The organism is Flavobacterium sp. CF136, from assembly GCF_000282055.1.
In the GTDB taxonomy this organism is placed as follows: domain Bacteria; phylum Bacteroidota; class Bacteroidia; order Flavobacteriales; family Flavobacteriaceae; genus Flavobacterium.
Window position 1 is genome coordinate 173,015 of record NZ_AKJZ01000007.1, and the last position, 57,671, is coordinate 230,685.

Annotated in this window: 54 protein-coding genes and 1 tRNA gene (2 of these 55 running past the window's edge); 28 read left to right on the forward strand and 27 right to left on the reverse strand. The window is 32.2% G+C overall.

The window, feature by feature from the left end; all coding sequences use genetic code 11:
* Window positions 1–151, reverse strand: partial view of a glycosyltransferase family 117 protein gene (locus PMI10_RS01870; protein WP_007803885.1) — the 5' portion only. Its footprint begins 3,131 nt before the window's first position; the window shows 151 of its 3,282 coding nt (coding positions 1–151); its start codon is at window positions 149–151; its stop codon lies off the left edge, out of view.
* Window positions 152–396: 245 nt separating this feature from the next.
* Between PMI10_RS01870 and PMI10_RS01875 the strand changes: the two genes are divergently transcribed.
* Window positions 397–467: transfer RNA gene (locus tag PMI10_RS01875), tRNA-Gln, on the forward strand.
* A 122-nt stretch (window positions 468–589) separates the two neighbouring features.
* On the opposite strand, the gene PMI10_RS01880 is transcribed toward PMI10_RS01875, so the two are convergent.
* Entirely contained in the window at window positions 590–1,309 is a 720-nt protein-coding gene (locus tag PMI10_RS01880; protein ID WP_007803886.1) for a DUF4369 domain-containing protein, read from the reverse strand.
* A 185-nt stretch (window positions 1,310–1,494) separates the two neighbouring features.
* Between PMI10_RS01880 and PMI10_RS01885 the strand changes: the two genes are divergently transcribed.
* The 6 genes from PMI10_RS01885 (at window position 1,495) to PMI10_RS01910 (ending at window position 6,430) form a co-directional block, all read left to right on the forward strand.
* Window positions 1,495–2,406 (forward strand): EamA family transporter, encoded by a 912-nt coding sequence (locus PMI10_RS01885; protein ID WP_007803887.1) that lies wholly within the window; start codon window positions 1,495–1,497, stop codon window positions 2,404–2,406.
* 68 nt (window positions 2,407–2,474) lie between these two features.
* A complete protein-coding gene (locus PMI10_RS01890; protein ID WP_007803888.1) occupies window positions 2,475–2,828 on the forward strand; it encodes a DoxX family protein in 354 nt (117 codons plus the stop codon).
* 29 nt (window positions 2,829–2,857) lie between these two features.
* Window positions 2,858–3,565, forward strand: a complete 708-nt coding sequence (gene aqpZ, locus PMI10_RS01895) for an aquaporin Z (RefSeq protein WP_007803889.1) — start codon at window positions 2,858–2,860, stop codon at window positions 3,563–3,565.
* Between the two features lie 35 nt (window positions 3,566–3,600).
* Window positions 3,601–3,843, forward strand: a complete 243-nt coding sequence (locus PMI10_RS01900; RefSeq protein WP_007803891.1) for a GlsB/YeaQ/YmgE family stress response membrane protein — start codon at window positions 3,601–3,603, stop codon at window positions 3,841–3,843.
* 348 nt (window positions 3,844–4,191) lie between these two features.
* Window positions 4,192–4,470, forward strand: coding sequence for a DUF2805 domain-containing protein (locus PMI10_RS01905; protein WP_007803893.1), 279 nt, complete (start codon window positions 4,192–4,194; stop codon window positions 4,468–4,470).
* A gap of 100 nt (window positions 4,471–4,570) precedes the next feature.
* Window positions 4,571–6,430: a M61 family metallopeptidase gene (locus PMI10_RS01910; protein ID WP_007803895.1), complete on the forward strand. Its 1,860-nt coding sequence runs from the start codon at window positions 4,571–4,573 to the stop codon at window positions 6,428–6,430.
* 66 nt (window positions 6,431–6,496) lie between these two features.
* Here PMI10_RS01910 and PMI10_RS01915 read toward each other — a convergent pair whose 3' ends face one another.
* Window positions 6,497–8,908: a S9 family peptidase gene (locus PMI10_RS01915; protein ID WP_007803898.1), complete on the reverse strand. Its 2,412-nt coding sequence runs from the start codon at window positions 8,906–8,908 to the stop codon at window positions 6,497–6,499.
* Window positions 8,909–9,363: 455 nt separating this feature from the next.
* Between PMI10_RS01915 and PMI10_RS01920 the strand changes: the two genes are divergently transcribed.
* Both PMI10_RS01920 and PMI10_RS01925 read left to right on the forward strand, forming a co-directional pair.
* The gene (locus PMI10_RS01920; protein ID WP_007803900.1) at window positions 9,364–10,371 is read left to right on the forward strand and encodes a 3-oxoacyl-ACP synthase III family protein; all 1,008 of its coding nucleotides are present in this window, start codon (window positions 9,364–9,366) and stop codon (window positions 10,369–10,371) included.
* A gap of 208 nt (window positions 10,372–10,579) precedes the next feature.
* A complete protein-coding gene (locus PMI10_RS01925) occupies window positions 10,580–11,251 on the forward strand; it encodes a copper homeostasis protein CutC (RefSeq protein WP_007803902.1) in 672 nt (223 codons plus the stop codon).
* A gap of 95 nt (window positions 11,252–11,346) precedes the next feature.
* Here the strand turns inward: PMI10_RS01925 and PMI10_RS01930 are convergent, their stop codons facing one another.
* Window positions 11,347–13,764, reverse strand: a complete 2,418-nt coding sequence (locus PMI10_RS01930; protein ID WP_007803904.1) for a TonB-dependent receptor domain-containing protein — start codon at window positions 13,762–13,764, stop codon at window positions 11,347–11,349.
* Between the two features lie 296 nt (window positions 13,765–14,060).
* On the opposite strand from PMI10_RS01930, the gene argS reads away from it, so the two are divergent.
* The gene (gene argS / locus PMI10_RS01935; RefSeq protein ID WP_007803906.1) at window positions 14,061–15,842 is read left to right on the forward strand and encodes an arginine--tRNA ligase; all 1,782 of its coding nucleotides are present in this window, start codon (window positions 14,061–14,063) and stop codon (window positions 15,840–15,842) included.
* 80 nt (window positions 15,843–15,922) lie between these two features.
* On the opposite strand, the gene PMI10_RS01940 is transcribed toward argS, so the two are convergent.
* The gene (locus PMI10_RS01940; protein WP_007803908.1) at window positions 15,923–16,825 is read right to left on the reverse strand and encodes a DUF6607 family protein; all 903 of its coding nucleotides are present in this window, start codon (window positions 16,823–16,825) and stop codon (window positions 15,923–15,925) included.
* Between the two features lie 104 nt (window positions 16,826–16,929).
* Between PMI10_RS01940 and PMI10_RS01945 the strand changes: the two genes are divergently transcribed.
* The 5 genes from PMI10_RS01945 (at window position 16,930) to PMI10_RS01965 (ending at window position 24,476) form a co-directional block, all read left to right on the forward strand.
* Window positions 16,930–18,996: a TonB-dependent receptor plug domain-containing protein gene (locus tag PMI10_RS01945; RefSeq protein WP_007803910.1), complete on the forward strand. Its 2,067-nt coding sequence runs from the start codon at window positions 16,930–16,932 to the stop codon at window positions 18,994–18,996.
* Window positions 18,997–19,022: 26 nt separating this feature from the next.
* Window positions 19,023–19,640, forward strand: coding sequence for an HmuY family protein (locus PMI10_RS01950; RefSeq protein ID WP_007803912.1), 618 nt, complete (start codon window positions 19,023–19,025; stop codon window positions 19,638–19,640).
* A 259-nt stretch (window positions 19,641–19,899) separates the two neighbouring features.
* Window positions 19,900–21,378, forward strand: coding sequence for an SGNH/GDSL hydrolase family protein (locus PMI10_RS01955; protein WP_007803914.1), 1,479 nt, complete (start codon window positions 19,900–19,902; stop codon window positions 21,376–21,378).
* Between the two features lie 82 nt (window positions 21,379–21,460).
* Window positions 21,461–22,792 carry a GDSL-type esterase/lipase family protein gene (locus PMI10_RS01960; RefSeq protein ID WP_238539439.1) on the forward strand — a complete coding sequence of 444 codons (1,332 nt, stop codon included), beginning with the start codon at window positions 21,461–21,463 and terminating at the stop codon, window positions 22,790–22,792.
* 1 nt (window position 22,793) lies between these two features.
* On the forward strand, window positions 22,794–24,476 hold the full coding sequence (locus PMI10_RS01965; RefSeq protein WP_007803918.1) for an MBOAT family O-acyltransferase: 1,683 nt from the start codon (window positions 22,794–22,796) through the stop codon (window positions 24,474–24,476).
* A 365-nt stretch (window positions 24,477–24,841) separates the two neighbouring features.
* On the opposite strand, the gene PMI10_RS01970 is transcribed toward PMI10_RS01965, so the two are convergent.
* From PMI10_RS01970 to PMI10_RS02010, 9 genes are all read right to left on the reverse strand, one after another.
* A complete protein-coding gene (locus tag PMI10_RS01970) occupies window positions 24,842–25,642 on the reverse strand; it encodes a T9SS type A sorting domain-containing protein (RefSeq protein ID WP_007803920.1) in 801 nt (266 codons plus the stop codon).
* A 6-nt stretch (window positions 25,643–25,648) separates the two neighbouring features.
* Window positions 25,649–26,164, reverse strand: coding sequence for an ankyrin repeat domain-containing protein (locus tag PMI10_RS01975; RefSeq protein WP_007803922.1), 516 nt, complete (start codon window positions 26,162–26,164; stop codon window positions 25,649–25,651).
* A gap of 19 nt (window positions 26,165–26,183) precedes the next feature.
* On the reverse strand, window positions 26,184–26,729 hold the full coding sequence (locus PMI10_RS01980) for a YceI family protein (RefSeq protein ID WP_007803923.1): 546 nt from the start codon (window positions 26,727–26,729) through the stop codon (window positions 26,184–26,186).
* A gap of 12 nt (window positions 26,730–26,741) precedes the next feature.
* On the reverse strand, window positions 26,742–27,089 hold the full coding sequence (locus tag PMI10_RS01985; RefSeq protein ID WP_007803925.1) for a hypothetical protein: 348 nt from the start codon (window positions 27,087–27,089) through the stop codon (window positions 26,742–26,744).
* Between the two features lie 105 nt (window positions 27,090–27,194).
* On the reverse strand, window positions 27,195–28,058 hold the full coding sequence (locus PMI10_RS01990; RefSeq protein WP_007803928.1) for a DUF5777 family beta-barrel protein: 864 nt from the start codon (window positions 28,056–28,058) through the stop codon (window positions 27,195–27,197).
* Between the two features lie 10 nt (window positions 28,059–28,068).
* A complete protein-coding gene (locus PMI10_RS01995; RefSeq protein WP_007803930.1) occupies window positions 28,069–28,458 on the reverse strand; it encodes an OB-fold protein in 390 nt (129 codons plus the stop codon).
* 128 nt (window positions 28,459–28,586) lie between these two features.
* A complete protein-coding gene (locus PMI10_RS02000) occupies window positions 28,587–31,094 on the reverse strand; it encodes a TonB-dependent receptor (protein WP_238539440.1) in 2,508 nt (835 codons plus the stop codon).
* A gap of 27 nt (window positions 31,095–31,121) precedes the next feature.
* Window positions 31,122–32,021 (reverse strand): FecR family protein, encoded by a 900-nt coding sequence (locus PMI10_RS02005; protein ID WP_007803934.1) that lies wholly within the window; start codon window positions 32,019–32,021, stop codon window positions 31,122–31,124.
* Window positions 32,022–32,072: 51 nt separating this feature from the next.
* Window positions 32,073–32,588, reverse strand: a complete 516-nt coding sequence (locus tag PMI10_RS02010; RefSeq protein ID WP_007803936.1) for an RNA polymerase sigma factor — start codon at window positions 32,586–32,588, stop codon at window positions 32,073–32,075.
* Window positions 32,589–32,856: 268 nt separating this feature from the next.
* Between PMI10_RS02010 and PMI10_RS02015 the strand changes: the two genes are divergently transcribed.
* The 10 genes from PMI10_RS02015 to PMI10_RS02060 all read left to right on the forward strand — a co-directional run bounded on the left by PMI10_RS02015 (window position 32,857) and on the right by PMI10_RS02060 (window position 43,613).
* Window positions 32,857–33,879: a hypothetical protein gene (locus PMI10_RS02015; RefSeq protein WP_007803939.1), complete on the forward strand. Its 1,023-nt coding sequence runs from the start codon at window positions 32,857–32,859 to the stop codon at window positions 33,877–33,879.
* Window positions 33,880–34,044: 165 nt separating this feature from the next.
* The gene (gene ffh, locus PMI10_RS02020) at window positions 34,045–35,397 is read left to right on the forward strand and encodes a signal recognition particle protein (RefSeq protein ID WP_007803941.1); all 1,353 of its coding nucleotides are present in this window, start codon (window positions 34,045–34,047) and stop codon (window positions 35,395–35,397) included.
* 132 nt (window positions 35,398–35,529) lie between these two features.
* On the forward strand, window positions 35,530–36,414 hold the full coding sequence (locus PMI10_RS02025) for a bifunctional 5,10-methylenetetrahydrofolate dehydrogenase/5,10-methenyltetrahydrofolate cyclohydrolase (protein WP_007803943.1): 885 nt from the start codon (window positions 35,530–35,532) through the stop codon (window positions 36,412–36,414).
* 206 nt (window positions 36,415–36,620) lie between these two features.
* Window positions 36,621–37,550: a magnesium transporter CorA family protein gene (locus tag PMI10_RS02030; protein ID WP_007803945.1), complete on the forward strand. Its 930-nt coding sequence runs from the start codon at window positions 36,621–36,623 to the stop codon at window positions 37,548–37,550.
* 328 nt (window positions 37,551–37,878) lie between these two features.
* On the forward strand, window positions 37,879–38,493 hold the full coding sequence (locus PMI10_RS02035) for a hypothetical protein (protein WP_007803947.1): 615 nt from the start codon (window positions 37,879–37,881) through the stop codon (window positions 38,491–38,493).
* A gap of 4 nt (window positions 38,494–38,497) precedes the next feature.
* Complete coding sequence (locus PMI10_RS02040) at window positions 38,498–38,788, forward strand: winged helix-turn-helix domain-containing protein (protein WP_007803949.1); 291 nt, start codon at window positions 38,498–38,500, stop codon at window positions 38,786–38,788.
* A gap of 147 nt (window positions 38,789–38,935) precedes the next feature.
* Complete coding sequence (locus PMI10_RS02045; RefSeq protein WP_007803951.1) at window positions 38,936–40,324, forward strand: DUF4153 domain-containing protein; 1,389 nt, start codon at window positions 38,936–38,938, stop codon at window positions 40,322–40,324.
* 234 nt (window positions 40,325–40,558) lie between these two features.
* Window positions 40,559–41,035, forward strand: coding sequence for a hypothetical protein (locus PMI10_RS02050; RefSeq protein ID WP_007803953.1), 477 nt, complete (start codon window positions 40,559–40,561; stop codon window positions 41,033–41,035).
* A 189-nt stretch (window positions 41,036–41,224) separates the two neighbouring features.
* Window positions 41,225–42,874 carry a tetratricopeptide repeat-containing sensor histidine kinase gene (locus tag PMI10_RS02055; protein WP_238539441.1) on the forward strand — a complete coding sequence of 550 codons (1,650 nt, stop codon included), beginning with the start codon at window positions 41,225–41,227 and terminating at the stop codon, window positions 42,872–42,874.
* Window positions 42,867–43,613: a LytR/AlgR family response regulator transcription factor gene (locus tag PMI10_RS02060; protein ID WP_007803958.1), complete on the forward strand. Its 747-nt coding sequence runs from the start codon at window positions 42,867–42,869 to the stop codon at window positions 43,611–43,613. Before PMI10_RS02055 ends, PMI10_RS02060 begins: the two co-directional genes overlap by 8 nt.
* A gap of 32 nt (window positions 43,614–43,645) precedes the next feature.
* Here the strand turns inward: PMI10_RS02060 and rluF are convergent, their stop codons facing one another.
* The 3 genes from rluF to PMI10_RS02075 form a co-directional block, all read right to left on the reverse strand.
* Window positions 43,646–44,458, reverse strand: coding sequence for a 23S rRNA pseudouridine(2604) synthase RluF (gene rluF / locus PMI10_RS02065; protein WP_007803961.1), 813 nt, complete (start codon window positions 44,456–44,458; stop codon window positions 43,646–43,648).
* A gap of 123 nt (window positions 44,459–44,581) precedes the next feature.
* On the reverse strand, window positions 44,582–44,929 hold the full coding sequence (locus PMI10_RS02070) for an antibiotic biosynthesis monooxygenase family protein (RefSeq protein ID WP_007803963.1): 348 nt from the start codon (window positions 44,927–44,929) through the stop codon (window positions 44,582–44,584).
* 11 nt (window positions 44,930–44,940) lie between these two features.
* Window positions 44,941–46,092 (reverse strand): cytochrome P450, encoded by a 1,152-nt coding sequence (locus PMI10_RS02075; protein WP_007803965.1) that lies wholly within the window; start codon window positions 46,090–46,092, stop codon window positions 44,941–44,943.
* Between the two features lie 73 nt (window positions 46,093–46,165).
* On the opposite strand from PMI10_RS02075, the gene PMI10_RS02080 reads away from it, so the two are divergent.
* Window positions 46,166–46,846, forward strand: a complete 681-nt coding sequence (locus PMI10_RS02080) for an ArsR/SmtB family transcription factor (RefSeq protein WP_007803968.1) — start codon at window positions 46,166–46,168, stop codon at window positions 46,844–46,846.
* A 71-nt stretch (window positions 46,847–46,917) separates the two neighbouring features.
* Here PMI10_RS02080 and PMI10_RS02085 read toward each other — a convergent pair whose 3' ends face one another.
* From PMI10_RS02085 to PMI10_RS02095, 3 genes are all read right to left on the reverse strand, one after another.
* Window positions 46,918–47,778 carry an alpha/beta fold hydrolase gene (locus PMI10_RS02085; protein ID WP_007803970.1) on the reverse strand — a complete coding sequence of 287 codons (861 nt, stop codon included), beginning with the start codon at window positions 47,776–47,778 and terminating at the stop codon, window positions 46,918–46,920.
* Window positions 47,779–48,003: 225 nt separating this feature from the next.
* Window positions 48,004–48,783, reverse strand: coding sequence for a zinc ribbon domain-containing protein (locus PMI10_RS02090; RefSeq protein WP_007803973.1), 780 nt, complete (start codon window positions 48,781–48,783; stop codon window positions 48,004–48,006).
* Between the two features lie 3 nt (window positions 48,784–48,786).
* Window positions 48,787–49,881 carry a Nif3-like dinuclear metal center hexameric protein gene (locus tag PMI10_RS02095; protein WP_007803975.1) on the reverse strand — a complete coding sequence of 365 codons (1,095 nt, stop codon included), beginning with the start codon at window positions 49,879–49,881 and terminating at the stop codon, window positions 48,787–48,789.
* Window positions 49,882–49,974: 93 nt separating this feature from the next.
* Here PMI10_RS02095 and lpxK point away from each other — a divergent pair, with 93 nt between their 5' ends.
* Window positions 49,975–50,985 (forward strand): tetraacyldisaccharide 4'-kinase, encoded by a 1,011-nt coding sequence (gene lpxK, locus PMI10_RS02100; RefSeq protein WP_007803978.1) that lies wholly within the window; start codon window positions 49,975–49,977, stop codon window positions 50,983–50,985.
* Between the two features lie 14 nt (window positions 50,986–50,999).
* Here the strand turns inward: lpxK and PMI10_RS02105 are convergent, their stop codons facing one another.
* The 3 genes from PMI10_RS02105 to lipA form a co-directional block, all read right to left on the reverse strand.
* Window positions 51,000–53,168 carry a tetratricopeptide repeat-containing hybrid sensor histidine kinase/response regulator gene (locus PMI10_RS02105; protein ID WP_007803979.1) on the reverse strand — a complete coding sequence of 723 codons (2,169 nt, stop codon included), beginning with the start codon at window positions 53,166–53,168 and terminating at the stop codon, window positions 51,000–51,002.
* A 25-nt stretch (window positions 53,169–53,193) separates the two neighbouring features.
* Entirely contained in the window at window positions 53,194–54,192 is a 999-nt protein-coding gene (gap, locus tag PMI10_RS02110; RefSeq protein WP_007803981.1) for a type I glyceraldehyde-3-phosphate dehydrogenase, read from the reverse strand.
* Window positions 54,193–54,265: 73 nt separating this feature from the next.
* Window positions 54,266–55,132, reverse strand: a complete 867-nt coding sequence (lipA, locus tag PMI10_RS02115) for a lipoyl synthase (RefSeq protein WP_007803982.1) — start codon at window positions 55,130–55,132, stop codon at window positions 54,266–54,268.
* Between the two features lie 242 nt (window positions 55,133–55,374).
* Here lipA and PMI10_RS02120 point away from each other — a divergent pair, with 242 nt between their 5' ends.
* Window positions 55,375–56,235: a M48 family metalloprotease gene (locus PMI10_RS02120; RefSeq protein WP_035631202.1), complete on the forward strand. Its 861-nt coding sequence runs from the start codon at window positions 55,375–55,377 to the stop codon at window positions 56,233–56,235.
* A 62-nt stretch (window positions 56,236–56,297) separates the two neighbouring features.
* Here the strand turns inward: PMI10_RS02120 and PMI10_RS02125 are convergent, their stop codons facing one another.
* From PMI10_RS02125 to PMI10_RS02135, 4 genes are all read right to left on the reverse strand, one after another.
* Complete coding sequence (locus PMI10_RS02125) at window positions 56,298–56,678, reverse strand: PH domain-containing protein (protein WP_007803986.1); 381 nt, start codon at window positions 56,676–56,678, stop codon at window positions 56,298–56,300.
* Between the two features lie 69 nt (window positions 56,679–56,747).
* A complete protein-coding gene (locus tag PMI10_RS02130) occupies window positions 56,748–57,422 on the reverse strand; it encodes a DUF4184 family protein (protein WP_369792089.1) in 675 nt (224 codons plus the stop codon).
* Window positions 57,407–57,481: a DUF4184 family protein gene (locus PMI10_RS22415; protein ID WP_369792090.1), complete on the reverse strand. Its 75-nt coding sequence runs from the start codon at window positions 57,479–57,481 to the stop codon at window positions 57,407–57,409. Before PMI10_RS22415 ends, PMI10_RS02130 begins: the two co-directional genes overlap by 16 nt.
* A gap of 112 nt (window positions 57,482–57,593) precedes the next feature.
* Window positions 57,594–57,671: the final stretch of an energy transducer TonB gene (locus PMI10_RS02135; protein WP_007803989.1), read on the reverse strand. 750 nt of this gene lie beyond the right edge of the window; the window shows 78 of its 828 coding nt (coding positions 751–828); its start codon lies beyond the right edge, outside the window; its stop codon occupies window positions 57,594–57,596.

The window sequence follows — 57,671 nt, forward strand, 5'->3', positions numbered from 1 at the left end:
CAACTTCAAGCTTAGCGGCTGTTGCAATATATTCGCCACAATCCCAAAAGCTCATTGTAGGTTCAACAGTTAATGTATAAGTTGTTAAAGCGATTGCAAATGCAAACCAACCAATAATTGTATTCCATTTGTTGAAATTGAATTGTGCCATATTTTGGTGTTAAATTTTTGAATATTTTGATGATACAAAGAAAATGTTTTTTTGTGTAATGAAACGAGCATTAACAAAAAATTCTGCAAAACTATTTAATAAAAGTAAACTATTGTTTGTGAAATACTTGCGTCCTTATTATCGATTTCAAAGAAAAAAAATGAAAAAAAAAATGAAAATTTTTGACCAAAAAGTTTGCACAAACTAAATAAAGCTTTAAATTTGCACTCGCTTAACCGCACTGCTGGTCTATGGTGTAATGGTAACACAACTGTTTTTGGTGCAGTCTTTCTAGGTTCGAGTCCTAGTAGACCAACATAAAAAGCCTCTCAATTGAGAGGCTTTTTTTATGGCTTGTTTTTTCCTTAAAAGAATTTATCATAAACAAAAGGTCCTGAAAATTTTCAGGACCTTTTGTTTACATTTTAAATATTGAAATTATTTCTTTTCTTCTTTTTTAATATCATTCACATACTTGGTCAGCTTTTTACCATATAGCGAATTTGCTACTTTAGGTGTCATAGATTTTTGAATTGTATCTAAAAATCTAATGTTAATATCGTAAATCTCTGCTAAAGCTATATATGGTGCTATTTCGTGATCTTTATGGTTGATGGCGAAATTGGTAGCAAATAAATATTTTCGTTTGATATTTGAATCCCCTCTTGTTACAAGACTATCAATAGCTTTTTGATCCTGTCTTTTTAAAGCTTTAAATTTTGCTTCCACTAAAGAAAGGTTTTCGTCATTAAAGCGAGAATTTATTTTTTTATATTCTTCGTATAGTTCATGATTTTTTGAACCAGTAATTTTTGCTCCATTTATAAAATTATCAAGATTTGTTTCGATATTTATATTTCCTGGCTCAGCAAAAAACATAATATTATTGTCTAACGAATTGGTTACACCACGATCCAGAAATAAGTAAAGCATTTCAGGGGATTTTAATTTGATAGTACTTTCAAATACTGAATTACCATCAATTTTAATGCTGTCTATGGCAACAAGTGCAGTGTCAACAACTCTCTGAATATATAAAGTCCCTTTCTTTAAGCCTTTTATGTTTCCGGTAATATGTAAACTGTCTGTTGATTCTTTTTTATCACATGAGATTACTAATAAGGCAATTGCAATAAACGCAATAATTGATTTTTTCATTATTTTTTAGATTTTGCTGCAAAATAAAGAAATTTTTTAAATGAGGTGGAAGTGATGGTTCATTTTTTTAGAATAAATTCTAACCTTTAAGTTTTTTTCCTTTCACCGATTTTAAACAGATATGAACAACTGGCTAAAAACTATATCCTATCTTTGCAGGCTCAAAATTTTAAAATAAAACAAAAATGTCACAAAAGAATGTCCTGAAAGGAGTTTTTCTGGTTGCTTTAGGTGCCACAAGTTATGGTATGCTGGCTACTTTCGTAAAAATGGCCTATAGTGAAGGTTTTACTACTGCCGAAGTTACTACTTCTCAATTTATACTGGGGATTTTAGGGATTTTGCTAATTAATGCTTTCCAAAAAGCAAAGCATAAAGAAAATGTGGTAAAAGCTACCCGTAAAAATATTTTTAGTTTAATGCTTGCAGGAACTTCATTAGGCATGACCAGCTTGTTTTATTATCTGGCTGTAAAATATATTCCGGTTTCGATTGGTATTGTTCTGCTCATGCAAACTGTGTGGATGGGAGTTTTACTTGAAATGATTTTAGAAAAAAAATTGCCGTCACTTCAAAAAATAACAGCTGTCTTTATTGTTCTTGTCGGGACTGTATTAGCGACCAATATTATTAATAATGATATCGAATTAGATTGGAGAGGAATTGGCTGGGGAATTCTGGCAGCTGCATCATTTACTGCGACAATGTTTACGGCCAATCATGTAGCAACTGAAATTTCTTCAGCTCAACGAAGTTTGTATATGCTTTTGGGTGGAGCTATTATTGTTTTTTCGTTTGCATTTGTAACACAAAATGCTCCTTTTAATCCGGCTATTTTTATGAAATGGGGAATTGCACTTTCACTCTTTGGAACAATCATTCCTCCAATGCTTATGAATGCAGGTTTTCCGTTAACCGGAATTGGTTTAGGAAGTATTGTTTCGGCACTTGAACTGCCTGTTTCTGTAATGATGGCATTTGTTTTATTAAATGAAGAAGTAATTTTTCTGCAATGGGTTGGGATTCTGTTTATTATTTTGGCCATTATTATCATGAATATTAATTTCACGAAAAAAGGATTGATTAATAAATTGTAAAAAAAATCATACTTAAAATATATAAAGTGCCTGAATTTTTATTAAATTCGTGCTAAATTTTGATTATCATGGAGTTACCCTGGCACTTATATTTGATGGCTTTTCTTTATATTGTTGCGGGGATTAATCATTTCAGAAGCCCCGAAATATATCATAAAATAATTCCTCCTTATTTTTCAAATCCCAAATTATTAAATTTTTTAAGCGGAGTTGCCGAAATAACTTTAGGTATTCTCCTGACTCTTCCTTTTTTGACCCATTTTTCTGCATGGGGAATTATAGTTTTGTTAGTTGCAGTATTTCCGGCAAATTTATTCATGTATCAGGACAAAAAAGCAAGCTTTGGTTTACCAAAATGGATTTTATTACTACGTATGCCGTTACAGCTTTTGTTGATTTTATGGGCATATCAATATACCTGACTATTAACCATTAATTAAAATTATTTATTATGAAAAAATTATTTGCAGAATTTTTCGGAACGTATTGGCTTGTTTTTGGAGGTTGCGGAAGTGCGCTCTTTGCAGCCGGAATCCCCGATTTAGGAATTGGGTTTGTAGGTGTTTCTTTAGCATTTGGTTTGACGGTTTTAACAATGGCATATGCTGTTGGACATATTTCAGGCGGGCATTTTAATCCTGCTGTATCTTTTGGATTATGGGCTGGCGGAAGGTTCTCCGCAAAAGATTTGGTTCCGTATATTATAGCACAATGTATTGGCGCTCTTGCTGCTGCCGGAACATTGTTTGTTATTTGGTCCGGAAAAGCCGGAAATGTAATAGATAATACCAGAGCCGGTGCTTTTGCTTCTAATGGTTTTGGAGCATTTTCGCCGGATGGTTATTCCATGTCATCTGCTTTTATAGCCGAATTTGTACTTACCTTCTTCTTCTTGTTAATAATATTAGGGGCAACAGATAAATTTGCAAACGAAAGATTTGCCGGGATAGCTATCGGATTAGCTTTGACATTAATTCATTTAATAAGTATTCCAATTACTAATACTTCCGTGAACCCTGCAAGATCATTATCTCAGGCTATTTTTACCGGAGGAGGTCCCTTATCGCAAGTTTGGTTATTTTGGGCAGCTCCAATTTTAGGGGCAATAACAGCTGGATTTATTTATAAAACAGTATTACAAAAGCACGACGTGGCATAATCTAATTCAATTACTAACATTAAAAATTTAAAATTATGGGATTTTTGTATTTCTTACTTATTGGAGCAATTTCAGGATGGTTAGCCGGTCAGGTTTGGAAAGGCGCAGGTTTTGGCTTAATTGGCAATATTATCGTCGGAATCATTGGTGGAGTTATTGGCGGCTGGATTGCAGGGAAATTAGGCATTGGCGGAGGCGGACTCCTTTGGCAGATTCTAATTGCTGTTGGGGGAGCCTGGGTACTATTGTTTATAATCAGTTTGATTAAAAAAGGATAAATATTGCAGAAAGTAATTTATTTTAAAAAGAGAAAATCTTATATTTATATCTGATTTTCTCTTTTTTTATACAACAAATCCAGTTTTAAGGGTGTTTTTATAAGAATAAAGAAAATCATAATCCATAGAGATGGGGTTGATACCCATATGGCAGAAGGATAAAATAATAAATTGAAAAATTTATTACAAATTCCGGTTCAAAAATCAAGACCAGCAAAAAATAGCTAAAATCAGTAAAAAAAATATACTGAATCTGATGAACTAATTATTTTTTTTATTAATATTGATACTTAAATTGAAAATCAATCTATTAATCATTAACCTCTATTTTGAATTAATTTTCACGTGATGAAAAAGAGTAACCGCAAAGAATTGAATTGGGAACAAACTGAAAAGCTTGTTTCGTTGGCATTAGAAGAAAGGAATCCATTTGAAATTATAAAAAAGGAATTTGGATTGTCGGAAAAAGAAGTTCTGGAAATCATGAAAAAGAAAATGCCTCTTGAAAAATTTGAAATGTGGAAAAAGAAGGCAATCGCAAATAAACCCAAACCAAAACCAGTTAAAATAGATGATTTTGATGAAGATTTGGACGGAAAGTACTATATAAAAAATAAATTAGACTAATTATTAAACTCCTGAAATCACAGGAGTTTTTTATTTATGCCTAATAGTGTAACAGTTTTGCATTTTGTAAGACTCATACACAAACTTAAACTCGGAATAAATGAAAAAAATAATTTACACATTCGCTCTTGCAGCAGCTTTTTGGAGTTGTAAGACAGGGAGCGCATCAAGCTCTGCAAAAAATAACACAGTAGCTGTTAATATTAATCTTACTGATGTAAAAGATGATAAGGTTTTGGTAACCATTACAGTTCCCGAAATAAAAAAAGATGAAGTTGTTTACAGTATTCCTAAAACAGTTCCAGGAACATACTCTACCGATAATTATGGTAAATATTCAGATGGATTTAAGGCTTTTGATGCTAAAGGAAATACTTTAACTGTAAAAAGAATTGATGATAACTCCTGGTCCATTTCAGATGCAAAAAAATTAAAAACCATTACATATTTGGTCGGAGATACTTTTGATACTGAAAAAGGTACTGGTTTTGGTAATGATGATGTGTTTTCGCCAGCCGGAACAAACATCAATGCAGGTAAAAACTTCCTTGTAAATACCCACGGTTTTGTTGGGTATTTTCAGGATAAACTAGATGTTCCTTACAAAGTTACAATTACACATCCAGAAACACTTTGGGGAGCAACTTCTATGACAGACGAAGATGCAAGCAAAACCAGTGATGTTTTTGTGACACCGCGTTACGCTGTTTTAGTAGAAAATCCGATAATGTATTCTAAACCGGATTATACTACATTTAATGTTAATGGAATGGATATTTTAATAGCTGTTTATTCTCCTACAGGAAAATTTACCGCTGAAAGTATTACACCGGAAATGAAAACAATGATGACGGCTCAAAAAAACTTTTTAGGAAAAGTAAATGCTACTAAAAAATATACCGTTTTATTGTACCTGTCAAGTTTAGCAAAAGATGATGCCCATGGATTTGGGGCTTTGGAACATCCTACAGCCACGACTGTAGTTCTTCCTGAGTCAATGCCAAAAGAAAAATTGGTAGAATCGATGAAAGATGTGGTTTCACATGAATTTTTCCATATCGTAACCCCGCTGACAATTCATTCAAAAGAAATCCAGTATTTTGATTATAATGCACCAAAAATGTCAGAACATTTATGGATGTATGAAGGTGTAACAGAGTATTTTGCCAATCTTTTTCAAATCAATCAGGGTCTGATCAGTGAAGCTGAGTTTTATACTCGTATTGCTGATAAAATTGAAGGGGCAAAAGGTTTAAATGATACAATGTCATTTACTACAATGAGTAAAAATGTTTTGGAACAGCCCTACAAAGACCAATATTTAAATGTGTATCAAAAAGGAGCATTAATAGGGATGTGTATTGATATCATTATTAGAGAAAAAAGTAATGGAGAAAGAGGTATTCTTGATTTAATGCACAAGTTATCAGAAGAGTATGGCGTTAATAAACCATTTAATGATGATGAGCTTTTTGCTAAGATAACTGAATTGACTTATCCTGAGGTGGGAGAGTTTTTAAAGACTTATGTTGCAGGAACAACTCCAATTCCTTATGATACTTTTTTAGCAAAAGTAGGCGTCACTAAAGCATCTGAAAAAACAGCAGGATCAATTTTCTTAAAAGGACAAACTCCATATATAGCTATTGACCCAAAAACAAAAATAATAAGTGTTCGTTCAGATATTGAATTGAACCCATTTTTCACTAATTTAAACCTTAAAGGAGGAGACGTTATTTCATCAATAAATAATAAGCCCTATACACTGGATAATATTTATGATTTAATTGGGGAGAGCGAAAACTGGAAAGAGAATGACGCTATTATAGTTCAAATAAAACGTAACGGTGTTGAACAAACAATCAAAGGAACAGTAAAATTTCCATACGAAGAAAAAGAAACTTTTAAAGCTACTGATGCATCTAAAGACAAACTTAGAAATGCATGGTTAAAAGGTTAAGATAAAGTAATAAACAAAAGAGCCCCTAAATTTATTTTTAGGGGCTTTTTGTTTTATAAAATGAAATTAGTTTTTTAAATATTTTTCTAAGAATTGGTCTTGTTCCCAAAGCAAATGCAGAATGTTTTCTTTAGCAACATAGCTATGGGCTTCTTTAGGTAAAATCACCATTCTTGCCGGTGCCCCTAATCCTTTTAAAGCTTGAAAATAACGCTCTGTCTGCAAAGTAAAAGTACCTGGATTATTATCAGCTTCACCATGAACCAATAAAATTGGCGTTTTCATTTTATCAGCATTCATAAAAGGAGACATCGTATTGTAAACTTCCGGAGCTTCCCAGTAATTACGCTGTTCTGTCTGAAATCCGAAAGGGGTTAAAGTTCTGTTATAAGCTCCGCTTCGTGCAATTCCACAGGCAAAAAGATTAGAATGTGTCAATAAATTAGCGGTCATAAATGCACCATAGGAATGTCCTCCAACAGCAACTTTTTTGCGGTTAATATATCCTAAAGCGTCTACTGCATTAATTGCTGCTTCGGCATTATCAACCAGCTGTGAAATGAAATTATCATTAGGCTCTGTAGTACCTTCACCAATAATAGGAAAAGCAGCATCATCTAAAACCACATATCCTTTGGTTACCCAATATACAAATGATCCGTAGTAAGGAAATGTAAATTCATTTGAGTTTTGAGTGGACTGCCCGGCACTGTTTTTATCTTTATATTCTGCGGGATAAGCCCAGATTAACAAAGGCAGTTTCTCTTTTTTTACCTTATCGTAACCTGCAGGTAAATATAATGTTCCTGAAAGTTCAACACCGTCTTTTCGTTTGTATTTGATTACTTCTTTGCTGACATTTTTAATACTTTCAAATGGATTTTTAAAAGATGTAATTGGTGTCAGGCTATTTTGTTTTTTGATGTTTCTGAAATAATAATTCGGATACTCACTTTTAGATTGAATCTGAACTAAAACTTTTCCGTTTTTAAAATCTTCAATTTCTAATAAATCTTCTTTTTTATCTTTATAAGCAGAAGTGTAAATATGCTTAGATTTCAATGTTTTTAAATTGAACTCATCTATAAACGGATACTGGCCGTCTTTGGTAAACCCTTCGCCAATACGATATGCATTATCATTCTCTATTGCTAATACATATTTGTTGTATTCATTTTTTGTAGTTTCAAAAACACCCGGATTTGAATAAATATCCTGTGAATTTCTATCCGAAATCACTTTTGGCTGCTCTTCAGGATTTGAGGGGTTTACCAAATATGTTTTAGTATTACGAGTGTCATACCATTCATCTGTGACGATTGCTATATTGTCATTTCCCCATGTGATGCTATTAAAACGCTGAGGTGTTTTTATTAATGTGGCTGGATTATTTGCAAAAGGTGCTTCCCAAAGAAAAACTTCGTCTCTAAAATCTGTTTTTTTAGCAGGATCACCTTCGTCTAAAGCTACGACATAGGATAAAGTCGCCGGTTTGTCATTTCTCCATGTCATTTCTCTTTTTCCTTTTCTGACAGCCATAAAACCTTTTGGGATTATTTCGTTTAGCGGGACTTCGTTTACTGTTTTTATTTCTGTTCCGTTTTTATCATAAACGATTGTTTTGGATGGAAATCGGTTTAATGGAACAACATATGAAAACGGCTTTTGAATAGTGGTTAACATAATATAATTTCCATCTGGCGAAATTCTTTCTCCCGCATACATTGCTGCTTCTTTAAATAATGCAGCAGTTCCGTTAAGATTGATTTTATACAGTTGAGAAGTGATGACGTTTTCAAAATTAATCTCATCATTTTTGTTTTTCAACATATCTGGATAGGTTCTGTTTTGAGATTTTTCTCCGGAAGTGTTTGAAATTATTGGCCCTTTTGGAAGATCTTTTTTAGAATCAACTAATGGCTGCCTGTTTTTAACAAGCATTTTTACTAAAATGGTTTCGTTATCTAAAAACCAGCTAAAAGGATTGCCAAGGTTTGCATTTACAGTTGCTTCGGTAAGTTTTTTTGCTTTTGCACCGGCAACATCTAAAACCCACAGTTCAACACCGGAATTTGTAGTGTGCGAAAATAAAATTTTCTTGTCATTGGGAGACCACAGTATATTGCTTATTTTAGGATTGTCCGGTAATCCGGTCACCTGTACTTCATTAGTACTGCTTATTTTTCGTACTTTTAAATTGTTGATGTAAGTTACAGTACTTGAAATGTTTGTTGTCGGGTTAATTCTCAAACCACCCAAACGAAGTTCTTCCTGATTTAGATCATCCAAAGTTTTATAAGTACTCCTGTACGATAAAAGCATATACTCTTTTTTAGTATCCATTGATACAGAAGGCGCTCTTTCGTAATCTGCCAAATCCAAAATAGATTTAGAAGGTTTTTGGTACGTTAGATTTTCTTGTGCGAAAGCAATACAGCCAATGTTTAAAAACAAGAGCAGGCTAACCTTTAGTTTCATAATTTTTATTTTTTGTTATTTAAAAAGTGTAATTATTACCTGTTGGATGTAATTCAAAATAGGTGTCAGGCTGAGCGGAGTCGAGCCCTTTGAAGTAAAAAGTTCGACTTCGCTCAGGATAACAATGATTTCTGGAAGTATAAAGATGTTTTACTCAAATTTATANTTTTTGATCTATTTGTTTTTATATCAAATAAGAGTTTTTAATCAATTACGTCCAACGGGTTATTATTAATTAGTCTAAAGTACTTTAATCTTGTTACATTTCTTGTGTTGTTGTTTGAGTTTTTCGATTTTTTAAACAAAAATGTCTTTTTTTAGAAAAGTATAATGATAATAAAACAATTTTTAAAATTTGTTGAATTGATAATTACGAAAAAAGTAGTAATTTGTACGCTAATGTTTTAAAGTATGTTTAAATTTGCAGTCCAATTTTTAACAAATAAAAAAAGAATATGTATCATTCAAAAATAGCTGGCTTAGGATATTATGTTCCTTCAAATGTTGTGACAAATGATGATTTGTCTAAGATTATTGATACCAATGATGAATGGATTCAGGAGCGAACAGGAATTCAGGAGCGCAGGCATATTATTCGTGGAGAAGATACCACAACTTCAATGGGAGTTAAGGCTGCTAAAATAGCAATTGAACGTTCCGGCATAGCCAAAGAAGATATTGATTTTGTAGTTTTTGCAACATTAAGCCCGGATTACTATTTTCCAGGACCGGGGGTTTTAGTACAACGTGATTTAGGATTAAGAACTGTTGGAGCTTTAGATGTTAGAAACCAATGCTCTGGTTTTGTATATGCAATCTCGGTTGCTGACCAATATATTAAAACCGGAATGTATAAAAACATTTTGGTAATTGGTTCAGAAGTACATTCAACAGGATTAGACATGACAACTCGTGGTCGTGGTGTTTCGGTAATTTTTGGAGATGGGGCAGGAGCAGCTATTTTAAGCCGTGAAGAAGATTTGACAAAAGGAATTTTATCAACACATTTACATTCAGAAGGGCAACATGCTGAAGAATTAGCATTGCAGGCACCGGGAATGGGAGCTCGTTGGGTAACTGATATTTTGGCTGATAATGATCCAAATGACGAAAGTTATTATCCATATATGAACGGACAATTTGTTTTTAAAAACGCAGTAGTTCGTTTTGCAGAAGTTATTAATGAAGGTTTGGAAGCAAATGGGTTACAGGTTTCCGATATTGATATGTTGATTCCGCATCAGGCAAATTTGAGAATCTCACAATTCATTCAAAATAAATTCAAATTGTCAGACGATAAAGTCCATAATAATATTCAGAAATACGGAAACACAACTGCAGCCTCTATTCCAATTGCTTTGACAGAAGCCTGGGAACAAGGAAAAATCAAATCAGGAGACACAGTTGTCTTAGCTGCTTTTGGAAGCGGATTTACCTGGGCAAGTGCTATCATTAAATGGTAATTTAGTTTTTTACGATATTATAAAGCCTGCTTCGTTTTGAGGCAGGTTTTTTTTGTATTTTTAATGTTTGATAGTTTTTGTTATTTCGACGTGAGGAGAAATCATATGCGTAACTCGACAAAGATTGACGATTTTGATTGCGGAGTGTCTAGTGTGATTTCTCCTCACGTCGAAATGACAAACTTTGAGAAAATAGAATTCAATTAAAATGAAAAAAAATCAACTTGAGATAGCCTGTTTTAATTATGAATCTGCATTGATTGCTGAGGAAAAAGGCGCAGACAGAATCGAATTATGTGAGAATATGAAATTAGGAGGAACAACACCTAATTATATTTTAGCAGTAAGAGTCCGGGAGAAATTATCTATTAAAATGCATGTGATAATACGGCCACGGGGAGGAGATTTTGTCTATTCGGATGAAGAGTTTGTGGAAATGAAACAAGATATAAAACAATTCAAAAAATTGGGGGTTGATGGTTTTGTTTTCGGAATCTTAAATTCGGATGGAAGTGTAGATAAAACCCGAAACCGGGAATTGGTTTATTTGGCCCAGCCACTTTCGTGTACTTTTCATCGTGCTTTTGATGTGGCAAAAGATATCGAGCAATCCCTTGAAAATGTGATTGATTGTGGTTTTAAAACTATTCTAACTTCCGGACAAGCTCCAAGTGTTGAAGAAGGAATTTTTGATTTGGAAAAAATTCAAAAATTAGCAAAAGATAGAATTGAGATTATGCCTGGCGGGGGTTTACGATCTTCAAATATTAAATTATTGCAGGATAAATTAGAGCCTACTTTTTATCATTCCTCAGCTATTACTGATAATTCAGAAACGGCAAATCCGGAAGAAATAAAAGAATTGCGAAATTTTTTATAACTGATTAAATAAAAAAGTCCTGAAGTTGGCATACTCCAGGACTTTCTTCTACAAAAAATATTTAAAAACTATTAATGTTCTAATTAAGACAGAAGCTAAAACATTCCGCCGCCACCTTTATTAGTATTGTCTTCTCTTTGTTTACGTTGCAGGTTTTTGATTTTTGCTCCTCCAAAGTTATAGGTTAAACCTAAATATACGGTTTGGCTTTCCCATGTAAACTGACCGGCCTGAGGATAAGGGTATATCGCATCAAAAGCATATTTCATAGTGTCGAAAACGTCATTAAAACGTACGCTTATATTCATTTTGTTGTCTAATAAAGTATAACGTGAACCAATATCCATTTTATACATTTCTTTGCTGTTGTTCTGAAGCCCGTCAACACCGCCTCTGTAAAAACCGAATAGTAAAAAGCTTAAACGTTTTGTTGCTTTGAAATTAGAATTCATACGGGCATTAAACGCTGAAACCGTAATTTTTCTCTCAATTGGACTACTTGAGCTTGTTGCCGTATCGTATGAAAATACAATTCCTTGTTGTTTAATACTTGAGAAATCAATAGATGGTGAAATATCCCACCATTTTGTAATTTTATAATTAAAAGAAGCTTCAAATCCATAAGCTGTATTGCTGTCGTAGTTTGTAAAAGACAGAATTTGTTTATTGCCATTAGGATCTGTATCATCAGGATATAAAATTCTGCTGATTTGATCGTTGATACTTCTGACGAAAACACCACCGGTTACACTTCCCTTTTCAAGCGTTTTTGTGTAATTTATTTCTACAGAATTAGTAAACTGAGGTCTTAATTCCGGATTTCCATATGAAGTTACCAACGGAGTTGAAAACTCACGAATTGGTTTTGTCTGCTCTAAGCTTGGGCGGTCAACACGTCGGCTATAGCTAATTTGGAAAGTATTTTTCTCATTCAGATTATAAGTGAAATAAGCAGATGGATATAGCGTAATATAATCATCATCAAATTTAGTTTCACCATGATTTAAATTAGCAGCTACTTTATAACTTTCAAAACGTGTTCCTATTTGATAACTGAATTTTTTATATTTCTGTCCAAAAGTTACATAAGCAGAGTAAATATTTGTGTCATAAGTGTAATTTGATATTTGATTCTCTGTAGGATCAGTTGGGTTTATTCTGGTATAATCACTGCCTGTTTTAGTAATTCTGGCTTCGGCACCGGCCTCAAGTGTAGTTTTTTCATTCAAAGGATTCACATAATCTATATTCAAAGTACTTAATTTACGGTCTCCTTTGATTAAATCATTGTAGATTATGTTGCTGATAGTGTTGTCAGGAGCTGTGTTTTTTGTGTCAAAATCAGCATTTTGAGTTTTCTTAGTAATATTATAATTTCCTTCAAAATCTAAAGTATGACCTTCTTTTTTAAAGATATGTTTATAAGCTAAATTGTAAGTTCCGGTATCATCCGGCCCAGAATACTTAGATTTTTGATACGCATTTTTAATATTCGGATCACCATTATTGTAATCAATATCAGTGTTCACAAATCCTTTTCCGGTCGATTTATTTTGATTGCTGTAAAAAGATAAAGTATTATGATCGTCAATTAAATAATCCATACCAATTTTGTACAAATAGGAATCATTTTCATTTTTGATATCTAATTTTTGTAAAATATCCTGATCAAATCTTTTGATGTAACCATCATTAAAATAGGTCCCAAAATTTTGCCCCACATTTCCAAAGAAATTCACTTTCCCGGTTTTATAATTCAAATCTAACGACTGATTGTATTTGGCAGTTTCTCCAAAAGTAATACCGCCACTATAGCTTCCGTTGAAACCGGTGTTTGCATTTTTGTGCAAAATAATATTGATGATTCCGGACATTCCTTCAGGATTGTATTTTGCACTTGGATTGGTAATCAATTCAATTTTTTTAATAGAAGTTGATGGAATCTGTTTTAATAATTGAGCCGGATCAATATTACTTGGTCTTCCATCAATTAATACACGTACATTATCGTTTCCGCGAAGCGAGAGTTTACCATCCTGATCTACGTTTACAGACGGAATGTTATTCATGATATCAGATGCTGAAGCTCCCGCCGTAGTCAAATCTTTCCCGACAGTAATTACTTTACGGTCAATTTTTTGTTCAATTGTCGAACGCTCATTTACAATATTTACACCTTTAAGCTGCGTTGCCTCTTCTTCAAGTGCTACCTTTAAAGTGGCTTCTTTTTTATTTTCACTTAAAATTACAGATCCAACATATTTTCTGAATCCAATGTATTGGATTTCGATTGTATAACTTTTCAAAGCTAAATTTTTAATGATAAATTCTCCTTTATCATCTGTATTAACCCCAGAAACTACTTTTCCGTTATCCTTGATTGAAACTGTTACGTATGAAAGAGGTGCATTATTTGATTTTTCGGTAATTTTCCCGGAGACCGTTCCCGGATTCTGGGCTTGAGCTGTTGCGATTACCCCCAGTAATGCGAACAGAAAGAATTTTAATTTCATAATTTGGTTAAAAGATTATTTTGATTGATGATTGATTTTTTTCTATAAATGAATTCAAAGTTCCTATTAAGACTCTTTTATCATCGATATGTTACAGGAAAATTTGAAAAAAATTTCGCTTTTTTTCTGAAGTGCTGTTTTGGAAGAGATTAGCGTTTTAGTTTTTTTGATAATTTTGAGAAATAAAACAAATAGCTTTTTAAGAAATTCTAAGTGTTTTGTGCTATTTAATATGTTTTTCGTTTTCTCTAATTGATGAATAAGCAGTATCTTTGCTCACTTTAAAATAAGTTTACATGTCATTATCACAAATTCTTACTCCTTCTATACAAAAGACAATACAATCATTATTTGATGTTACAGTTGATAAAATCGAATTTCAATCTACCAGAAAAGAGTTTGAAGGCGATATTACAATGGTTATTTTTCCTTTATTGAAAGTGATTAAAAGCAATCCTGCCGAATTAGGAAATAAAATTGGAGATTACCTGGTTGAAAATGTTGCTGAAGTAGCTCGTTTTAATGTAGTTTCAGGCTTTTTGAATATTGTAATTGCGGATAGTTATTATTTGAATTTCTTTAATGAAATAAAAGACAATACAAAATTTGGTCATGTAACTCCAAATCCTCAAGATAAAGCGGTCATGGTCGAATATTCTTCGCCAAATACCAATAAACCTTTACATTTAGGTCACGTTCGTAATAATTTATTAGGTTATTCTGTTGCTGAAATTATTAAAGCTTCGGGTAAAAAAGTGTATAAAACCCAAATCATCAATGATCGCGGAATTCATATCTGCAAATCAATGCTTGCCTGGGAGAAATTCGGAAACGGAGAAACTCCTGAAAGTTCGAATTTAAAAGGAGATAAATTAGTTGGTAAATATTATGTTGAGTTTGATAAAGCTTATAAAGCTGAAATTTCTCAATTAATAGAATCCGGCAAAACGGAAGAAGAAGCTAAAAAACAAGCTCCAATTATTGTTGAAGCACAGGAAATGCTGAAGAAATGGGAAGCCGGTGATGAAAAAGTAATTACGCTTTGGAAGATGATGAACCAATGGGTTTATGATGGTTTTGAGACTACTTATACTAATCTTGGAGTTAATTTTGATAAATATTACTACGAAAGCAACACATATTTATTAGGGAAAGATGTTGTTCAGGTTGGACTTGACAAAGGAGTTTTCGAAAAAGATCCTGATGGTTCTGTTTGGATTGATTTAACGGATGAAGGTCTGGATCGTAAAATTGTACTTCGTTCAGACGGAACCGCAGTTTATATGACTCAGGATATTGGAACTGCAATTCAGCGTGTAAAAGATATGCCGGATGTTGGCGGAATGGTTTACACTGTTGGTAACGAGCAGGATTATCACTTTAAAGTATTGTTTTTGATTCTAAAAAAACTAGGATTTGACTGGGCCTCAAGCCTATATCATTTATCATACGGAATGGTTGATTTGCCATCCGGGAAAATGAAAAGCCGTGAAGGAACTGTCGTAGATGCGGATGATTTGATGCAGGATATGACAGATACAGCAAAACAAATTTCAGAAGATCTGGGTAAACTGGACAGTTATTCAGCTGAAGAAAAAGCTAAATTGTATAAAACGATAGGGCTTGGTGCCCTGAAATATTACATTTTAAAAGTAGATCCTAAAAAACGTATTTTGTTTAATCCGGAAGAATCTGTTGATTTTGCCGGAAATACAGGTCCTTTTATACAATACACATACGCAAGAATCCAGTCGATTATCCGCAAAGCAGATTTTGATTACAATGTCACACTGAGCGGAGTCGAAGTGCTTCACGAAAAGGAAAAAGAACTGGTTAAACAAATCGAACTTTTTCCGGAAGTAATTCAGAATGCGGCTCAAAATCATAGTCCGGCATTGATTGCTAATTATACATATGATCTGGTAAAAGAATACAATTCATTTTATCAGTCGGTACATATTCTGGGCGAAATTGATTTGACTAAGAAAATTTTCAGAGTTCAGCTTTCTCAAAAAGTTGCCGAAGTTATAAAATCTGCCTTTACCTTATTAGGAATTGAAGTTCCGGAGAGAATGTAAAAGTTGAAATATTCTAAAAACAAAAAAAGCCGATAGACCTAAAAACTATCGGCTTTTTTACAACTAACACAAACATTTTTTTATTTTACGAACTTGTCGATAATTGCATCCGTTTCTGCTTTTGCAGCATTTGGTTTCAAATCAAACAAAAGCGTATATAATGCTTTTTTATCAACTTTAGCTTCTAAGTTTAAGTCTTTATGCCTGTCAAAAAGAGTTTGCCATTTGTCACGGACATTTTTCCAGAGAGCACTGTTTTCTGCCCACCATTTTTGAGCAGCGATACATTTAATATCCGGAATTTTAGTGTAAACATCCATTCCTTTTTCTTGTGCCAGCAAAACATCTTTTCCGCTGTCATCTCTGATCAGTTTGTCATTGTCTTGTTCATGATTCCATCCTGTAGCAGTAATTTCATGAATGTTTCTTCTTTTTAAAACATTATAGTCATTACGTTTTGTATGCTCTCTTCTTGGTAGTGGTGCATCAGTAACATTTGCCCAGTAATCTTGTCCGTCAACATGTACCCAGGTTGCAGATCCTTCGTATCTTGGACTGTCATCTACCTGATATACTTTTTGGGTCCATTGTCCTTTTACAGCTTTTTTATCCAGTTTTTGGTATTTCCAGGAAGTGTTTTTGTCAAATGAGTACAAATCAGTGTTTTCAAACAGCCAATCTTGTCTCCAGTGTTTGATTATCATGTCATCGCTTACAATTAATAAGTGCTGCATTACGATTTTATTTGGAGTGTCTTCTAACAATTCAACCCATTCTAAACCAGATTCATGTTTAGTTTGTGAAGGTTTGTAACTCAGTGAATCTTTAGGATATTGAAAAGTTTCTGCGAAGTTAAATTTTACTTCATAACACCCACACATTGATTTGATTGATTTAATGTCTTGCTGTTTTTTATCCTGACTGAAACCAAGGCTGCAAGTTAAAGCCATAACGGCTGAAAAATAGAGGCTTTTTGTAATCATAACTATTTTTTTGATTTTAAATTTCTTGGCAAATATATAAACTTTATTTAGAATAAATAAAAATAATTATATATTTGCAGCATTATTAAGACTTAATAAAAATAATGAAAATCAATTTTACCCTTTTTATTATAATTGCATTTAGTATCAATCTTTGGGCCCAGGAAAAGCAAAAAGATAGTATTAAAGGAAATGAATTATTAGAAGTTATGGTGGTTACAGGGACAAGAACAGAAAGGGTGCTTTCGTCGTTACCATTACCAATGACAATAATTACATCTGAAGCAATTGCAAAAAGTGGTGTTACAAGGTTAAATGAAATTCTTAACGAGCAAACAGGAATTATTTTAATTCCCGATCAAAGTGGCTTCGAAGGTATTCAGATGCAGGGTTTAGATGCAGCCTACACTATGATCCTGATTGATGGTGTTCCACTTGTTGGAAGAAATTCCGGAGTCTTAGATTTATCAAGGGTTTCTGTTGGAAATATAGAAAGAATTGAGATTGTAAAGGGGGCATCATCTGCTTTATATGGTTCAGAAGCAATGGGTGGGGTAATTAATGTAATTACAAAAAAGCCTAAAAAAGATATGTTCTCAGGTACTCTTTCATACCGATATGCAACATTCAATACCAACGATATTAATACCAATATTCTTTGGAAAAAGAAGAAGTTTTCGGCCAATTTATTTACCAATTTTTATTCATCTGACGGATATGATTTGGATAAAACTACGCCATTAAAAAATGTGGAACGATTCTACAATTCTACAATTCAGCCAAAATTATATTATGATTTTTCAGAAAATCTGAAACTAATTATAAGCAATCGTTTTTATAATCAGAAAATGAATAATGTATCTATAATTGATAACGAAAATTATAAAGGCGATGCGAAAGAAAACGAATGGAATTCGCAAATTAAATTAGAACATAAATGGAATTCCAAACTATATTCTGAATACGAATTATATGCTACCAATTATAAAAATGATTCATTTTTAAATGACGAAAACAATACGCTTTTTGAAAAGACGTACTATAACCAATGGCTTTTTCGACCAGAAGTCAGAACAACCTTGTCAATAAATAATGACAAGTTAACAGCAGGGATAGGATTAAATTATGAAACTCTGGACAGAACCTATTTTGATAATAATGTAAAATTTAATTCTCAATATGTTTTTGTACAATACGATTATAATCCAACTGAAAAATGGAACGTTTTAGCGGGATTCAGATATGATAGCCATAGTGAATACGCATCTCAGCTGAGCCCGAAATTAGCTGTAAATTATAAATTCAATACTGATTTTTCTTTAAAAGGTTCAGTAGGTTACGGTTATAAAGCGCCTGATTTCCGTCAGTTATTCTTCGATTTTACAAATCCACAAGTTGGTTATACAGTATTAGGATACAATGTTGCTGAAGAGCGATTAAATCAGTTTGAAGAACAGGGGCAACTTTTATCCAGAACAGCAGGAATAAGTTTTGACAAACCGCTGGAAGCCGAAAGTGCCGTGAATTTTAATTTTGGAACTTTTTACAAAAAAAACAAACTCAAATTAGATATAAATGCATTTTACAATTCGATAACTAATTTGATAGATACTCGAGTTGTAGCTCAAAAAACTAATGGACAGAATGTTTTTAGTTACTTTAATATTAGTGAGGTTTTTACCTATGGTGCGGAGTTTAATTCAACTTATAATTTCACCAAAGAATTTACAGTGTCATTAGGATATCAATATCTAATTGCTAAAGACAAATCGGTTATTGACAACTTTGAAGATTATCAATACGTACGGAATTCACAACTGCAAACGGTCAAAATTAATAAATCAGATTATTTCGGATTATTCAATCGATCTAAGCATACAGCTAATATTAAATTTTTATACACTATTCCGAGCATAAAAACAGATATCAACTTACGCGTTTTTTATCGAAGCAAATACGGAATGTTTGATACTAACGGGAATCAGGTGCTGGATAAATATGACACGTTTGTAAATGATTATTTTATAACCAATTTATCAGCTTCAAAATATATTAATGATAAAGTAATATTTCAGGCAGGAGCGAATAATTTACTTGATTTTACAGATCCGGGTCAAATAAGCAATCTTGCCGGACGCCAATTTTTTGCAAGAATTCAATACAATTTTTAATTAATAATTACTTAAACACTTTTATAATGAAAACAAATTTTTTAAAACTTTCTCTTTTTACATTAGTTCTTTTTATAGCATCTTGTAATAATGATGATAATGATGCAACTCCGGTAGCTGAAACTAAAACAGTTTCTAATCTTTATGCACCACAAACAGGTGGACAAGGACAAGCAGTTGGCGGTGAATTTACAAAATTCAGTTTTTCAGAAAACAAAATCGTAACCGATAGTAATTGGGATATTGCTTTCCGTGGAACGACTATTATTGTAAATGGAGGAGCTAAAATTGGTATTACTGATGAGCCGGAAAGAACTGGAACTGGAGCAGTAAGTATCGTTTCTGGTACATTTGCTGGTGTAACGACATTTCCTTTAGCAACCACTTTTGCTCAGGATGGTGCCTCAACTTATGCAATTCCGACAGGAAGCGGAAATGGATGGTACAGCTATAATTCATCAACAAACATTATTTCACCTCTTGCAGGAAAAGTATTTGTAGTAAAAACTCATGATGGGAAATATGCAAAATTTGAAATCTTAAGCTATTATCAAAATGCACCGACAACACCGGACGCAACATCAGTGGCAAGATATTTTACTTTCAATTTTGCATATCAGGCTAACAGCACTACAACATTCTAAGAAAACACTTTAGTTGTACAAATGTAGTTTTGTTTTTAAAAATGCATGATAAAACTACTTTAAAGTTTAGTTAGTTGGTAACTTGGTTTTTTTTATTTTTTTTTGAAAGAGGTTAGATTTATCTGGCCTCTTTTTTTATTGTTAAAAAGGATTATAAATTAATGTTTAATCCTATCTTTGCGCAGATTTTTTTATAAGGAATTAACAGGAATTTAAATTAATTTTTTGTGAATTTATTCTTCAAATACATAAGTACTAAGTGAATACAAAATCATATTTTTTTCAGTCTTTTGCAATTGTAGCATTAGCATTCATAGCTTTCATTGGATTTAAACAAGTTTTACCGAATAAAATTTTTTCGGATACTAAAGTTGATCCCAAAAATATACTTATCGACAGGCTGCTTTTAGAATCGGTAGTCAAAGATTCCCTGTCTCAAAATGGGGATAGTATTAATGAAGATGAGCAAAATCTCGATAACGAAGAAATTATTTTTGATGCTTCCGAAGGTATCGAATTCCCATCTGAAACTTTTGATGATTATAAAGGATATCAATACCTGATTTCTTTTTATGAAAAATTATATCAGCTTGAAAAAAATCCACAATCTAAAGTTCGTATTGCTTATTATGGCGACTCTATGACTGATGGCGATTTAATCGTACAGGATATCCGAATGAATTATCAGGAACGTTTCGGTGGAAGTGGAGTTGGTTTTGTTTCGATAATCTCAGAATCATCTGCATCAAGAGGCTCAGTAAAAACACTGTTTTCAAAAAACTGGAAAACGCAATCGTATTTAAATGTAAAAAGGCCAATAAGTCCTTTTGGGGTAAACGGACATGTGTTCTTTGCAAACGATAAAACAAATACTACGTGGGTGCAATATGAAGCAGGACGTAATAAATTTTCGACGACTTTAGACAATCCAACCTTATTTTACGGGAAATCATCCAAAAAAGGAAATGTGAGTTTTATTATCGGTAAGGATACATTGCGAAAAAACCTCGTTCCTAATAATTTGGTCAACACATTAAAAGTAACTTCAGGAAGTATAAAAGCATTCAAAGCAAATTTTACCCAGTCAGATTCAATCCCGATTTATGGTTTTAATTTTGATAACGGAAGCGGAGTTCATGTAGATAACTTTTCACAAAGAGGAAATTCCGGATTGCCAATTTCAATGTTTAATGCCAGTGTAATGCAGGCGTTTAATAACAATCTGAAGTATGACCTTATTGTTTTGCATTACGGAACCAATGTGTTGAATTACGGGACCAAAAATTATTCCTGGTATCAAAAAGGGATGAAAAAAACAGTAAATAAAATAAAAGAGTCTTTTCCGGGAGTTTCAATTTTGATCGTTTCAACAGCTGATAAATCGACCAAATATGATCTTGAAATGAAAACGGATTCTGCAGTAGTTCCTTTAATGAAGGCCCAAAAGAGATATGCTCTCGAAACTGAATCAGGATTTGTAAATCTGTATACATTAATGGGCGGTGACGGATCTATGGTAAAATGGACGGATGAATCGCCTGTAAGAGCTAACAAAGATTATACGCATTTTAACCAAAGAGGAGCAAAAGCAATAGGCAATTTATTATATAATCAGCTGAATAAAGGTTACGAACAATATAAGGTATTGCGTGAAAAACGTGATGCAGGAGGTGATAAGCCTGTTAGAAAAACTAAAACAGATTCCGTAACTGTTATAAAAGATAGTATAGATGAATAAACTAATTATTTTCTTTTGCTGCCTTTTATTGTCGGCAAATAGTAAAGCGCAAAAGTCAGTCTCACTTTCAACAATTAAAAATATGATTAGTAAAATCGATACCGCAACGATTGAAGTCTATACAGGGAATCATCTTTATAATGCTAAAGTATTAGAAAGTGTTTTTACCAAATTAAAAGAGAATGAGGTTAGTAATAATCAGAAAATAAATATTGTTCATATAGGTGACTCTCATATTCAGGGAGATTTAATGACCAATGAAATCAGGAAAAAACTGCAGCAAAAATTTGGCAATGCAGGACGCGGCCTTGTATTTCCTTATCAGTTGGCGAGAACAAACGGTTCTTATAATGAACGATTTTATTCAAACAGAAAATGGGAGAGTTACCGAAATATTTACCCTGCCAAAAAGAATCCTGTAGGTGTAAGCGGAATTGGGCTTTGGAGAGATAATGCCGGTTTTGTAATCGAATTGAATGTAAAGGATAAAGCCTATAAGTTTAATTCAATTCATATTATTACCCCTCAAAACCAGAAAATGTTTGATTTGGCTTTGTCATCCAAAACAAATATTATCCAGTCTACAGAACCAAAAATAGTAACACATAGAATCAAAAAAGGCGAAGCGATTTCTGTAATTGCAAATAAATACAATATTTCAGTTGCTGAAATAAAAAGAGCAAATGGACTAAAATCGAATAATATTCGTGCAGGAAGAACATTGAGAATTCCAACAAACGAAACAAAACCAAAAACCATTAAAAATTCAGAATTTGTTCCTCTAAACATGGAATCTGATTCTTTCTCTTATTATTATAATTCAGAAAAAGCATTAGAGAAAATTTACCTGATTCCGGATAAAAATGCAACGAAATATGAGCTTAACGGAATTGTTTTAGAGAAAAATACTCCGGGAGTAACCTATAGTGGTATTGGGGTAAACGGTGCTAAGTTCTCAGATTATAATAAATACCCATTGTTTTTTGAACAATTAAAAGCATTACATCCTGATTTGTTGATTTTTTCACTCGGGACAAATGAAAGTTACGACAATATGGAAGGTTCTGCTTATATCAGGCAATTACGCGAATTTATAAGTAACCTGAAAGAACACAATGTCGATGCTCCAATAATTGTGATGACGCCGCCGCCATCTTTGCACAGAAGAAGAAAGCCAAATGTTTACATTAAGGAGTATGCAGAACGTATTAATAGCGCAGCAGAGAAAGATGATTTTGCAGTTTGGGATTTATATGATGAGTTTGGAGGTTTAAATGGAGTCCGGGAATTAAGAGCACAAGGATTAATTGGGCCGGATTTCGTTCATTATTCTAAAAAAGGATATGAAAAACAAGGAAAACTGTTTACAGAAGCGTTTTTAAAAGCATACGATAATTTTAAATCAAAAAAGTAAGTTGATAACAAGTAATAGCATAAATGACTGGTTTGTTCATAATTTTGGAGAAATCACATTAGAGCAGGTTAAAAGTTGGTTCATATATAATCCCGAAGAAAAGTTATTATTCAATACAGGTTTGTTTCTTGGATTGTTTTTAGTTTTCTATTTTGTATACGCCTTTTTACGTAAAACATTTTATTTACGACTAACATACGTAATTCTTTTTTCGCTTTTCTTTTATTATAAGTCAAGCGGGATATACTTTTTGTTATTATTGCTTTCTTCTGTTGTAGATTATGGCCTGAGCCAGATTATTTACAGACAAAAAAAAGACACAGCAAAGAAAATATATCTTATAATAAGCGTCATCCTAAATTTAGGATTGCTGGCTTATTTTAAATACATGAACTTTATGATTGTTACATACAATGATATGTTCAATGGTAATTTTGAATTGCATGATGTTTTTCTTCCGGTCGGGATTTCGTTCTATACTTTTCAGTCGATGAGTTATATTATTGAAATTTATCGTGAAGAAATCAAACCAACCAAAAATTATATCGAATATTTATTCTTCGTTTCATTTTTTCCACAATTAGTTGCCGGGCCAATTGTACGTGCAAAAGATTTTCTTCCGCAGATTTATCAAAAATTAAATCTCACCAAACAAGATGTAAACAATGCATTATTTCTTATTATTGGAGGATTAATCAAAAAAACAGTTATTTCAAATTATATATCGATAAACTTTGTAGATCGTGTTTTTGATACCCCGATGACTTACACGTCATTCGAGAATTTAATGGCTTCTTACGGATATGCCATTCAGATTTATTGTGATTTTTCAGGATATTCGGATATGGCAATAGGAATTGCTTTGTTACTTGGATTTAAATTGCCGGCTAACTTTAGAACACCTTATAAATCAACATCAATTACCGATTTCTGGAGAAGATGGCACATTTCGTTGTCAACCTGGTTAAAAGATTTTTTATATATTTCTATTGGAGGAAACCGCGAAGGATCTTTTGCAGGGTTTCTTTTTCCGAGCTTATTCTTCTTCGGATTATTGCTTTGGGGAATTACAAATATCAATGTTAGTATAATTCCATTAATTATTGCAGGCAGCTCAATTGTTGTTTTTGCCCTGACATTTTTACTTTCAAATAAACGAAATCAAACTACTGTCACTAATTTTAATTTGTTTACAACAATGCTTTTAGGAGGATTGTGGCACGGAGCAGGAGCTCAGTTTATTATTTGGGGAGCCTTACACGGGTTGGCATTGGCAGTGCATAAAATATTTTTAGAATTTTTCCCATCCAAAAAAGAAGGTAAAAGTTCCGTTTTATGGACTTTCTTTTCAATTGTTATTACATTCCATTTTGTGGTTTTTTGCTGGATATTTTTCCGTGCAAGAGATTTTGATACAGCCCTGCAGGTAATCAATAATATTGGTCAGTTAACATTCGAGCCGGAACAATGGAAAGCAATAATCTTCGGATACAAAAATGTATTTTTATTAATGCTTTTTGGTTATGTTTGGCACTTTCTGCCTGAAGTATTTACAAACGGAATGAAATCTGTTTTTGATAAAACGCCATTATTAATCAAAGCGATAATTTTAGGCTTTGTATACTGGATTGTTTATGCGACAGCCGTTGCAGGTTCTCAGCCATTTATTTATTTCCAATTCTAAAATCTTTTTTTTAGGAGTATAAAAATGGTAAGGAGCTGATTCCCGTCATCCGCTGTATCTTTTCCCGGCTAAAGGAGCCGGAAAAAGGATGCCGCTGCTGCCGGGGCTAAAAAAAGCAGAGGTAGAAGACCAATTCGAAACACATCAAAAAGAAGCTATATGAGTTTTGAGAAGTGAAATTGTAAAAGTTGCTTCATCGATCTTATATGATTCAGAAGTGATGGGCGATGGATTAATGTAATTTAAAAAGATCTAAAAAAGTTTTCTTTTCATAAAAATGCCCCAAAATAGTGTCTAACTTTTGGGGCAGTTCAAATTTTAACCTTTTTTTATAAAACCAATATTATAAAGTAGATATCAGGACACTAATTAAGAATTATTTTTTTCCAGGTTTTTTCCGAACCATTTTGTAATTCGATTAGATAGAGCCCTTTTTGTAAACTTTTTAAAGATACTTCAACAGTATTATTAGACTTGTCTTTTACATCAATGGTTTGAACTAATGATCCTGTTTGAGAATATACAGTTATTTTATCCAGGCCAGTTTTTGTTTCCACACTGAAATTCCCGTTTGAAGGATTTGGATAAATAGAAGAAGTTTTTAAACTAAAATCGTCTACACCCAAAGTAGTAGATAAAGGAACATCTACACTATACCCACGATTTCCTCCTCCGTGATTACTTAATGCGTAACCGGCAGAACTTCTTCGTGCCCAGGCAAAATCAATAGAAGTATTAGCATAATTAAATGTATAATCATTAGGATCTCCGGTCGATAAATTTCGTTCAGCTATTATAGTTCTGATTGCAGGAGAGGAAGCAGAAGTTCCCGTGTCAGAAGTTACTGTCCAGTTTTGCGAGCCATCCGTATTTGGAGGTACTCCTATATCATTATGGTTTCCGTCAACTAATGTAGATATAGTTCCATTAGCATACACAAAATCTTGTCCCTCCTCCATACCTTGGCCTATTGCAAAACTTCCAAATTGCAATGCAAACCATCTGTCAGAAGGCCCGGTAAGTTTTAATATTGCTTTTTGTGTGGTATTGTTTAATGTTAAATTTACCGTCATATTGGTTGACAAAGTAATGTCACCAGTTGTTTTTTGTTGAGCAAAAGAAGTTATACTGGTTGCTAAAATTGCTAAAAGAGTAATTTTTTTCATGGGCGTTTATTTTAAGAGATTGATTATCTGTTCATTTTGTGAAAAAACAGCATATTCAAATGCTGTTTTTCCTTTCTTATCCTTAATTTTCTTGTCTGCATTATATTCTAATAGCAATTTTACTAATGCAGTGTTCTTGAATTGTACAGCCAACAACAGTGCTGTTGTTCCATTTGTATCTATAGCATTTGGATTGGCTTTTTTCTTTAATAATGATTTTACTAAGTCAGGTTGATTTTTATAAGTTGCAGCCATAAGTGCCGTTCCCATATCAGAATTATAGTTAATGTCTTTTACATTTTCTATTAAGAATTGGGCGACCTCAATATTTCCTCTATAGCAGGCCAGAATCAAAGGACTTGATTTATTTTCGTTAAGAGAATTAATCAAGTCCGGGTTTGATTTGTTTAGGTTTTGTATTTCTGCTAAGGTTCCATTTCGTGCAATATCAAAAACACTTTTGTTTTGTGCCTGAGAATTAAAAAAACATAATAATAGGGTAAGTAATAATAGTTTTTTCATGGTGAAATAGTTGCTTGAATTAATTAGCTTCAAGAATAAAATTTATTGAAACTTTTACGTCTTGGGCAATTTTTCCTTTTACTAAACTTGGAATTTCAATTTTATAATCCTGTGGTTTAACTGAAATTGCACTTGTTGCCAGAATTTTTGCTCCATTTAAGGCAAGATTGATTTTAGTTTTTATCTTTTTCGTAACACCGTGTATGGTTAAATCACCTTCTAAATCATAAGTAGTTTTTGCAGCTGATAATTTTTTGGCATCAAAATTTAAAATCTTGCCTTTAAAAGTCGCTTTAGGGAATAAGGAAGATTCCATATAATTTTCATTAAAATGTTCTTCCATTAAAGGAGCTTTGAATTTGAATGATTTTATCAAAGTCAAAGCCACAAAATCTCCCGTTGCTTTATCAAGAATGCAAGAAGTTGTTTTGTTTGATGCTGCTATTTCTTCAAAAGCAGGCATTGAAGCTTCAAATTTTACTTCTCCGGTTCGTGTTATCATTTTTTGTGAAAAAATTTGATTTCCCACCAATAAAAACAATGCTAATAATATTCCTTTTTTCATTTTATATATAATTTAATTTTTATATCCTTCTTTTTGCCAAAGTATAATCATATCAATTGTTTGCCTTGGCATTGGTCCTGATCTTGGCATTACGTTCCCACAAGATTGGGTTTGATCAATTCGGCAGATTAAATTACCATTTTGGGTGGCATCTTTTACTTGCTCATAAGTTCCCAAAGTCGGAAATCTTCCTCCTGCTGAATGGCAACCGACGCAGTTTGCTTTTATTATAGTTTCAATATTGGCTGTATAAGTAGGTGCAGCTGATACAGGTTCTGAAATATCTTCGTAAGTTCTGGCTGTGCAGGAAACTAAAAATGTAGCACAGGTAAATAGTAATAATAGAATACTCTTTTTCATATGTAGATAATATTTGTTTTTTTAAAGGAATATGGTATCGTCATTCTCGATTCTTGATTTGAATCATTGCGATTTCATATTTCAACTTTAATTATTCTTGTTTCTTTAAAAGGATCTGTACATGTTAAAGCCAAAATAAACAGCCCCCTTATTCCAATCTCCTGTGGCACCCGAAAATACCGCTACATCATTCATAGGCTGACTATTGGATACTACCAATTGAAAAACGTGACCGCCTGTTTCAATGTCTAAACCAACTGTAAGGGGATTATGATAGGGATCTATCGCTTTTTCTTCTGTAATTATTCGGGCAGCATATTCAAGATTAACACTTATTCTTTTGGCGACTTTGTATCTTAATCCTGCAGCTGTTGAGAATACATTTTGCTGCTCAACCGAATCGTCGTATAAGTTTTTATAAACATTAATAAAACCCATTTCGACTGAAAATTTTTCGTTGACCTTTCTGGAAACTAATAATTGAGCAGTAAAAGCCAAACGGTCAGAAAATTGTAAATTTGGATATAAATCTTTTTCTAATGCACTGTTGATATCCATAGTGTTATAGCCCACAATAGTAACAGGAAAACCATTCACTTCCTGATTGGCCATTTTGTATTTGGCAGTTACCTCATAGATTTTATTAGAAGTGTGTCGTGAAGCTCCAAAACTCAACCAGTTTGTTGCTCCATAAATTCCTCCAAATTTTGTCAGGGCATTATCCAAACCAAAGAAATTATTAAATCCTTTGGATAAATCCCCAAAACGGTGCGAAACAAGCATATACCATTCGCCTTTTGCCGGCATTTTTGTAGATTGCATATTGGCTATTTGTAATCCTTTGAAAGCTGCTATTTCAATTTGTTTTTCATTAGATTTAGCGTTATCCAGCTGACTTAATAAATCATCTTGGGCAAATAGATTTCCCGTAAAAAAACACACAAGCATAAAGCCTAAAAAATTCCTCATCTTTATTTTATTAATCGTTATTTATTACCAGACACTGGTCTAATTTTAATTCCCCCATCAAGTCATCATACCCTACAACTCTTCCTTTTAGAGTTATTAATTGACCTTCTTTAATTGAGGGGTTTAATTCTTTCAAATCACAAATAATCGTATTGTCTATAATGATTTGTTTTTGGGTTATTTTAGTAACATTTCCTTTGATAGCTATTGCTTTTTCGAGATATTTAGTATTTGACTTTTCAATATCAGAGGCAAACTCTTCTATGATGCTTTTTGAGGAAACAGTAAAAGCAGCTTCTTCGGTTGAAACGTTTCTGGCACCGCCATAACAAACATAGTAGTAACCAAAAGCGCCTAAAATGCTTATCGCTAAAACTGTTAAGATTATTTTTCTTTTCATTTTTATTCTTTTAAGGGGATTCTATAATAGAACAGGTTTGATAAAGATTACCCTACCAAAAGAAAGTTTTTTTGTAAAAAAAATGTAAGAAATACAGGGGTTTTTATAATGCCCGGAATAATTTTGGATTAAAATGAAACTCTAAAGCTCACATTTGGAGTTCTTTGCAGTGAAAATGTTTCCACCTCCTCTATAGAATTTGTTAGAGAACTTATTCTGTAATATTCGCTAATTTCATTTTTCCTGTTCAGAATGTTCAGGATGGATATTCCTAATTTGTATTGAATTCCATTTGAAGTTTCCCATTTGTAAGTAGTGGAAAGATTAACCTGTGAAAAAATATTTAAATTTGTATTGTTTGGTTTATTGTAAACCAATACGGGATTTGAAAAGTCAATTTTGGAATTATCAGGAGAAGTTTTTGGTCTGCCGGAAGACCATTTTGCCCCTAAAGCAATTTTGAAATTATTCTTTTCATAAATTCCTGCCCAGGATACATTATGTTGCATCTTGTAATTGTTAGGAAAGCGAGGATATTCATAATTAGAAAAATGGTAGTTATTAGTGTTGTAAGTATAACTTAACCAGGTCAGGAAATGATTCATTTTTTTTTGAATCAGAATTTCAGTTCCTAAAACTTCATAATCGCCAGTTATTTGTACAAATTCTAATTGGTTCTGAAAACCTTGGCTCGAGCTTGTAATCCCTGTTACTTTTTTATAAAAATTTTCTATATCCAATAACCAGTCGTTCTTTTTATAGAATAGAGTTAGTGAGATTTGTTTGCTTCTTTGAATTGGAATTGTCGTATTATTTGAGATAATCCAACGCCTTTTTTCAATACCAAAATAATCTTTTTGCAAATCAATAATTTGTTGGGAAGTTTGACTTTTTACCTCACCCAAAACTTCAATATTAAGATTTTTATTAATCCCATAATTGAATTGTAATCGGGGTTCTACAATATATTTTTTGAATTTTTCAATATAATTAAATCGTGTTCCTGCATTAATATATATTTTAGAAACCGTATCATTATATTTTCCTTCCAAAATTAGGGCATGTGTTCTCAATATATCTTTGGTTTTTCGATAAAACTCAGGATTGTTTACTTGCTCTAAATTTGTAACGCCAATTTCATTAAACTGATAACCATCATTAAAACTGAATTTTGAATCAATACTATGATTGTTTTCTAAATTAATTCCATTATTTGTAACTGTATTTTCCTGAGTTACTATTTGATTTCCGTTAGTGGTTTTTTGGTTGCCTAAAAGTTCATAAGAAGAGTTATAAACATTAATTTTAGTAGTATTGAAGGTATTCCAGTTTCGTTTCCAGGATAAATTTCCTCCATAATTTTGTTGACGCAAAACATTGTTTTCTGATCTCACCATACTATAATAGCTCGCACTTTGAAAGACTTTCAGGTTGTCTTTTATAGTTATTAAATCCAGTATTAGTTGATCTTTGAGTCCTATTTTTTGAACATATTTAATGGTGGCATCATAGAAATCAAATTTTTTATCGCTTTGATAATCAACGTCGTTATTTTGAGAAAAATCAGTAATCGTAGTGTTTTGAAATACTTTATTAAAATATTCCTTGTAGGTAGGAGTTTCTGCAAAATCAGTAATGGATTTTCGACCTGAAATTTCAATATAACTCTTTTTTGAGAGATTGTATTTAGCATAAATATCGGCATTAATCATATTGACTCCTGCACTGAAAGTGTTTTTTTCTGGTGCTTCAGGAGTAGAAGAAATAGCTACAACACTAGAAACGCTTTCCCCATAAAAAGCAGAACTCCCGTTTTTATAGATAGAAATGGTATGCGCCAAATTAGGATTAAAGACTGATATTAAACCAAAAAAATGTCCCGTTTGGTACATTCGTATTCCGTTCCACAAAAATAAATTTTGGTCATGTGTACCACCACGAACATTGATGCTTGCCACACTTTCGTCAATGCTGTTTACGCCCGGGATTTGCTGCATTGTCTGCAAGGCATCAGACTCGATAAGTCCTGGCAGAATACCAAATTTTTTGGGTTTAATTTCAAACGAGCCGTCAATGTTTTTGGAAATTCCGGAAGCCAAAATAGGATTGGTTTTGATTTCTTCAAGTTCAGTAATTTCAGATTCTAATGTTATTTTGAGACAATTTTTAGAATCCAGATCACTTGTTGAAATTTTTTTGGTTATAAATCCGACATGACTAATCGAAAAATTATTTTTAGAGCTGTTTTCAAATTCAAAATAACCGTTCGAGTCCGTTGCAATCGGGGTGTTGTTAATTAAATGAATATTAGCATTTTCAATAGGTTTTTTATCAGTATTAGAAAAAACATAACCGCAAATTATATTTATTTTGTCATAGTTTTTATAAATATTAATAAATTTATTCCCTAAATTTTCAAAAGACAAATTGGTTTTTTTAACAAGATATTGTAGTTTTTGTTCTAATGAAAGTGATTTTTTTGGGGGTATTAATTGAATACCTGCAACATTGTCTTCCGTGTAATTAAAATTTACCTGATGCTGTTGCTCAATGTCGATTATTATATTTTTTAAAGGTATAGCATTTCCTTTGTCCTGAGCAGAAAGATTCAGGACAAGAAAAAAGATAAAAAACAAAAAATGAAATTGTTTGGGGCGGAACATTTATTTTTTGTCAAAAATTATTTTATTTTTTGATACTTTCTTTACTTCTAAATGATAGGTTGTGCTAATAATTTGCAATGCTACATCCAAGTCTTCAGTGGGTAATTTTCCTGTAAATAGAGCGTTTGTATCTTTTGTATTTAATACAGTCGTAATATTATATTGTCTTTGAACTTCATCTAACAGGCTTTTGATGTTTTCTTTATAAAAACATATTTGGTTGTCCATCCATTCCGGTTTTGATGAATTTGTAGAATTATTGAATTGCTTTCCGTTTTCAAAAGTAACGCTTTGCCCGTGTGTTAATATGATTTGTGTGTTAGCATAATTTACTTTTACACGACCTTCGTAGCAGATTACGTCAAACCTGTTTTTTCGAACTTTAACATTAAATTGAGTTCCTAAAACTGATACTTTTCCAAGGGCAGTGTGTACTTCAAAGCGTCTTCCTTTGGATACCTTAAAATAAGCTTCACCTTTCAGTTTAAGATGTCTGTTACTGTTCCAATTCCATTTTTTATAGCTTATTTCAGAGCCGGAATTAAGGACTACTTCAGAATTATCCGGTAATGTAAAAGTGGTTTTTTCTCCGAAATTTGCTATTTGGGTTTGCGGAATGAAATTTTTCATCGCAAAAGCAATCCCAAGGCCTAAAACAAAAATAGCGGCTGCACGGAAAATCCATTTTTTGTATAATGGAACTACTTTTTGTGTTGTTTTTTTCTGTTGAAGGATATTGGATAACATCGTATCTTCATCAAAATCATCAACTTCCAAATGAGCCGTATAGTTTTTAATTTTTTGGTATTTTTCGAAATCAGGACTTGCTTCAAATTCGGCTAATTCTTTCTCCGATAAATCATCGTTGAGCCATTTGGCCAATATGTGATCTTTTTTCATTGTAATTGGTATTATATAATAAAACAATTGAAATTAAATTTACCCTACTTTTTATAAATCAATTTCTTTACGTAAGCTTAACAAAGCCAGATGGATGCGTTTTTCTACTGCTTTTACACTAATATTTAAAGCAATGGCAATTTCGCTATACTTTTTTCCGTCAATTCGATGCATTAAAAAAGCTACACGCTGTTTTTCGTTTAAGCTTTCTATGGCTTTCAAAAGTTTGGCTTGAAATTGTTTTTCTTCCAAAATATATTCGGGACTTTCGTTAGTTCTGTCTAAGGCAGTGAAATTTTTTTCATATCGTAAAACTACTTTTTGATGCGCAATTTCATTTAAAGTACTGTTGTTCGCGATGATATAAATGTATGATTTTGCTTTTTCTATCGGAACAGAAGCACAGTTTTGCCAAAGTTTAATAAAAGCTTCCTGAGCAACATCTTCTGCCTGATCTTTATTTCCAAATTTATAAAAAAGAAAATTCCGAAGTGCTTTGATGTGACTTTTAAAAAATGACGAAAAGATTATTTCATCACAAGTATTTGATTGGTTCGTGTTTGGCATTGGCAAGTTATATCTTTCAATTTGGACTCTGCAAAAGTATTTGTTTTTAATTTAAGTAGGGTAGAAGCAAAGTAAATTGTTTTATTAAAGTTATGAGTATGTTTATTTATCCATAATTCTAAATTCGGTTTTGTTTAACTTTTGTTAACAGCAATTTGTTTTGTAGTAAAAAAGATATTTTTCTTGATTATTTACACTCTAAGATAGGCAATAACTGGTGTAGAAACCAGTATTTTTAAAATTTTATTACATTTGTAAAAATATAAATATGTTCCGTTTTAAAAAATATTTATCAATAGTAGTCCTCTTGTTCTTCTTCTCTTGTCAAAGCGATTCAGAAGAGCAGGATTATAATACACAAACAGTTACAAACGCTTCCCCCCTGACCTCTTATTTACAAAGGGTTGCAATGGTAAAAACGGTACAGGATAATATAATCGATAAATCTAGCTATTGCACTATAAAACTTCCCTATACGGTTACTGTAAATGGTGCGAGTATTGCTGTAAATACTACTGCGGATTATCAACAAGTATTGGATAATATCAATGCAAATACTACGGATGACGATATTGTGACAATTAATTTTCCGGTTACAATGGTTTATTATAATTATATTGAAAAATTGATTCCGGATCAAGCTGATTTTAATTCATTAATCGACTATTGGAATCTTTACCCTGATCTTTTATCCAAAATTAATGGGTTAAACATCAATTATCCAATAACAATTAATATTTATAACAGTTATAATCAAGAAGCAAGTTCTGTTACTATTGCAAATGATCAGGCATTTTTTAATTTTATAAAAAATTTAAATGCCAGTCAGTATATTGCATTAAGTTATCCTATTTCGATAACAGATTATAATAATCAGACAAAATCAATTACAAATAATTTAGAGTTTGAAAATGCAATTAAATATGTTATTGATAATTGCTCCGAAAATAACATTACAACACTTGATTTTGTAGGGACAGTAACAAATAATTCCTGGAAAGTATCCTGTTTATATGATAATTACGAAAAAAGTTCTTTGTACAGCGGATATGTATTTGTTTTTAAAAGCGACAATTCGGTGGTTGCCACAAAGGATGGGGTTTCGGTAACAGGTCAATGGGAAACTAATATAGTGAATAACGTTAGAGAATTGAAAGTGAATTTCAGTACAGAATTGCTCAATAAACTGAATAATGACTGGAAATTATTTGAGTTTAATAATTCTCAAATACGTTTGCGATATGTAACGGCTAGTAATGTTACGAACTATCTTTATTTTGGAAAAATTTAAATTCTGACAGCAATATGTTTTCGTGGTCAAAAAAATAGAGTGTAACAATAAACCAGTTAATTAAGCTGGTTTTTTTATTCATATTCTCTAAATTTTACAAGTTGGTAACTTTGTGACTTTGTAACTTTAGTTTATATTTGCACTTCAATAAAAGAAAACAAAATTATGTTTGATAATTTAAGTGATAAGTTAGATAAAGCGTTCCATATATTAAAAGGACACGGGAAAATTACAGAAGTAAACGTTGCCGATACCTTAAAAGAAGTTCGTCGTGCCTTATTAGATGCCGATGTTAACTTTAAAATTGCAAAAGATTTTACAACCAAAGTAAAAGAAAAAGCAATAGGTCAGGACGTTTTAACAACGCTTCAGCCAGGTCAGTTATTAGTAAAGTTAGTTAAAGATGAACTAACAGAATTAATGGGCGGAGATGTTGCAGGAATTAATCTTTCAGGAAATCCGAGCATTATTTTAATGTCTGGATTACAAGGTTCCGGTAAAACGACCTTCTCAGGAAAATTAGCCAATTTTCTAAAAACTAAGAAGAATAAAAAACCACTTTTAGTAGCGTGTGATATCTACCGTCCTGCGGCGATTAATCAGTTACATGTTGTGGGAGACCAAATAGGGGTTGAGGTTTACTCAGAACCGGAAAATAAAAATCCTGTAGAGATTGCTCAGAATGCAATCAAACATGCTAAGGCAAACGGTTTTAACGTTGTTATTGTCGATACAGCCGGACGTTTGGCAGTAGATAAGGAAATGATGGATGAAATTGCCCGGGTTCATAAAGCAATTCAGCCTCAGGAAACTTTGTTTGTTGTTGATGCAATGACAGGACAAGATGCCGTGAATACAGCAAAAGCGTTCAATGATATCCTGAATTTTGATGGAGTTATTTTAACAAAATTAGATGGGGATACCCGTGGTGGAGCTGCAATTTCGATTAAATCGGTTGTAAACAAACCAATCAAATTTGTGGGTACAGGCGAGAAGATGGAAGCAATTGATGTTTTCTATCCGGATCGTATGGCTGAGCGTATCTTAGGTATGGGTGACGTTGTGTCGCTTGTAGAAAGAGCGCAAGAACAATTTGATGAAGAAGAAGCAAGAAAACTTCAGAAGAAAATCGCGAAAAACGAATTCGGTTTTGACGATTTCTTAACGCAGATTCAACAAGTAAAGAAAATGGGTAATATGAAAGATCTGGTTGGAATGATACCAGGTGCTTCAAAAGCCATGAAAGATGTAGAAATTGAAGATGATGCTTTTAAACATATTGAGGCGATTATTCATTCGATGACTCCAATCGAAAGAAGTAAGCCTGCGATCATCGATGTAAAAAGAAAAGCCAGAATTGCTAAAGGTTCGGGAACGAAAGTCGAGCAGGTAAATCAGTTAATGAAGCAGTTTGACCAAATGAGCAAGATGATGAAAATGATGCAGGGTCCGGGTGGAAAAAACCTGATGAAAATGATGGGAGGCATGAAAGGAATGCCAGGCGGGATGCCGAGATAATAAAATAAAAAGTTTCAAGTTTCTGGTTTCAGGTTATGAGACAGAAATTTGAAACTTTTTTCAATAAAATAAATACAAGTTTTTGATTTTAAAACTTGAAACTTTAAACCTGAAACATTTAACTAGAAAATAATGCAAATACTAGACGGTAAAAAAACAGCTGAAGACATTAAAAACGAAATTGCAGCCGAAGTTCAATCGATAAAAGATGCCGGAGGAAAAGTACCTCATTTGGCAGCAGTAATCGTAGGGAATAACGGAGCAAGCTTAACTTACGTTGGAAGTAAAGTAAAATCTTGCCAGCAAATTGGTTTTGATTCAACTTTAGTGGCGCTGCCTGAAACAATTACCGAAGCAGAGTTGCTTGATAAAATAAAAGAGTTGAATGAAGATGATAATCTGGATGGATTCATTGTTCAGTTGCCTTTACCAAAGCACATTGATGAGCAAAAAATCTTATTAGCAATTGATCCTGATAAAGATGTAGATGGTTTTCATCCTACTAACTTTGGTAAAATGGCTTTGGAAATGGAGACATTCATTCCTGCAACACCATTCGGAATCATGCAATTGTTGGAACGTTACAAAGTAGAAACAGCCGGAAAACATACTGTAGTTATTGGCAGAAGCCATATTGTAGGACGACCAATGAGTATTTTAATGAGTCGTAAAGGAAATCCCGGAGATTCAACAGTAACTTTAACACACAGCAGAACTAAAAATATCGAAGAATTTACTAAAAACGCGGATATCATTATCACTGCTTTAGGAGTTCCAAATTACCTAAAAGCTGATATGGTAAAAGATGGTGTAGTGATTATTGACGTTGGAATTACAAGAGTTGATGATGCTTCAAATCCAAAAGGATATGTTATTACCGGAGATGTTGATTTTGATGAAGTAAGCAAGAAATCTTCTTTTATTACACCGGTTCCTGGTGGAGTAGGACCAATGACAATTGCTATGTTGCTTAAAAATACACTTTTGGCCCGTAAAATGAGAAGTGCAAAAAAATAATTTTTTATAAAATATCAATAAACAAAGCCCATTCGACTGAATGGGCTTTGTCGTTTTTAATATATAATTAATAGTTTAAAGTTTCTTGTTTTAAAAATAAAAGATATTTTTGCAGCACTTTAAAAAAAACTTCTCCAAATGGACGTAAACTGAAAATAGCTTTTGAATCTTTTCAAAATGCTATTATAAAACCCTGGTATCTTGAAATGAAAGCCTTTTACAAAAAAAACAACAACGGATTAATCGAAATCCAGGAATGGACTCCTAATTGCTGGATTAATATTGAATCTCCAACAGCAGCAGAAAAAAAATATTTATTAGAAGAACTTCAAATTCCCGAAGCATTTTACAACGATATTGAAGACATTGATGAAAGACCCCGTATGGAATCAGAAGATGGCTGGATGCTGTTTGTTCTGAGAGTTCCTGTAAAAAGCAATGATGTAAAATTACCTTTTCAAACTATTCCTGTGGGATTGATTTTTAAAGAAGATGTCTGTGTTACAATAAGTTTTTATGAAATAGAAATCATCTCTGATTTTGTGATTTACACACAAAGAAAAAATATTGAGATTAAAGATAATTTTGATCTAGTCTTGAGATTATTATTGTCTTCGAGTGTTTGGTATTTAAAATATCTGAAACAAATCAACCAAAAGATAAAACTCGCAGAAGATAATTTAGAGAAATCGATTAAAAATGAAGAACTACAAGCTCTGCTTCAGATTGAAAAATGCCTCGTATTTTTTATTACATCCTTAAAGGGGAATGATGTCTTGTTTCATAGAATTAAAAACTTAAAAGCCCAAAAAGCCAATTATGATTTAGATTTATTGGAAGATGTTGAAATTGAATTGAGCCAGGCACAGGATACAGCTAATATTTACAGCAACATTCTTACGGGAATGATGGATGCTTATGCTTCTGTGATTTCCAATAATATGAATAATATAATGAAGCAGATGACTTCAATCTCTATTATTTTAATGATTCCTACATTGATTGCCAGTTTGTATGGGATGAACGTTCCCAATGGTTTAGAAGAAAGTAAATACGGTATTTGGATCCTGCTTTTAATTTCTGTCGTGTTATCCGCTTTTGGAGTGTTCTTATTCAAAAGAAGAAGATGGTTTTAATAAAAACTAAAAATTGAATAATATAAAAGCCTGTTCGTTTGAATAGGCTTTGTTGTTTTTATACTTTGGGCGTGACCACATCCCGATAAGAGGGCAAACTTACTTTGTGGGTATTGGCCCTCTTATCGGGATGCGGCCGGGCTATCCGCGCTACTTCGGTAGCCTCCTTCTATCCCTCACGCAACTCTTAGTTAATAAGAACTTCTCAGCCCTGCAATTTTTTCAAAACCTTGTGCTTATAAATTTTTATGTGATTAAATAAAAAAATCAATTTTTAGTTTGTCATTTCAAAATAAAATATAACTTTGCAGTACAAAGTACTTTAATTATGAATCAGAAGCACCAAGAAGATTTAGCACATATTCGTTCCATGATGGAGCGCTCTTCAAGATTTATATCACTAAGCGGCCTCTCAGGAGTTTTTGCAGGTTTATCTGCTTTAATTGGCGGATTATATGTTTATCAGTTATTTAGAACTAACGGAATTGAGTACTTTGATAGAAAAGATCTGATACTTCCAATTGAGCTGATTTCTGATTTAGTTTTAACAGGTTTTATAGTTTTGGTATTCGCTTTTGCTTTTGGAATTTTCTTTACTATTAGAAAAAGCAAAAAATACGATTTACCAATTTGGACTTCAGTTACAAAGAAGATGTTGTTCAATTTAGTGGTGCCACTTTTAGCAGGTGGTGTTTTCTGTATGGCTTTAATATACCACGGAATTTATGGTTTAATAGCGCCGGTAATGCTGATTTTTTATGGATTAGCACTTATAAATGCTGAAAAATATACTTTTTCAGATGTAAAATATTTAGGTTTTTGTGAACTTGTTTTAGGAGCAGTTTCTCTTTTTTTTATCGAATATGGTTTGATTTTTTGGATCACAGGTTTTGGTATTTTACATATCTTGTACGGATTAGTAATGTTCAAAAAATACAAGTAAACCAATGGGAATCATTGATAAATTAAATAAAGATTTCGAAAGCCGTGTCAGATTAGGTATTATGTCCATTCTGATGGTCAATGATTGGATTGATTTCACCGAAATGAAAACGCTTTTGAATATCACTGACGGTAATTTAGCCAGCCATTCCTCAGCTTTAGAAAAAGCTGAATATATTGAAGTAAAAAAAGAGTTCGTTGGCAAAAAACCAAAAACATCATACCGTGTTACCGATAGAGGACGTGCCGCTTTTAAAGAGCATTTGTCATATCTTGAAAAATTAATGAAATCTTAATAACCAAATTTTTTTATCCAAATACTTTGAATTGCAAAGTTCTTTTAATTTTATAATCATGAAGCCGCCACTGAAAAATTGTGAAACAAATACCAATAAATATAAGACAATAACATATTTGACCAATAATAAATAAATTCTACAATTATGAAAAAACATCACATTATTTTAGCATGCAGTACAATTTTTACACTGCTTTTTTACAAAGAAGATTTAGGTGTCAATCTGGCTATTTTTGGCCTGGTGTTGACGGGATTAATTTGTTACTTCTTTCAGGATCGGTTTTCTGAAAGATTACATCTCATTTTAGTTGTCACATCCGTTTTGTCTTGTCTGGCTTTTGCATGGTATGGGGATTTTGCTTCTTTTTTGGCTTTAGCGATGTCTGTTCTTTTTTTACAGTTTAAAACGCAGGATAATAAGCTTAAAATAGTACAGATGTTTCCGCTAGTTTTCTTAAACGGAATTACTTCATTGGGTCGTATTCTTATGTTTAGTCAATGGCTCCCAGAGAAAAAAATACATAATAATTTTGCCAAAAAGCTGGTAGCCTTTTTTATTATTCCTGCTATTTTTCTAGGACTGTTTTTTATCGTCTATTCTTTTGGAAGTGATCATTTTTCTTCTTTATTTACAGACTATACTTTAGATATTGATGTCTGGCAGCTTGTTGTAATTGGTGGTCTTGGATTTTATATTTCATTCAGTTTCTGGAATTACTGGGTACCGGAAGTTTGTTATGAGAAAAATGAACTGTTAGATAATGATTTCAGCAATATTGCGGAAGTCAAGAATCAAAATACATTTTCATTTCTTGACCTTGACTTCGAAAGAAAGAGCGGTGAAATTACTTTAGTGTTGTTAAACCTGATGCTTTTGGTATTTATTGTTACATACAATTATGAACAGTTTTTTGAAGTGATAGAAAAATCTCAATTAAGTGCCGCAACACACGAAAGAGTAAATTCAGTGATTTTTTCTATTCTCATGGCAGTTGGAGTAATCTTATTTTATTTTAAAGGGGGTTTTAATTTTGATGAAAAAGCAAAAAAACTAAAAGGGTTAGCTAAAATTTGGATTCTGTTAAATGCTGTTTTGATTGTAAGTACAATCATTAAAAACTCAGAATACATTTCGTTTTTCGGATTGACATATAAACGATTAGGAGTTTATGCTTTCCTGATTTTAGCAATTATTGGTTTGTTTTTCGCTTTTTTTAAAATTATCAGACAAAAAACAAATGCTTATTTGGTGAATCAGATGGTTTGGTATTTTTATGGAACAGTGCTATTATGCAGTTTTGTGAATTGGGGAAACCTCATTACAAACTACAATATTTCGGTGAATAAAGGAGTAGAGCCAAAATTTTTGAGAGGTTTAAATTTTAATGATGAAATGCGCAGGGAGTATTTTTTAATGCATAATCTGGATGGAGAATTAAGTGAAATTTCAAGAGAAAAGGATATTGATTCTTATCAGAAACAATCTTTTTTATCTAAGCCTTTGTATTATGAGTTTTTGAAGAATAGCAAATAAAGAAACAAGTAAAATCCTATTCTATTTTGAGTAGGATTTTTTTATTAAACAAATAATTAATTTAAATAAAATTTTAATAAACATTTTGAGCGGATATTTATTAAGAATATTACAAATAGATAAAACTTATTAAGAAAATGTTTGTTATATTTGATACTGAAAATTTGCGATTATTGTGTTTACTTAAGCGTAATATTTCTTAAAAATATAAATTTAACTTAAAAAACTATTACCATGACAAACATTACCCTAAAATCACCAACTGACAAAATCTATCCACCAGGTAAATGCATTAAAAAAGCAACTAAAAATAAACTAACGCAACAACCTGTAATCTTTCCTGAAAATGCTTCAAAAATTCCTTTCGCTCCTATAGTTCAGGCTACTTTTACAGATTCGGAAACACTTCAGGTTAGAGCTGTTTTTTTGGTATCAACTCATACACCATTAAATGATGATAAATTAGAATTTATGATTTATCAAAATTGGTATGTGAATCTTGAAGGAGAACGTCAGTTACAATTTTTTATAGCTTATGATATAGATGATGCTATAAGTAAAGACTTTGATGTTTATGAGATAAGTTTTAAAGCTGAAAAAGATCCTTATGGAGAAGATGCATTTAAGAGTATTAATACAATTCAAACTTTCCTTTGGGATATTGATCCTGAAACTTCGAGAGGAACAGAAACTACTGTGCAACACGGATAATTAATAAACGAAGATTTACATAATTAGTGTAATAAAGCAATATAGGTAAATCTTGTAACACCTTCATTATTAGGTAAAATATAAAGTATAACAGTATAAATGATTAAAATTAAATCGTTTACTTCTTCAATATTATTTTTTGTTTCCTTTTTTCTTTTTTCTCAGGAGTCACAACATGTAGGCTCCTTAATGAATATAGAAATTAAAGCAAAATCCCGGCAATTCAAAAGTGTCAATTTTGATAAAGCTCAAACGTTTTTTAGAGAGAGCAATTGGGATTCAACTTTGGTTTACTCAATGAAAGAAATAAATAATTCAAAAAATAAAGAGCTTATAGATTACTCTCATTATTTTAGAGGGATTAGTTTTCAGGAAAAAAAGTTACTTAATGAATCTAAAAAAGAGTTTAGTGAAATTTCGAATAATTTTCGATTTCTTTATAAAGTGAAAATGAAATTAGGTGAAATTGCATTAGACCAAAAAGAATTTAAAAAAGCTTTGCAGTATTTCCAGCAAGTCGAAAAATTCTCAGTAAAAATAGCTTATGACATGCAACATAGTACTGTTTTGCATAATATTGGTTTATGTCATTTACATCTTGGGAAATTTGATAAAGCGGAAGAATATCTCTTCAAAAGTTCTAAATTGCAGGAAATAGAAAAAGATACACTATTACTCATCGGTTCTTATATGGATATTGCAAATTTGTTTTACCAACAATATAAAGATGATCAGGCAATTCCTTATTTTGAAAAAGCATATGATTTATCCAAAAAAGTAAAATCATTCGATTTAAAAAGAGCTGCAGCCAAAAATATGGCAGCAGTAGAAGAAAATAGGAAAAATTTTCCAATGGCTTTAACCTACAGAAAAGAATACGAAGCCTGGAAAGATTCCTTAAACGACCAAAACAAAGTCTGGGCAATTGCAGATCTCGAAAAGAAATTTGCCATAAAGCAAAAGCAAAAAGAAGTTAACGTTCTTGAAGCTGAGAATAAAGTAAAAATAGCCGAAAGAAATGGGTTACTCATTTCTTCGATTTTATTATTCGTAATGTTTGGGGCAGGAGTCTATTTTTACAGGCAAAAAATTAGGAACAACAAGATAATCTTAGCTCAAAAGAATCAGTTGGATGAATTAAACGCTACAAAGGATAAATTGTTTTCTATTGTTAGTCATGATTTGAGATCTTCGGTAAATGCCTTAAAGACGAGTAATGGTAAATTATTAGAAAATCTGGAGAATAAAAATTATGCAGAACTTGATGTTTTGCTTCATAAGAATAGTACAATTGCCAGCGGTGCTTATAATTTGCTGGATAACCTGCTCAATTGGGCGTTGTTACAAACCAAGCAAGCCTACTTTTTTCAGGAATCATTGCATCTTGCGTCAATTGTACAGCATGTAGAATATAATTATAAGCCTTTGATGTTAAATAAAAACATCATTTTTAAAAATGATGTTTCTACTGTAGATTATGTGTTTGCTGATATGGATTCACTCAAAATAATTATCAGGAACCTGTTAGACAATGCCATTAAATTCTCTAAAGAAAATGGAATGATTTCTATTTATACACGCCCTTCATCTGAGGATTTATGTTATTTAGTTATTGAAGATACCGGTCTTGGAATGAATAAATTAACTAGGGATGAATTGTTAAAAGATACTGTCTTACTTTCTAAAAAGAAAAATGACGATGCAATAGGAACCGGTTTAGGTTTACAGCTTTGTAAAAGTATGATTCATAAAAATGGAGGCAAACTTGATATAGAAAGTGAAGAGAATGTAGGAACTAAAATAATTATAGCTTTACCTAAGGTCAAAAATCATGGATAATATAAATGTACTTATTGTCGAGGATACTCCTGCAGAAAGTGATGCACTTGTAAAAGTGCTGGACGAAAATAATTATAATATTGTTGGAGTTGCCGCTACTTATAATGAAGCACTGACATTGTTTTATAACAATGCGATTGATATCGTAGTTATTGATGTTTTTCTGGATGGAAAACCGGACGGAATTACTTTTGCCGAGACGATAAATATTATTCCCAACGGATTAAAGCCGTTTGTTTTTTTAACGAGTTCTAAAGACCGTCAGATTTTTGAAAGGGCTAAACTTACAAAGCCTTTTAGTTTTTTAATGAAACCATTTAATGAACTTGAGATTTTATATGCGCTTGAAATGGCAGTAGAAAAATTTTATGATCAGGCAAATGCTTTTCACAGCGAGGATCAAAATACGGTTGTAAGTAATGATTCTCTTTTTATTAAAAAAAATAAAGCCTTAAAGAAAGTCCAAATTAAGGATATCGTATACATTGAAGTTGAAGACCGATATTGTAATATCATTACAGAAGCCGAAAAATTTGTAATTCTGATATCGCTGACTAAAATTATTCAGCTTTTGGATCCAACAAAATTTTTTCAGACCCATCGAAACTATATCATAAACGCGGGCAAAATAGAAGAAATAATTGTTAATGATAATCTGGTTATTTTAAAAGGAAATCATAAAGTAACCTTAAGTGATAAATACAAAGACTTTGTAAAAAACTTTAGAATACTGAAGTAGTAGGCAACATTGCTATAAAAGAAAGGAGATTGTTAATAATCTCCTTTTTTCTTAAATCTGGGATCGTATTTTGAAATAAATTCTGTCCTGCGTTTTGGAGTTTCTGCTTTTGGTAAACTTGCCTCTTCAGTTTTACTTGAAGGTTCGATTAATTGATTTAACTCCTTAATCTCAGCATCTGTTAAATCGCGATAACGGCCAACCGGAACATCTAATGAAATATTGATTATTCGGATACGTTTTAATGCCGTAACTTCATAACCCAAATACTCAGACATTCTACGAATCTGACGATTCAATCCTTGCGTAAGGATAATTTTGAAAGTGTATTTACTGATTTGTTCTACTTTACATTTTCGGGTAACCGTATCTAAAATAGGGACTCCATTTCCCATTCGCTCTATAAAACGATCAGTAATGGGTTTGTTTACCGTAACTGTATATTCTTTTTCGTGATTGTTTCTGGCGCGTAAAATCTTATTTACAATATCACCGTCGTTAGTCATGAAAATTAATCCTTCGCTGGCTTTGTCCAATCTTCCAATAGGGAAAATACGCTTTGGGTAATTGATATAATCTACAATATTGTTTCGAACTTCCAAATTGGTTGTGCATTCGATCCCAACAGGTTTGTTGAAAGCCAAATACACCATTTTTTCGTGTTTCTCCACGATTAATTTTCCATCTATACGTACTTCATCATCCGGCGAAACTTTGGTCCCCATTTCAGGTACAACACCATTTATTGTTACACGTCCTTCTTCGATAAGTTTATCCGCTTCCCGGCGGGAACAATAACCTGTTTCTCCAATGAATTTATTAAGGCGTTTTAAATTCTCTTCCATAATGCAAAAGTAGTTAAAAATTAGACTTCTTAGATTTTTAGATTAATGGATTTAGAGTTTATCGGCTTTTAAATCAAAGACGATGAGGTTGTCCTTCTGTTTCTTTGCAACTTTGAACCTGTTCTATTTATCATGAAAACCCTTGCTGTCTTTTGGCGTTTCTGTTCTGTCGAACATTCCATAATCTCGAACTACAGTGGCGATTCTTAAATGATAATCTTTAAATATCCCATTTCTGCCTTTGGATTGTGCATGACGATGCATTTCGAGATTTCTCCATTGCTGAATACTTTCTTCATCTTTCCAAAAAGACAAGGATAATACTTTTTCGGGATTACTAAAACTCTGAAATCTTTCTATTGATATAAAACCTTCAATGTGGTCTAATTCCGGGCGCAAGCTTGCGGCAATATCAAGATATTCTTCTTTTTTTCCTTCGTTCGGAATAACTTCAAAAATTACAGCTATCATATTTTTATTTTTTATTGTAATGAAATCCACATTATTTTTGGTAATCTGGCATTGATCATTTGTTCGTATTGAATATTATTTTCTAAAAGTGTAATGGTTTTAAATTGATCAAATAAAAACCATAAAGCTTCAGTAGCCAAATGAATCGAGAAATATTTCGCCAGGCACATGTGACTGCCAATTCCGAAAGTTAGATTTTCATTGTTATTGTTTCTCTCCATATCAAAACTTAACGCATTATCAAATTTTACCGAATCACGGTTTGCTGATGCGAGAATAATTAAAATCGCATCATTCTTTTTAATTAGGCTTTCGCCAATGAGAAAATCTTCAGTAGCAATTCTTCTCGTATTATGAATCGGCGGATCAAATCGCAAAGTTTCTATAACCGATTTTTCTATTGCTATTTTATCTGAAATGTTTTTGTTTTGGACGATTTGCAAAAATGAATTACTCAGAATTCCCCGGCCAGCATCAAAACTCTGAATACATAATCCGATTAAATTACTAACAACTATCGGAATAATTTCATCGAATTGAATGTTGTGTTTTTCTGAAATTTTACTTAGTAACGGTTTGTAAAAAGCCAAAGAAAAAAGATGTTTTTCGACTATTGAATAGAATTTTTCAGAATAATCATTAATCAATTTTACTTGTTCTTTTGTTTTATTCGGAAGCATTATTTTGGTAAAAAATTCAATTTTATCTGAAATAAAATCACAGTCATTTTCTTCAAAACCAAAACTTTTTAAGAGAACAAGGATCGGGAGTTTTTTACAAACCGAATTTACCCAGTCAATTTTATTTTCAGCTAAATCATTTTTTATTAATTGAGAAATTATATAATTGATGTCAACTGAATTTATATTTGAAAATAGCGACGTTGCAATTTCTCTTGCTATATCATGTTGAATTCCGTTTGATAACCGGGCTAAATTATTGAAAATTTCTAAGGAATATTGATTAAGTTTTTGTTCATTGTTTGGATTGATTGCAGGGATCTGAGCCTTGGGATTTTTCAAAATAGAAATACAATCTTCATAAGAGTATATTGCCCATATTTTATTCGTTTCATCCCAATAAACCGGATGTTTTTCTAACATGGTTTTATATATCAAATAAGGATTGTTGGTGTCAGATTGAAGGAATAAAGTAGAACTCATATAGAATGTTTTTGTCAAAGTTATTTAACTTTACAATACAATACTTCACTCCGGAATTAACTATGATATTTAAATGGAAGATCAATTTATAAAAACGGCATCATTAATTGGCGACCCAACCCGTGCCTCAATCCTATGGACTTTGCTTGACGGAAGGGCTTTTACTGCAACAGAATTAGCGGTTAGTGCAAATACTTCTCCACAAAATATAAGTATGCATTTAGGAAAACTTCTTGAAGCCGATTTACTTTGTGTAGAAAAACAAGGCCGTCATAAATACTATAGATTTTCGAATAAAGAAGTTGCGTATGCAGTTGAAGCCATGGCGAATCTGGTTCCGAAACCGGAAGTTTCCTTAAAAAATAAACCTGAAAATTATCCTCCAATAAAATTCTGCAGAACTTGCTACGATCATTTGGCCGGAAAAATTGGAGTTGCCTTAACCGATAGTTTATTGGAACAAAAGATAATTATAGAAAAAAATAATGCATACGAAATTAGCCCTGAAGGAGAAAAATGGTTCTCCCGTTTTGGAATTAATATTGAAGAGGCCCAAAAACAAAAAAGAATATTTTTAAAACCTTGTCTTGATTGGAGCGAAAGACGAAATCATATCGCTGGTTCAATTGGCGCCTTACTGCTGAATAAAATGATAGCCGAAGATTGGCTCAGAAGAACGAAAGATTCCAGAGCCATGATAATTACTGGAAAAGGGGAAAAGGAGTTATTGAAGAATTTTAAGATTGCACTATAGTTTTATAATGTAAATTTTAGATTGTGAAATCTTTTTTTGTTGTGCACCGATTTACTTATAACACATAACTTTTAAACTTTCCCTTCAGAAAACAAAAACTCAATCACTTTCTGATACAGTTCATCATCGTGCATTCCGTGACCTAAACCTTTGGTTTCGATAAACTGACTGTTTTTCCAATTACTGGCAATTTTTTTACCTTCTTCAAAAGAAACAACATCATCTGAAATATCATGAGCTACTAATCCAGAAATGTTAAATTCTGAAGCGAATTTTTGTCCTGAAAAATCTTCCAGTTTAAAGTTGAAACGATTCATAAAACGGCTTTCTAAAAGTGAAAACATTTTGGTGTTTAAACTCAGCATGGAAACATAATTGTCGATTAGTGTTTTTAGATCAGAAGGAGCTCCAAGAATAACCATTTTATTGATACTCGTATTCGGGAATAAATATTGATGATACACACACGCAGCTCCACCAATGGAGTGACCGATGATAATATCCGGCTGATATTTTTCTACTGTTTTATTTATGAACTCGGCATAGAGCGGAACGTTAAATTCTTTACCACTGCTTTGTCCGTGTGCGGGAGCATCAATGGCAATAATTGTACTTCCTGTTTTTTGAAGGTGAGGCAAGGTTTTTTCCCATCGTGAAGCATTACTTTCCCATCCGTGAACAAGTAAAATTTTGGTTTCGTTCCCTTTCCATACATATGTTTGAAAATGGTGTTCGTTATGATGAAAGGTTTCTGTCTCTGCGTGCTTAAGTACTTTAGGCAAACTTTCTTTTCTCAGTCTGCCAATACGTGGCTGGCTGAAAAGTGCATATGAAAGGTCTATGGCTTTTTGCGAATGTACATAACTTAGAAAGTTAATGTATTGCCCAACCGATTTTAAAGTAATAAAACGAATTCCTTCTTTAAGTCCCAAAACAAGTAGATTTAAATGATGAAAAATATAACTATTCGAAAACCTATTCTAAAAATAGAACAGCCATGAATTGTACAAATTTATCACGAATTTTATACTTATCATACAAACAAAATACAAATTCGTGGAATTGATGCAATTCATGGCGAAAAAATAGTCAAAGCTAAATTAGCTGACAATTTTTTAAACAAAAAAAATCCCGATGTTTATCGGGACAATTTTTATTTAGATACTTGAGAACAATTGTTCCATTTTTTCTTTCTCTTCATCAGCAAGTACGCTGTCAACCAGGATTCTTCCTGAATGCTCATCAGTAATGATTTTCTTTCTGGAAGCAATTTCTACCTGAGTTTGTGGCGGAATTGTGAAGAATGATCCTGCAGAAGCTCCTCTTTCGATAGATACTACAGCTAAACCATTACGAACACTACTTCTGATTCTGTTATAAGCAGCTAATAATCTTGCTTCGATTTGTTCTGAAAATTCGGTAGATTTCTCAGTTAAGAAGATTTCTTCTTTTTGAGTTTCGGCCATAATTGCATCTAATTCAGATTTTTTATGCTTTAGATGTGAACTTTTAGCTTCCAATTTTTCTTTTAGGTTAGAAATAACTTCTTTTTTGTGTTCAATAGAAGCTTTCATTTCCTTAATTTGTTTTTCAGCCAATTGAATTTCTAATTCCTGAAATTCAACTTCTTTAGTCAAAGAATTAAATTCTCTGTTATTGCGAACTGACTCTTGTTGTTTTGTGTATTTTTTGATTACCTCTTTGTGTTCCTCAATAGCATTCTTCTTAGATTTAATAAGATCCTCAACTACTTCAAGTTCACTTTTTAGTTTTTCTGAACGCGTGCTTAAACCTGCAACTTCATCTTCTAAATCTTCAACTTCTAATGGAAGTTCTCCTCTTACGTTTCTGATTTCGTCAATTCTCGAGTCAATAAGCTGTAAATCGTATATTGCTCTTAACTTGTCCTCAACACTTAATTCTTTCGTATTCGCCATATTCTATAAGTACTTAACTGGATTTGTATTTTCTTCTGATAAAATGATGGCAAAATTAAGGATTTTTTTCCTAAGATAATCAACAATATAGTTTTTTGTATAGCGTTCACTCTCAAAATGACCAATATCTGCTAAAAGTAATCGATTTTCAGCTTCATAAAATTGGTGGTATTTTAAATCAGCCGTTAAAAAAGCATCTGCTCCGGACTGAATGGCGTTTTTTATAGCAAAACTTCCTGAGCCTCCCAAAACAGCAACTCTTTTTATTTTTTTTCCTGTAAAGGCAGAATGACGAATTCCATCCGCTATCATTTTATCTTTTACGTAATAAAGAAAATCTTTTTCATCCATTTCGGTCTCAAATTCACCAATCATACCTAAACCAATATTTTGATGCGAATTTTGTAAATCATAGATTTCATAAGCCACTTCTTCGTAGATATGATTTGTAAAAAGTGCTTTCAGAATTCTGGTTTGAAGGTGTTTTTCAAAAATAACTTCAATTTTTATTTCGCTTCCGGTATGCAATTTTCCTTTTTCACCAATAACAGGATTGCTGTTTTCATTTCCTTCAAAAGTAAAAAAACCTTCTGAGTTAAAACTGCAATTGTCATAGTTGCCAATTCTTCCGGCTCCGGCTTCAAACAATGCATAGCGAACTTTTTCAGCATTATCAGGAACGGTATAAGTAATTAATTTTTGAATGAAATTTTGCTTCTGAATCAAAACCTTAGTATTTATTAATCCTAAAGCATCACAGAAAATTTTATTGACACCCTGAGAATGATTGTCTAAAGCCGTGTGAACGGCATAAATGGCAATATCATTTTTAATTGCTTTTAGAATCGCACGCTCCACATAATTCTTGCCCGTAATTTTTTTGATTCCTGAGAATAATATCGGATGAAAACAAACAACCAAATTGCATTTTTTAGTAATAGCTTCTTCAATTACATTTTCTAAAGCATCGTGACAAACTAAAACTCCTGTACTTTTGGATTCTGAATCTCCAACTAAAAGCCCGACGTTGTCAAAATCTTCGGCGTAAGCCAAAGGAGCCATTTCTTCCAGAACTGCTAATATTTCTTTGATTTTCATTTTTACTTTTTGTTTCAAGTTTTGAAGCCTCAAGTTGTTATGTAAAACTTGAAACTTTAAACAAATTAACGAAAAAAATTATACTTTCGTAAAATGAACTTACTTCGAAAAATACTTTTTCCGTTTGCCATTTTATACGGATTCATTACTGCAATCAGGAATTTTCTTTTTGATAAAGGAATTCTGAAATCTACTTCGTTTGATGTTCCGGTTATTGCAGTTGGAAATTTAAGTGTAGGCGGAACCGGAAAAACACCACAAATAGAATATCTGATTCGGTTACTGTCCGATAAATATAAAGTTGCCACTTTAAGCCGCGGATATAAACGTCAGTCTGAAGGTTTTGTTCTGGCTGACTCTACTTCAAATGCAGCTATTTTAGGTGATGAACCTTTTCAGTTTTATCAAAAATTCCCCAATATTCAGGTGGCTGTTGATGCGAATCGAACAAACGGAATTATACAATTGCTATCTCAAAATGAAAAGCCTGAAGTGATTTTACTTGATGATGCATACCAACACCGAAAAGTAAAAGCGGGATTTTATATTTTACTGACTTCTTATGATGATTTATATGCGGATGATTTTATGCTGCCAACCGGAAATTTACGTGAAAGCAGAAGCGGGGCCAATCGGGCCAATATTGTAATTGTAACTAAATGTCCGAAGGGTTTATCAATTGCAAAGCAACAGGAAATTCAGCGAAAGCTAAAATTAAATTCTAAGCAGGAATTGTACTTTACTTTTATAGATTATGATGATGCTATTTATGGGGCCAATGAAAAAATCACTGTCGATGAAATCAAAAACGAATCAAAATTACTATTAGCCGGGATTGCTAAACCAAAATCATTTTTTGATTATTTAAAAAATGAAAATGATGAATGTTTGACTTTTCCGGATCATCATCATTTTTCGGAAACAGAAATAGAATTAATTTTAAAAAAAGCACAGCATAGAAAAATTATTACAACCGAAAAAGATTTTGTTCGCTTAAAAGATTCGGAATTAGTTTCGAAACTATATTATTTACCAATAAAAAGTTCATTTATCAATCGTCAGGAAAATTTTAATTTTGAAGTTTTAAACTATTTGAAAAAGTAAAAAAAACTAAATTTTTAATCAAAATGTCTGGCAATGGTATTGTAAAATACATCCGGAACGAAAGGTTTTGTAATGACGTCATTCATTCCAAAAGATAAAAGCTGATCTCTGTTTTCATCGAGGGAAATAGCAGTAAGCGCAATAATTGGCGTTGTTTTGTCAAACTCCCGAATTTGTTCTGTTGCTGTTGTGCCGTTAATTCCAGGTAAGTGCACATCCATTAAAATCAAATCAAAATGTTTTACTTTTAACAACTCGATAGCCTCTTCACCGTTATCTATGATTTCGCAGGATATCGATTTGTTTTCAAGCATTTTTTGAGTTATCAGCTGATTTATTTTATTATCTTCAACCAATAAAATGACTTTGTTTTTTAATTGACAATCATCATAAAGTTTGGTTTCCGGAGTTTTTTTCAATGGGTTTTTACTGATGCCAAAAATTAATTTAAAATTAAATGTGGAACCTTTGCCAACTTCACTGGATAATTTTATTTTGCCCCCTAAAAGCTCAATAAGCTTTTTAACTATCGTAAGTCCCAAACCAGTTCCTCCATATTTGCGGTTGACTTCAACAGATCCTTGTGAAAAACTTTCAAAAACTTTTTTTTGTTTGTCTTTTGGAATACCGATTCCGGTATCGGTAATTTCAAAATAAACCGTTGCCTTTTCACTGCCAAGAGCATCTAATTTGGCAATAAGGGTTACATTTCCGTTTTGAGTAAACTTTAGCGCATTGTTAATTAAGTTAAGGATTATCTGAGATAACTTGGTTGTGTCACCAATTAGGTTATCCGGAATAGTATCGTCTATTTCCAACTTAAAATGATTGTTGTTAGCAGTCGCCAATTCTTTTAAAGAATTTTGAATATTGGCAAGCAAAGCTTTTAAGTCGAAACTGATTTTTTCTATTTCAACTTTATTGGAGTCCATTTTATTTATTTCAAGTATCTCGTTAATGAATGTAGTGAGATAATTTCCGGAGAATTTTAAAGAATCCAAATATTTTAATTGTGATTGTTTTGGGTTCTCCTGAAGTAATAAATGTGCAATTCCGTTAATAGCGTTTAGTGGGGTTCTGAGCTCATGACTTACCGTTGATAAAAATTCAGATCTTGCTTTTGAAGCTTCCTCAGCTTTATTTTTGGCTAAAATAAGTTCTCTGTTTTTTTCTTTTAAAAGTAAATTGTTTTGATTTCTGATAACATTATTTTTATATAATGCTAAACTTAATAAAGATAAAATAGAGATAAGTGCAATGGCCAAAATGCTGATTAATTTTGAATATCGATATGTTTTTACCTGTGCTTTTTGTTCATTTTCCCGTTTTATCACATCATTTAAAATATTGTTTTCCTTGATTTTTTTGAATTTATCAAAATCAAGTTTGGTGTTTTTTATTTTTAGGATATAATTTTCTATTTGGTAATGCTCATCTAAATAACTGTAGGCGCGGTCATATTCTTTATTGTTTTTATAGTATTGGCTAATCGCTAATATAATTTTTGATTTTTGTTTTAAATTTTGAGTTTTTGAATTTAAATCCAGAGCATTATTTAAGTAAACAATAGTAGAATCATTTTTCTTGCGTTGTGTTTCAATTAACCCAAGTTGATAATAGGAATCTGATTTGATTGCTGAATTTTTATTGTTGTCTGGCTGTTGAATTATTTTTTTTAATGTTTTGGCTGCTAAATCATAATTTTTATGTGATTTAAATACCATTGCTTTTTCTAAATTTAAATACTCATAAGAATCATTTAAATTTAATTTATTAAAAATAATATCTGCTTTTTTATAATATACTTCAGCAGTTTCATAATTCTTTTTTGCAGTATTTGTAATTCCGATATAATATAAAGCAACTGCTTTTGTTGCAGTTAGGGGAATTTGATTGAATAAGGCAATACTTTTATGGAAATATTTTAAAGCTTCTTCGTATTTCTGTTGATTGTAGTATATTTTTCCCAGCTTGAAAGTTTGATTAGCCAGGTTCTCTGCTTTATGGTGACTTTTACTATAATCTATTGATTTTTGAGTAAATAATAAAGCATTGTTGTATTTTTTATCTTTAAGACTGGCGTTGGCTAATTTATTGTAATAGGAAATACTGTCTATATTCGGTTTTGATTGCGAATATAGTGAGGTGTAATAAAAACTGATAAAAATAAAAAGGTATTTCATGTTGTAATACTTTTTATAATGAATCTTATGTTTTTTTCATCAGCAAAATCAGATCTATAAGTCTCGATGAATAGCCTATCTCATTATCATACCATCCAACCACTTTTACCATTTTATCTATGACAGATGTTAGTTGTGCGTCGAATAAACATGAATGTGTATTGCCTATTACATCAACTGATACGATTGGATCTTCTGTGTAATCTAATATTTTTTTAAAACGCGTTTTTGATGCTTTTTCAAAAGCATTGTTAATTTCCTCTATTGTTACAGCGCGTTTTACGTTAAATGTAATGTCTGTTAAAGAACCGTCCGGAACCGGGACACGAATACCGCAACCTCCAATTTTCTCATGCAATTCAGGGAAAATTTTCGTCAGTGCTTTCGCTGCTCCTGTTGTTGTCGGAACAATTGATTGGCTGGCCCCTCTTGCTCTTCTTAAATCTTTATGCGGTTGATCGTGTAAACTTTGATCAGTTGTATACGAATGTATTGTAGTAATGTATGCTTGCTCAATTCCGCATAATTCATCAATAATCTTAATCATTGGAGCAGCATTGTTTGTTGTGCAGCTTGCGTTTGAAACAATTTTTTCGCTTCCGTCTAAAATACCTTCGTTAACTCCTAAAACAACAGTTTTTATTGTATCTACCTCTGATGGAGCTGAAAGTATTACTTTTTTTGCCCCCGCTTCAATATGTGCATTTAACTCCTCGTATGTTTTGTATTTTCCGGTAGATTCAATTACAAAATCAATATGGTGACTTTTCCAGTCTAAATTTGAAATCTTATTTTCATGAAAAAATAAATAATGCTTTTCATTAACGATAATGCTTTTTTCATCATAGGAAACTACAAAAGGTAAGACCCCATGAATACTGTCATATTTTATTAAATGTGACATCGTTTTGTTATCTGCAATATCGTTAATTGCAACAACTTCAATTTCAGGATGGTTTAAAAGTAATCGAAATAAATTTCGGCCAATTCTTCCAAAACCATTTATTGCTATTCTTGTTTTCAAGCTTTTTGTTTATTCGGTAAATCGTTTGTTGTTTAATCGATTTGTCAATTAAACAAGTAAACGGTTGAACTTTTTATAAAATGTGTTTTTGTGCTTTGTATGATGAACGAACAAGCGGGCCACTTTCTATATGACGGAAACCAAGCTCAAGACCAAATTTCTCGTATTTGGCAAATTGATCCGGAGTAATGAATTCTTTTACAGGTAAATGTTTTTTACTTGGCTGTAAATATTGACCAATAGTTACTACATCAACATTAGCATTACGTAAATCAGTCATAGTTTGAAAAACTTCTTCTTCTGTTTCACCAAGTCCTAACATAATTCCTGATTTAGTCCTGTTAATTCCTTTTTCTTTCAAATAACGTAAAACTTCCAGACTACGATCATATTTTGCTTGGATACGAACTTCACGTGTTAAACGACGAACGGTTTCCATATTGTGGGAAACAACTTCAGGATTAGCCTCTACAATTCTGTCAAGATTTCTTTCTATTCCCTGAAAATCAGGAATTAAAGTTTCAAGCGTTGTGCCTGGGTTCATACGTCGAATTGCTTTCACAGTTTCAATCCAAATAATTGAACCGCCATCTTTCAAATCATCTCTGTCCACACTTGTAACTACTGCATGTTTGATATTCATAATTTTTATAGATCGGGCTACTTTTTCAGGCTCATCCCAATCGACTGTTTCAGGTCTTCCGGTTTTTACACCACAAAAACCACAAGAACGGGTACACACGTTACCCAGAATCATAAAAGTTGCAGTTCCTTCTCCCCAGCATTCCCCCATATTAGGGCAACTGCCTGAAGTACAGATGGTGTTTAAACTATATTTGTCTACCAAACCACGAAGTTCAGTGTATTTTTGTCCAATCGGAAGTTTTACTTTTAACCATTTAGGCTTTCCGGTTGGTATATTTTCTACTACGGTTTCCATATATTAAATTTGACACTACAAATATACATAAAGTTGTATAAGTTAGGAGTGTGTATAATTGTTATCTTATCGATTTTATCAGTTGATTGTCGATAATTTGTTAATTCTGTATAATAAATTAGATAATAATTTGAATAATACAATGAAGTTAGCTGTTCTAAGTGTTAATAAAAATAAATATAATTCGATTTATGTTTTTACTTCTAAGTATATTTGTTGTTGTTAATTCAAATATAAAAATGATGAAAAATAAGTTTATAGTTTTAGGAATCCTATTTATTTCTTTTGGTGCAGTTAAAATGAATGCACAAATTAATCTTGGAGAAAAAGCCATCGGGGCTCTTCAAAAAGGAGTTACCAGTTTTACTTTGACGAATGAAGATGCCGCTAAATTATCAAAAGAAGCGGTTGATAAATTAGATGCTGAACACGTTGTAGCTGCAGCAACAGATCCTTATGCAGTAAGATTAAACAGAGTTTTTGGAAAACACACTAAAGGGGAGGGTTATACTTTAAATTATAAGGTATATAAACTTAAAGAAGTAAATGCATTTGCGACCGCAGATGGCAGTGTTCGTGTATATTCAGGATTAATGGATATTATGGATGATAATGAATTGCTTGCTGTTATAGGCCATGAAATCGGGCACGTTGCCAATAATGATTCCAGAGATGCTATGAGAGCAGCATATCAAAAAGAAGCCCTTCTTGATGGGGCCTCCTCGCAATCAGCAACAGTAGCTTCTGTTACTGACAGCCAATTGGGTAAAATTGGAAGCGCTATGATTGATAGCAAGCATAGCCGTAAACAAGAAACCGAAGCTGATTTGTTTTCATATGATTTTTTGAAAAAGAATGGCTACAATGTTAATGCTGAGGAATCTGCATTTCGAATTTTAGCTAAAATGAGTGAGGGTACCGAGGCTTCTTTTATTGACCAGATGATGAGTTCGCATCCGGAATCTCAAAAAAGAGCAGACGATGCTAAAAAAAGAGCAGAGAAAGATGGTTTGTATAAGCCTTATGTACAGCAAAAAATAGTAAATACAGCTCCTGTAAAAAAAGCGGCAGCTAAAAAAACAACGGCTAAAAAAAAGAAATAATAATTTCTGACAGGAAAAAATAAAACCCGACAAGTTTCTAAAATTTGTCGGGTTTGTTGTTTTTAACCTAAAACGTGGTGTGCCAATACTTTTTGTACTTCATACACATTTACCGATTTATTAAATTGTTTGATAATGCTGGGTTGTTGTTCGCTTGAAACCCAAATTTTTAATTCGGCGTCAAGTTCAAAAGTTCCTGCAGTTTCTACGCTAAATCGAGTAATACTTTTGTATGAAATTGATTTGTACTCAGTTTTACTGCCCGTTATTCCTTGTACATCAACTAAAATTAACCTTTTGTTAGTGAAGATAAAAGTGTCCCGAATTAATTTAAAACCCATTTCGATTTCTTCATTATCAGTTAAAAGCTGACCGTATTTTTTAAGTAAATCTTCCTGGCTTACTGAACCAGCGTTGCCAAGAATAGCTGAAAATATTCCCATTTTTTATTGTTTTTTAATTTTTAATACAATCTTTTTATGAACTGTAAAAGTAATTGATTTTGTCAGTTTTTATAAATTGTTTTTTAATTTTATAGCGAAGGGTGTTAATATTAAGGAAATTAAAAAAGCTGAAATTACAGAAACGATGATATGACCGTAAGCTCTGTAATTTACTATGATTAATAATCTGATTAATGTTATTATGGTTGTAAAAATAATTAAAAGAGGCCAGTATATTTTATTTGAAGGATAAGCAGTTGTGTTATTTTTTGGAAGTTTTAGTATTGTAATCATAATAATTATTCCTCGAGTTAAAGTGCTTAAATGTTGAGCGATTTTTAAAACAGGGATATCTTTATCAAAAAGGAAAACGGAGTTTCTGAGTACTGAAATATTATTGACAAAATAGCCATGATCGTGAGTAAAGCCATCCCAAAAAAGATGTGATGCAATACCAATCAGAGTTGAAATAATTATTACGACCCAATTTCTTTTGAAGTAATTATTCCAATTAAATTCTGTGTAGGCTAAAATCCTTGATTGAATGTTGTTTGGTAGATTTTTAAATAATTCATCCCTGATTATATTATGAAAAATAAAAGAGAGTAAGATTGTTAAAGGTAAATCAAACCAAAACATTCCATAAACTGTATGGCTGTAATTACTTTGAACTTTCATTCGAATAAAATATTCAAAATCGGGTGTTAAACTTCCAATAATAAGCCCCGTTAATGAGAAAACCATTTTCGGGGTAAATATTTCAGTGGCAAAATTATTGCCGGATGTGAAAAAGTAAAAGGCATTTTGGAAATTATAGGATTCAAACGAAGTTAAACTTATTTGTCTTAATTTCTTCATGGTTGTATTAAAAAGGCATAAAAAAAGCAGAACCTAAATTCTGCTTTCTTGTTTTTATTATTCTGCTTCTGTTTTTATTGTTATCGGAAGGTTATAGGCTGTTCGAACTGCTTTCCCGTCTAATATTCCGGGAGT

Coding starts and splice junctions, on each gene's coding strand:
- PMI10_RS01880 (WP_007803886.1), bottom strand. CDS start 1,309: ATGAAAAAATCAATTATTGCGTTTATTGCAATTGCCTTATTAGTAATC.
- PMI10_RS01885 (WP_007803887.1), top strand. CDS start 1,495: ATGTCACAAAAGAATGTCCTGAAAGGAGTTTTTCTGGTTGCTTTAGGT.
- PMI10_RS01890 (WP_007803888.1), top strand. CDS start 2,475: ATGGAGTTACCCTGGCACTTATATTTGATGGCTTTTCTTTATATTGTT.
- aqpZ (WP_007803889.1), top strand. CDS start 2,858: ATGAAAAAATTATTTGCAGAATTTTTCGGAACGTATTGGCTTGTTTTT.
- PMI10_RS01900 (WP_007803891.1), top strand. CDS start 3,601: ATGGGATTTTTGTATTTCTTACTTATTGGAGCAATTTCAGGATGGTTA.
- PMI10_RS01905 (WP_007803893.1), top strand. CDS start 4,192: ATGAAAAAGAGTAACCGCAAAGAATTGAATTGGGAACAAACTGAAAAG.
- PMI10_RS01910 (WP_007803895.1), top strand. CDS start 4,571: ATGAAAAAAATAATTTACACATTCGCTCTTGCAGCAGCTTTTTGGAGT.
- PMI10_RS01915 (WP_007803898.1), bottom strand. CDS start 8,908: ATGAAACTAAAGGTTAGCCTGCTCTTGTTTTTAAACATTGGCTGTATT.
- PMI10_RS01920 (WP_007803900.1), top strand. CDS start 9,364: ATGTATCATTCAAAAATAGCTGGCTTAGGATATTATGTTCCTTCAAAT.
- PMI10_RS01925 (WP_007803902.1), top strand. CDS start 10,580: ATGAAAAAAAATCAACTTGAGATAGCCTGTTTTAATTATGAATCTGCA.
- PMI10_RS01930 (WP_007803904.1), bottom strand. CDS start 13,764: ATGAAATTAAAATTCTTTCTGTTCGCATTACTGGGGGTAATCGCAACA.
- argS (WP_007803906.1), top strand. CDS start 14,061: ATGTCATTATCACAAATTCTTACTCCTTCTATACAAAAGACAATACAA.
- PMI10_RS01940 (WP_007803908.1), bottom strand. CDS start 16,825: ATGATTACAAAAAGCCTCTATTTTTCAGCCGTTATGGCTTTAACTTGC.
- PMI10_RS01945 (WP_007803910.1), top strand. CDS start 16,930: ATGAAAATCAATTTTACCCTTTTTATTATAATTGCATTTAGTATCAAT.
- PMI10_RS01950 (WP_007803912.1), top strand. CDS start 19,023: ATGAAAACAAATTTTTTAAAACTTTCTCTTTTTACATTAGTTCTTTTT.
- PMI10_RS01960 (WP_238539439.1), top strand. CDS start 21,461: ATGATTAGTAAAATCGATACCGCAACGATTGAAGTCTATACAGGGAAT.
- PMI10_RS01970 (WP_007803920.1), bottom strand. CDS start 25,642: ATGAAAAAAATTACTCTTTTAGCAATTTTAGCAACCAGTATAACTTCT.
- PMI10_RS01975 (WP_007803922.1), bottom strand. CDS start 26,164: ATGAAAAAACTATTATTACTTACCCTATTATTATGTTTTTTTAATTCT.
- PMI10_RS01980 (WP_007803923.1), bottom strand. CDS start 26,729: ATGAAAAAAGGAATATTATTAGCATTGTTTTTATTGGTGGGAAATCAA.
- PMI10_RS01985 (WP_007803925.1), bottom strand. CDS start 27,089: ATGAAAAAGAGTATTCTATTATTACTATTTACCTGTGCTACATTTTTA.
- PMI10_RS01990 (WP_007803928.1), bottom strand. CDS start 28,058: ATGAGGAATTTTTTAGGCTTTATGCTTGTGTGTTTTTTTACGGGAAAT.
- PMI10_RS01995 (WP_007803930.1), bottom strand. CDS start 28,458: ATGAAAAGAAAAATAATCTTAACAGTTTTAGCGATAAGCATTTTAGGC.
- PMI10_RS02005 (WP_007803934.1), bottom strand. CDS start 32,021: ATGAAAAAAGATCACATATTGGCCAAATGGCTCAACGATGATTTATCG.
- PMI10_RS02010 (WP_007803936.1), bottom strand. CDS start 32,588: ATGCCAAACACGAACCAATCAAATACTTGTGATGAAATAATCTTTTCG.
- PMI10_RS02015 (WP_007803939.1), top strand. CDS start 32,857: ATGTTCCGTTTTAAAAAATATTTATCAATAGTAGTCCTCTTGTTCTTC.
- ffh (WP_007803941.1), top strand. CDS start 34,045: ATGTTTGATAATTTAAGTGATAAGTTAGATAAAGCGTTCCATATATTA.
- PMI10_RS02025 (WP_007803943.1), top strand. CDS start 35,530: ATGCAAATACTAGACGGTAAAAAAACAGCTGAAGACATTAAAAACGAA.
- PMI10_RS02030 (WP_007803945.1), top strand. CDS start 36,621: ATGAAAGCCTTTTACAAAAAAAACAACAACGGATTAATCGAAATCCAG.
- PMI10_RS02035 (WP_007803947.1), top strand. CDS start 37,879: ATGAATCAGAAGCACCAAGAAGATTTAGCACATATTCGTTCCATGATG.
- PMI10_RS02040 (WP_007803949.1), top strand. CDS start 38,498: ATGGGAATCATTGATAAATTAAATAAAGATTTCGAAAGCCGTGTCAGA.
- PMI10_RS02045 (WP_007803951.1), top strand. CDS start 38,936: ATGAAAAAACATCACATTATTTTAGCATGCAGTACAATTTTTACACTG.
- PMI10_RS02050 (WP_007803953.1), top strand. CDS start 40,559: ATGACAAACATTACCCTAAAATCACCAACTGACAAAATCTATCCACCA.
- PMI10_RS02055 (WP_238539441.1), top strand. CDS start 41,225: ATGAATATAGAAATTAAAGCAAAATCCCGGCAATTCAAAAGTGTCAAT.
- PMI10_RS02060 (WP_007803958.1), top strand. CDS start 42,867: ATGGATAATATAAATGTACTTATTGTCGAGGATACTCCTGCAGAAAGT.
- rluF (WP_007803961.1), bottom strand. CDS start 44,458: ATGGAAGAGAATTTAAAACGCCTTAATAAATTCATTGGAGAAACAGGT.
- PMI10_RS02070 (WP_007803963.1), bottom strand. CDS start 44,929: ATGATAGCTGTAATTTTTGAAGTTATTCCGAACGAAGGAAAAAAAGAA.
- PMI10_RS02075 (WP_007803965.1), bottom strand. CDS start 46,092: ATGAGTTCTACTTTATTCCTTCAATCTGACACCAACAATCCTTATTTG.
- PMI10_RS02080 (WP_007803968.1), top strand. CDS start 46,166: ATGGAAGATCAATTTATAAAAACGGCATCATTAATTGGCGACCCAACC.
- PMI10_RS02090 (WP_007803973.1), bottom strand. CDS start 48,783: ATGGCGAATACGAAAGAATTAAGTGTTGAGGACAAGTTAAGAGCAATA.
- PMI10_RS02095 (WP_007803975.1), bottom strand. CDS start 49,881: ATGAAAATCAAAGAAATATTAGCAGTTCTGGAAGAAATGGCTCCTTTG.
- lpxK (WP_007803978.1), top strand. CDS start 49,975: ATGAACTTACTTCGAAAAATACTTTTTCCGTTTGCCATTTTATACGGA.
- PMI10_RS02105 (WP_007803979.1), bottom strand. CDS start 53,168: ATGAAATACCTTTTTATTTTTATCAGTTTTTATTACACCTCACTATAT.
- lipA (WP_007803982.1), bottom strand. CDS start 55,132: ATGGAAACCGTAGTAGAAAATATACCAACCGGAAAGCCTAAATGGTTA.
- PMI10_RS02120 (WP_035631202.1), top strand. CDS start 55,375: ATGAAAAATAAGTTTATAGTTTTAGGAATCCTATTTATTTCTTTTGGT.
- PMI10_RS02125 (WP_007803986.1), bottom strand. CDS start 56,678: ATGGGAATATTTTCAGCTATTCTTGGCAACGCTGGTTCAGTAAGCCAG.
- PMI10_RS02130 (WP_369792089.1), bottom strand. CDS start 57,422: ATGGTTTTCTCATTAACGGGGCTTATTATTGGAAGTTTAACACCCGAT.